The sequence below is a fragment of the Halococcus sp. IIIV-5B genome, from assembly GCF_003602035.1.
GTDB lineage: Archaea > Halobacteriota > Halobacteria > Halobacteriales > Halococcaceae > Halococcus > Halococcus salsus.
In genome coordinates this window covers 1-56,973 of record NZ_QZWE01000015.1, presented here as the reverse complement: position 1 = coordinate 56,973, position 56,973 = coordinate 1, and the positions used below count along the sequence as shown (strand labels likewise).

Below are 56,973 nucleotides of genomic sequence, written 5' to 3'. Positions count from 1 at the left end.
AGTCGGATGACGGAGACATGCGGAGGGATCGTCACCCGTCGCACATAGGGGGCTCGTTTCAGCGAGCGATCGAACGCCCCTCACTCGTACCTGAGCGCGTCGATGGGGTCGATACGGGCGGCGCGCCACGCGGGGTAGAGCCCGGCGAGGACCCCAACCAGGATCCCGACGGCGACCGCGATGGCGAACCAGTCGTAGGCCGGGGTGAACGCCACCTCGGCGTAGAGCGTCGCGCCGTAGGCCACGGTCACGCCGAGCGGGAGCCCCACGATGGCCCCGACGACGCCGAGTAGCGTGGCCTCGGTGAGGAACAGCGCCATCACGTCGCGGTTGCGCGCGCCGACGGCCTTCATGATCCCGATCTCGCGGGTCCGTTCGGCCACGCTCACTAGCATGATGTTGGCGATCCCGACGGCGGCGACCACCAGCGCGATCACCCCGATCCCGGTGACGAACCGCGTGACGCGGTCGATGATCGACTCCACCCGGTCGACGAAGTCACCGCTGGTCTCGGCGCTCGGCTCGACCGACTCGGGGACGAGTTCGGCGGCATCGGAGGGGCCGCGGAGGTAGGTCCGAACCCGCTCTCGAACCCCATCGATCCGTGCGGGGTCCGCGACCACCGTGACCTGCGGATACGCACGCTGAGTCGTGCCCGTGGCGGGGCTCTCGACGGTCTGCTGGTAGAAGGGCTCGACCGGCACGTAGAACTGCGCGCCGCCCGCGAACGAGGTGAACGGCAGCTCCCCGACGGTGCGGTTGACGACCCCGACGACCGCGACCCGGCTCCGCGTCCCGTTCGCCAGCGTTATCGTGAGGCTATCGCCAACCGAGACGTTCCGATCGAATGTCTCGGTCGCGGCGCGGTTCACCACGACCTCCTGTGCCCCCGAGCGGAACGCTCGCCCCGCGACCACCGAATCCGCCGGGAACGCCTCCGGCGTGGTGGCGAGGATCTGGCTCTGTGAGACCGAGTCGTTCCCGAACCGGAGCTCGGAGACCGGGACGTTGCCCCGCGGGATCGCCGCACGAGCCCCCTCGATCGCCTGCAACTGCTCGACGTCGTGGGCGGTGAAGACCGGCTGGCCGACACCGCCACCGAAGCCGCCGTCGTCGTCCGCCGCCGTCGGGAGGGCGTAGATATCGCTGGCGCTCGACGAACCCACGTCGCTCACGATGTCGGCCTTCACGCTCGCGCCGAACGTCGCGAACGTCACCACCGACGCGATGCCGATCACGACGCCGATGACCGTGAGCGCCGACCGGAGCTTGTGCGACCGCACCGACCGCGACGCCATCCGGAGCGTCTCGCCGACCTCCATCAGGCGTCCCGCGCCCCGGTCGCGGTGTGGTCTCCCAGCTCCTCGGTCGACTCCCGGCGGCCGTCACGAACGGTGACAATCCGGTCGGCGTGCTCGGCGATCTCCCGCGCGTGCGTCACGAGCAGGATCGTCGTCCCGCGGTCGTTCGCCGCCGCGAGGAGGTTCATGACCCCCGCGCCGGTCTCGGTGTCGACGTTGCCGGTCGGTTCGTCGGCGAGCACGACGGCGGGGTCGGGCGCGAGCGCACGGGCGATCGCGACCCGCTGGCGCTGGCCACCCGAGAGCTGCGTCGGGCGGTGGTGGAGGCGGTCGCCGAGGCCGACTCGGTCGAGGAGGTCGGTCGCGCGGTCGTGGCGGCACTCGCGCGACCAGCCGGCGAACACCAGCGGGAGGGCGACGTTCTCGACGGCGTCGGAACGGGGGAGGAGGTTGAAGGTCTGGAAGACGAAGCCGATCTCGGTGCCGCGGATCGCGGCGCGCTCGTCGTCGGTGGCGGCCCCGAGGTCGTTGCCGGCGACTTCCACGGTGCCCTCGGTCGGCGTGTCGAGCGCCCCTACGAGGTTCAACAGCGTGCTCTTGCCCGACCCGCTCGGCCCCATCACCGCGGTGTACGACCCGTCGGCCAGCGAGAGCGAGACGCCGGCGAGCGCCTCGACGGTCCCGCCGAGGTCGTAGGTCTTCCGGACGTCCGTGAGGCGCACGACCGGCCCGTTCGATGGGGTCGTGGCGGCAGTCCTGCTCACACTGGAACCGAGACCGGAGAGGGCATGAACGTTGGTATCACCCACCTCGACGGCCGGTGGGTGCGACGAGCCGTTCGGCTCCCATCGCTCTCGCTCGCCTACTCGCTTCGAGCGACCTCGTGGCGACCGAACCCGTACCGGAGTCGGTTCGCGAGGCGACGTGCGAACCGGCCGTTCGCGGCGCGCGAGCCGAACCGTTCGGCGAGCGCGGTGTAGATCAGCGGCACCGGGATTTCTTGACTCAGGGCCTCCTGGACGGTCCAGGTGCCCGTCGAGCCGCCCTCGACGCGGTCGGCGACGTTTCCCAGATCCGACCCTTCCTCCGCGAACGCCTCCTCGCAGAGTTCAAGGAGCCACGACCGGATGACCGCGCCGTTGTTCCAGGTCCGTGCGACCGATTCGAGGTCGAGGTCGTAGCGCCCGTCCGCGAGGAGTTCGAACCCCTCTCCGTAGGCTTCCATCAGCGCGTACTCGACGCCGTTGTGGACCATCTTGACGTAGTGACCCGACCCGGCGGGCCCCATCCGCGCGTGGCCCGCGGGCCCGGTCGCCACCGCATCGAAGACGGGCGTGAGTTCGTCGTAGGCCCACTCCGGCCCGCCGACCATGAGCGAAAAGCCGGCCTCCGCGCTCGCGGGTCCGCCCGAGGTTCCACAGTCGAGATAGGCCGCGGGCGTCGATTCCGCGCGGCGCGTCGAGTCCTCGAAGTGGGAGTTGCCGCCGTCGACCACGACGTCCTCGTCGTCGAGGTGGGGTTCGAGGTCCGCGAGCGCGGCGTCGATGGCGTCGCCCGCGGGCACCATCAACCAGATCCGCTTCTCCTCGCCCAACTGCTCGACGAGATCCGCGAGCGAGTCGGCGGGGTCGGCCCCCGCGTCGGCGACGGCCGCCACGGCCTCCGCGTCCACGTCGAAGGCGACGACCTCGTGACCCGCGTCGAGCGCGCGGTCGGCGACGATCCGTCCCATCCGCCCGAGTCCGATAACGCCGAGTTGCATAGTCGCCTCTCACCGGGGGTGAAGGTAGGAATTGTGATCCCCGCGGCGGGGCTCCGTCCTCGAATCGTTCCCCAGATCGGCCGCTACGGCCGTCGGTCGTGGTCCGGCGGGACCACGTATTGGTCGGTCGGATCGACCTCGCGTGTCGTGTAGGGGTTGGCCCCGGGGACGAGGTCCTCGACGGTCACGCCCTGATTGGCGGCGACGCGTTCGATGAGCTCGCCGTTCTGCATCCGCTGGAGGCCGTGCCAGAGCCCGAGGAACAGCGCGGTCGGGGCGATACAGACGAACGCCGCAACGAGGAGGCGAAACAGGGTACTCATGGGATCGACTGGGGCCGCAGACAGTAATGGTTGATGATCACGTACACACAGTGCCGACATCCGAAGTCCGACCCGTCCAACGCGAACGCTTATACGCCAAACGAACCCACCTATCGGTATGAGCGTGACCCCGTCGGTAGTACGTCGCTGACCGCCGCGCGAGTTTTCGGTACGATTATCGGGCCGCGACCATCCAAACCCACCAATGACAGAGCTATCTGAGACCTACGACCCGGCCGCCCTCGAAGCCAAGTGGCGCGAGGCGTGGGCCGATTCCGACCTGTATCGTCACGAAGCGGGGAGTTCCGACACCGAGTACGTCATCGACACCCCGCCGCCCTACCCGACGGGCGACCTCCACATCGGCCACGCGCTCGGGTGGAGCTACATGGATTTCGCCGCCCGGTATCACCGGATGCTCGGCGAGAACGTCTCGTTCCCGCAGGGTTGGGACTGCCACGGACTGCCGACCGAGGTGAAAGTCGAGGAGAACAACGACATCCATCGGACGGAGGTCCCGCGCGAGGAGTTCCGCGAGCTGTGTATCGAGCACACGGAGGACCAGATCGCGGGCATGAAGGAGATGATGGGGGAGCTCGGTTTCTCCCAGGACTGGGACCAGGAGTTCCGGACGATGGACCCGGAGTACTGGGGGACGACCCAGCGTTCGTTTGTGGAGATGCACGACGATGGTTACGTCCACCGCGACGAACACCCGGTGAACTGGTGTCCGCGGTGCGAGACCGCGATCGCCGACGCCGAGGTCGAGGCGATCGACTCGGAGGGGACCCTCTCGACGGTGCGCTTCCCCGGCGTCGAGGGCGACGGGATCGAGATCGCGACCACCCGACCCGAACTCCTCCCGGCCGTCGTCGGGGTGGCGGTCAGCCCGGACGACGAGCGCTACGCCGACCGCGTGGGCGAGAAGTTCGAGATCCCGATCTTCGGCCAGGAGGTCGAACTCGTGTCCGACGAGGAGGTCGACGGCGACTTCGGGACCGGCGCGGTGATGATCTCGACCTTCGGCGACAAGCAGGACGTCGACTGGTGGGCGACCTACGACCTCGATCTTCGTCCTGTCGTCACGGAGGACGGCCGCCTCGACGAGAGCGTCGAGGAGTTCGGCGGACTCGAGCTCGATGTGGCGAAGGAGCGGATCGTCACCGCGCTCCAGAAGGAAGGTTATCTGGTGGACGAGGAGCCGGTCGAGCAGTCGGTGGGGGCGTGCTGGCGGTGTGACACCCCGATCGAGATCCTCTCGAAGGAGCAGTGGTTCGTCCGGGTCGACCAGGACGAGATCATCGAGAAGGCCCAGGAGGTCGAGTGGATCCCCGAGCACATGTACGGCCGGCTGGAGGAGTGGACCGAGGGGATGAACTGGGACTGGGTTATCAGTCGCCAGCGCGTCTTCGCCACGCCGATCCCGGCGTGGTCGTGCGAGGAGTGCGGCCACTGGCACGTCGCCGACCCCGACGCGCTCCCGGTCGAACCGACGAGCGAGGGCCCCGACACGGCGTGTCCCGACTGCGGGGCGGCGGCGTGGACCGGCGAGACCGACGTGATGGACACCTGGATGGACTCGTCCATCTCGCCGCTCTACATCACTGGCTGGCCCGAGGCCGACTTCACGCCCGTGCAGCTCCGCGAGCAGGGCCACGACATCATCCGGACGTGGGCCTTCTACACCATCCTCCGGACCGCGGCGCTCGAAGGCGAGAAACCGTGGGAGGAAGCGCTGGTCAACGGGATGGTGCTGGGAGCCGACGGCAACAAGATGAGTAAATCCCGGGACAACTCCGTCAGTCCGGACGCGGTCGTTGAGGACCACTCGGCCGACGCCTTCCGTCAGGCACTCGCGCTCGGCGGCCAGCCCGGGTCGGACATTCAGTTCCAGCCCAAGGAGGTCACGAGCGCGTCGCGCTTCCTGACCAAACTCTGGAACATCACCCGCTTCGCGAGCCAGCACCTCGACGAGTCCGACGGAGCGGAGCCGGCCTACACCGACGCCGACCGCTGGATCCGCTCGAAGTGCGCGCGGGTCGCCGACGACGTCGCGGCCGACATGGACGACTACCGCTTCGACCGGGCGCTCCGCACGCTCAGAGAATTCGTCTGGCACGACCTCGCCGACGACTACGTCGAGCTGATCAAGGGCCGGCTCTACGAGGGCACTCCCGAGGAAGGGGCGGCCGCCCGCGAGACGCTTTCGACCACCCTGTCGGCTTCGATCCGGATGCTCGCGCCGTTCTCGCCGTTCCTCGCCGAGGAGACCTATCGTCACCTCCCGAACACTACGGGAAGCGTCCACGCCGCGGTGTGGCCCGACCTCGACGACGGCGACGAGGCGGCGGAGGCGCGCGGCGAGCGGATCGCGGCGGTCGCGAGCGCGGTCCGGGCCTGGAAGTCCGACTCCGGGATGGCGCTCAACGCCGACCTCGAACGCGTCGAGGTCTACCCCGACGACGAGGCCGACTTCGAGACCGGCGACCTCGCCGCGACGGTGAACGCGCCGGTCGAGGTGCTCGCGGGCGACCCCGACGTCGAACTGACTCCCGTGGCCGTCGACCCCGACCACAGCGAGATCGGTCCCGAGTTTCGCGACCAAGCGGGCGCGGTCGTGGGCGCGCTCGAAGCCGCCGACCCCGACGAGATCGCCCGTCAGAAACGCGAGCACGGCGAGATCGAACTCGACGCGGGTGGTGACGTGGTGGTGCTCGACCCCGAGATGGTCGAGGTGGTCGAGGAGCGCCGGGCGGCGGGCGAGACCGTCGAGGTGCTCGACGTCGAGGGCGCGACGGTGCTGGTCTTTCCGTAGGCCACCACGACGATCGACCGGGACAAACAACAGCTAATTATACCGTGCTTTCGTAGCGCGGCCATGGTCGAGGTACTCGGTGTCGCGATCGGACTCCTGCTGGTTGGCGTGATGGTGGTCTTGCACTTCTCCTCGGGCACCGACCGGCCGATCCCCGACGACATCTCCCAGTCGGTGCTCGAACGGCGGGCGGCGAGCGTCCCCGAGACCGACTTCCCCGAACCGATGAACCGCTCGATCGGCGGCGGGGCGGCCCCGGCCGGCGCGGTCGGCGGCGGCGAGGCCGAGGGCGAACTCGCCGAGGGCGAGACGAGCGAAACCCCGTCAAGCCCCGGCGAGATCCCGGACGACGAGGCCGAGGTGTTCTCGGTCGAGTACGCCAAGGAGGGCGAAACCATCGACGTGCCCGAGAACCAGACCCTCCTCGAAGCCGGCGAAGACCAGGGTTGGGACATGCCCTACGCCTGCCGACAGGGTCAGTGTCTCTCGTGTGGCGGCCACGTCGCCGACGGCCCCTCCGAGGACTACCTGATCCACGACAACCAGCAGATGCTCGAAGCCGAGGAGTTGGAGGACGGCTACGCGCTGACCTGCGTCAGCTACCCGAAATCCGACTTCACGCTCGAAACCCGCGAAACGCCCTGAGGCGCGCGGCTTTCACAACGCCTAAACCGGCGACCCCGTATGGTTCGATGAGGGCGCGTAGCTCAGTGGACAGAGTCCTTGGTTCCGGACCAAGATGCCGCGGGTTCAAATCCCGTCGCGCCCGTTCGGATCCCGAACGGTCCGCATTTGGCCGACGGCGTACGGATTCTTTTAAACAAACCCTCAATAAGGCGTTTGATTTCGTTCGGCTACCGAACGGGGTGTCTGCTGTCTTGCGGTTCACAACATCTAAGACACAAACGGGGACCATAATCAATGGGCGATTGCGGTAGACTTATACCAGAGAGTGGTAGAAATAGTCTCTCAACAACATTAGCAAGTTGAGTGTTTTTGAAGTGATGTGATGAGCTTCTTCGGCGAACATTCATGTCCCGCCTCCTTAATAACGGGTCATGGCCAGTGCAGTACCACTCTCGGAACCACAAGTCCTTGCGCACACCAAGCGCCGTCTCTTTCCTGACTCCGACGAAACAAACGCCTATTCAGTTGTTGATACGCAGTTCGGAATGAAGGAGTGGCTTCCCGGACAGCCAATACCGACGGAGGTTCGCAGCCAGCTTGCACCCTTCAACCACGTCAAACTCGGCTCCGGTTATCCGGACCTCGTGGGAGTGCGACTCCTCGAAAGCGATCTTCTCGCCGTAGAACGTCTTGGTGACCAGCCACCCTTGGTCGCCGTCGAGGCGAAAGGGCGCGACGGTTCCGGGGCAGTGGACGTTGAGCGTGGCATCATACAGGCCTACGACCGGCTTCAAGAGGCCAATGCCGCCTACGTTGCAGCCCCGACACGAGCCATTTCACAGTCTACGCGGACACTCGCCCGCGAACTCAACGTCGGCGTTCTCGGCGTGGATACGACTGGGACCGTTGAACCGCTGGAAGCTCCTCGTATCGTTGGCAATCGAATCTCCGATGACGCAACGGCCATCCGCTTCCAGGCCACCGCGCAGGGCGTCGCAGACAAATCGTTCGGTCTGAACCACCCGAAGAACTACCTCGGCGTTCCGCTCGCGCTGTATCATCCCAGCGACACGGACGATGTAGTCGCCGAGTATGTCGTCCGAGCTGTGAACGACGCTCGGCAAGGTGCGGCCTTTCTCGGACTGGTTACCGAGCACCCCAACCGCATCGAACTCACCTCGCTTGGCGAGGAAGTGGTCCGGTTTGCATTGAGCCGGTACGGGTCGGTGGACAACGCACTCGACGAATTCGAGGAGTGGCAAGGTTCGCGTCAGCGATTCTGTGATGTGAATCCCAGGTGGGGGCTCCTGACCAGACGCGTTGTCTGGATGTATCCGGCAACGCAAATCCTCGTTGAAGCGCTCCAAACCATGCATGATGACGGCCTCCGCGAACCGTCGCTCGTTGAGCTTGTAGAGCGACTCCATGCAGAGCACCCGACGTTCACGATTGAGTTATTCGTGCGCGGGGCGGAGGACGTTCGCTCCCGAGTGCTGGATGAAGAGGGAGACCTCCACGTAACTGAGTTGGAGGACGGGAACGTCTTCCATTCACCAACCGTCTTCCAGCTGAAGGCGATGCTGTACCACGGTGGTGTCCTCACTGAACGAGGTGCTGAACCACATCGACTTGACCCGATGACCGATGTCTGGCAGTTACGGGAACCTCTGAATATTACTTCTTGAACTGCCGGTTGATTTCTAACATAGACGACTGAGCCGATCCCAGCGCTTCTGAATTCTGTACACAGTACTTTAGTAGTTGCACGGGTGTTCTCGTAGCAATGAATTAATTCGGACTGGACATACCGCGGAAGGGCAAGTACGCAGCCATACGGCTTTCCGTAGTTCGTAGAGTCCAGTCTATCGGCCGTTATCAACGAAGTACACACGGCCAATTCTAAATTTCCAGAGCAGTGCATCGACTATCCGTCGACCGAAATCACAACGCATGGCGAATCACCACCCCGGTGCAGAACCGACCACCCGTTCCGATACTGACGAGTTTCATCAGAATCTGATCGCGTACCTCAGACCCCCACACAAATGCAACACAACAACACACTGACTCAGAACCAGCTTGGGCGGATGATGAACACGATCGTACCGACGTGGAGAATTTACGAGGCAACGCCGATCGAAGCAGGCCTCCATTCCGTCTACCGTATCACAGCCGCAACTCCTACTGACGAGCAGGAATGCTACCTCAAAGCAACCCCAGAAGGCAAGAATCCATCAGTGGATCTTGAAGCCCGATTACTGGCCGTCCTCAACCGACACAGCGAGATCCCCGTTCCCGGCATTTATGGAGTCGTTGATGAGCATGACGAGCTACCGGCACCGTTCACTCTTCTCGAAGCACTCCCCGGGGAGATGAAGCCACGAACTGAGCTGGCTTCGGTTTCGGATGATGTTCTTCAAGCAATAGCCTATGATACCGGTCAGTATCTCACCGAACTTCACTCGATAGATGCCGCTGATACCTATGGATTCCTCACTCACAGCGGGCCTACACTGTCCGGCTCAAAGCCCAGTGGAGACCTCGATAGCATTACTGTGGCCGATCCGGTATCTGATTGGAAGGAGAGACTTCACGATTGGGCGGACGGAACTATACAGAATCTCGCCCAGACACGCTTTAACGACATTGCTCCAGAGACCGAGCCAGTCGTCAAATCACGAATCGATGATATCGAGGGACCGTTTGAACCGGTGCTGGCCCGGACCGACCATTCCCTCGAAAACCTCCTATTCACCAGCGACGGGTTGAGTGCGATGCTCGACTGGGAGTTCACGATCACGTCCACGCCTGCCTACGACCTTGTAAACGTCATTTGGAGTCTCGCTGGCGGTCCGTACTTGTTCGCCCCAGAGACGCCTGATCGTCGGGACCTCATTCGTGAATCCGTACTTGCGGGCTATCGAGATCGGGGGGATGGGTACGTCATAGAGGAATTTTATGCGAATCATGAATGCTATGAGAGCCTCTCGGCACTTCGGTCGATGGTTCACTTAGAGAGCTGGTTCCAGATGTTTGACCACGGTGGCGAGATCGATTATGCGGCATCAGATATCCGGAAAGAGTTGACAGAGAGTCTGTAAGACCGGACTCATTCGGTCATCTCGGCTACTCGAATTTCCGAGAGAGATGTAGGGGTTCAGAATCTATTGCTCGTACTTTGTAGTGACGTCCCCGCTTAGATCAAAACGCCCCTCATGAGTCGATGTCCGATTATTGTTTCGGCAGACGATGTACCATTATCCCCGGTAGAAATGTTGTTCGTTAGTGAATTATTTGAGTGATTCTTGCTACAACGCTGTCACTGATGAATCGGGTCACAGCTGCACCGAATATAGCTGCGACTTCAAGGACATCAGGCCCCGGCTCACTGACCTAATCTTTTTCCGATACCTGCTCGTGATCAGAATATGGTAGTTCGATCCTTGATTCCGGCCGTAGAGGAGTACTCTTCACAGCTCGGGGAAGCAATGGATAAAATCCATTCTGGAAACCTCCGGGGTGCTTGCTGCGCATTCTTCGCGCGATCCTACAATTGGCAGACAGCACTGTCCGAGTTCTAATCCATTCATATATGATCTGATGGGTAGTAGCTGGGATTTCTCGTTGAGGCGGGCTACGCTCCGATGATACCGAGAACAGCAAGTCCTACCACGATTGCGTTGTAGAGCCCATGTGTCAGCATCGCAGGGACGACGTTTTGGGTCCGAATGTAGACAGCACCATAAATGAGCCCTGCGACCCAGTTGCTGAGAAGCGGGCTGATCATTGCAACCACATTCGGATCGTACACGTTTGGGACGTGACTGAGAGCGAACAATCCTCCGGCAAAAACGAGTGCTGTGAACGTGTTAAAATCCTCCGAGAGCCGTTTTTGCACCACGTTTCGGTACAGTAGTTCTTCACCCGGACCAACCAGTAGAACGGCCAAGACGACAAATACGAGCGCAGTCTCAGGTCCACTTGCCAGGACGCGACCGACGGTACTGTTATCTCCGGCTGGGAGACCGATGACCGAGGTGAGGAGGGAAACACCGATCGACGCCGCGAGATTCAGCACTATCCCGATAACGATGTACCCGCCTTCCCGAGGAGTTGGTGAGTAGATATCAAGATAGTCGATGGTACGACCGGAAATGGAAAGGAATGTCACCGCCACAAGTACCGTCAATCCGGAACCGAGTAGCAGCGCTATCGTGAGCGAGAGGGGTGAGAACGATACGGAGGCATTCTGTATCGAAAACAGCCGGAGAATCGGCGGTAATACGAACTCATTGAGAGCGGTACTGGCACCGATCAGCATCCCACCGACGAGGAGTGCTCGTGGGTGGTCATGAAGCCAAGAATCAGTCTTTGTCAATGCACCCATCTCCATATTAATATGAATCCGTGTAACCGCTTTAGTAAGCCCGGTACAAGAAAATCGGGGATGGACGAGAGATGTTCGAACCCAGGCATTGCACCGAACTTCCCTGAGAGCAAGAACTCGGAACTCGGAAACGAGAACCGTTGGCGGAAATTCGACGCCAAATAGAAATATCAAATTCGAGTAGAGTAGAGGGCCCACTGAATTTTACGAGATGAGGCGGCGACTCAGTGTCCTTGGTTGAAGATCCAACCAGTAGGGAGCAAAGGGCGTCGCCGAACCTGTTTAATAGATAGACAATTCGGATGAAGACTTATAATTGGGCTGGAACAAATTCGTCACGGTGACAACTTGAATGGATGACCTCGGCACGGTGTTTCGTCGAGATAACATGGACGAGGCGCTGTCCGTCGTGTACGAAGCCGCCGAGACCGGTGACGGCACCGTCGAGTGGAGTGACGTGAGTCAGCGCCTCGATCAGGAACAGTGGGGCGAACTCCTTCGGACAGGAGTGTTGATGGAGGCGGGCGACCGCTTCGTCATCGACGACCCCGTGGCCGTCGAATCCCACCTTGACGACGAGGGAGAGTTGCCCGCCGCGACCGACGCTACCGGTGCCGCGATCGCTTCCGACGCGGTCGAGAGCGAACGGGAGACGGCAGACTCCAGCGGATGGTCACACGCTGACAAGCTCGCGGGCGTGGGCGCGGTGACGCTCATGCTCGGCTATCAGGTGACCGAGATCCGAGATTTCGTCGGCCCGATGGTGGACCTGCTGTTGACACCGGTGCAGGCGGTACTGCCCTTCTATCTCGTCGTCTTGCTGTTGGCGACTGGCACCGGTGTGGTGTCGATGGTCTTCCAGTCGCGGATGATGGATTACGACCGGATGCAGGCTCAACAGACCCGAATGGACGAGGTGCAGGAACGGCTCAAGGCGGCCAAAGAGCGTGATGATGAAGAGGCCGTCGAGCGCATCCAAGAAGAGCAAATGGAGCTCATGACCGGGCAACTCGGCTCGTTCACGCAGATGCTTCGCCCGCTCGCGTGGACCATGCTGTTCACGGCACCGGTCTTGCTGTGGTTCTACTGGCTTATGCTCTCGCCCACCCAGGCCATAACCTCCACCGGACTCGTCTTCCCCGTTCTCGGTCGAGTCGCGTGGACCGCGCGGGTGATCGGCCCGATGCAGGCGTGGCTGCTGTGGTACTCCATCTGTTCGCTCACGTCCCGCCAGCTCATCCAGAAGACGTTCGACGTGCAGACAGGACCATCGACGGATAGCTGATGGCCCTCTTCATCGCGTTCTCACGAATGGATCGAGCCTCACTATCCGTCGGCTGATTCCCGTTCGTTGAGTTTGTCCCTGATGTCCCGCAGGGAGTTGATCCCGTAGAGGCCGAGCGCCAACCAGACGACTGAAAACACGACTCCGAGGACTGCGCAGGCCATCGCGATGGTCGTTTCGTTGATTGCCACCATGACAATTCAATAGAATGGGGTGAAGAGTATAAATCGAAACCATCAACTTCAGCGATTGAAGTCGTGAACAGGGTTTGATGTCCACGTATGACGGGTGATAGGTGTGGGTGATGACTCCGATGTGGACGCCATCGGTTCGCTGCTCGCCGACGAGTGTGCGCGAACTATCCTCACGGAGACCGTCGAGGAAGCCCTCTCGGCCGAGGAACTCAGCGACCGCTGTGGGGTGTCACCACCGACGATCTATCGGCGACTCGAAGCCCTCGAAGCACATGACCTCATTAGCAAACGAACCCAACCCGACGCGGACGGCCATCACTACAACGTCTATACGGCAACGCTCGACCGGATCGAAGTCGATCTCACCGAGGACGGCTTGCATCTACGACTCACCCGCCGCGACCGCATGGCCGACCGATTTACCCAGTTCATCGGTGACATGAGATGATAGACCCTCTCGTCCAGATCGGCACGCAAAACGGTGAACCGATATCGATCGCGCTCACACTCGCGGCCTCGGTGTTGGGCATTGCCGTCGGCTACATCGCGTTTCGGGGGTACTGGCGGAATCGGAGCCTGCCGATGCTGTTCGTCGCCACCGGATTCTTCTTCACCTTCTGGACACCCGTGGTGCTCCTCGCGGGCTTCGTCCTTGCCGGGGAACTCTCGCAGTTCGGCCCCGGCATCCGGGTCACGGTGAACGCCGCCTTCGGTATCGCGGGCAAGGTGAGCGAGATCATCGGCTTGGTGCTCATTCTCTACGGACTTCGGATGCCGCTCAGCCGGGACTGAGGTGTTTTCGAGGTGATGATGGCAGATCCCTGCACCTCGTTCGGTCATGAACACGAGGGAAGAGCGGTTATGATTCGGCGAGAAACCGCGGTGCCGATACCTCATCTGCGAGGCGTTCACGGCCGTAGAGGTTGGCGACGACGAGCGCGGGGATCGCCCACGCCGCAAGCGTCGTCACCTGGATTTCGACCCCGGAAGCACCCACCGCACCGTACGTGAGCGATGTGACGAGGCCGCCGTTGAGCAGGGCGGTGACGGGGATGCTCCCGCCCGTGCTGTTGTAGACGTAGGTGAGGAACACCGAGACAACCACCAGCAACAACACAGCGACCGGGAGCGAGAATCCGGCGAGATACGTACCGGGGAACACGAACAGGGGGAGGCTCCAGACCGCCCACGCGACGGCGACGAAGGCGCTGGCGACGAGTGCGTCGTAGCGGTGCTGGAGGCGAGGCAGGGCGAATCCGCGAAAGCCCGCCTCCACACCGAGTGCCGGGATCACACTGAAGACCAGCGAGACGGCGTATCCGGCGGCTCTTTGAGGAGTGGAGAACGGGACGGCCCACGGTCCGTTGAACAGCAGTGCCGCGGCGATCGTGGTGGCGACCACGCAGACCAGCGGCAGGGCGAGGCCAACGCCGTACCAGTACGGCTCGACATCCCGTCCGCTCAGGTGGTCCATCCATGCACGCAGATCGAAACCCGAGAGGTGGACGACGACCACTGCGGCGACGGCCGGGCCGACCGATGGGAGGGGCGCGATCAGAGCGACCGGGTTCCGCGGCCAGAGATACTGTATTCCCCACATCGCCCACGAGAAGACGATACTCAGGAGAACGAAGCCGAGCACCGGACGTTCTCGCACCGCTCGGTGTTGGGCCGCCATCGATCGTCGGTTTCACTACCGCTCTGCATAAAAGTACGGGCCAAGTCACCCGAAAGCGACCGACGCGATAGGGAGGTCCGGTGACCTCTTTGAGGAAGGATTCGTCACCGAGGTCTTCGGACGGGTTGCGGCTAGAATGACCGTATAGCATCACCGTTGGGTACCAGCGGACGGGTCCTGTAGTGGTCGAACAGACGGATAGGAGAGAACTGTGGCCCAGATAGGCGGGGACTCCGGCATCCCTGAGACCACAGCGTCGGTGCCCGTTAGGGCTGAAGACGCATCGACTCGGCCTGCTCGACGGCGTGCTGTGCTACCTCCTCGACGGACCACTCCGATTGGTCCGCGAGTACGCGGGCCATCATCCCGAGCTGCTTGCCGGCCATCTCCCTGAGCTCCGCGTCCTCGACCGTGTTGCCGAAATAATACTCGTTCGTTCCGTTCTCCGGGATCAATCCCACGTACATCGAGACGACGTCCTCTTGGTCGATCGCGTCGAGCGCCTGGTCACGGATTCGGTCGAAGTCGTTGGGGGCGAAGTCGTCCGACATGTCTCGGGTGGCGATACGTGTCCGAGGTACTAAACGGAATGGAACACGTTCGATCCGCGCGGTTCGTGAGCCTCTCGGTCTCGGCCGTGTAGACGCCTTCATCCCCGAAGCGGTCCGGTTCGAATCGGAAGGTGATCGGACGGACCTCTCCGAGAGAGCCCGGAGCGAGCTCGACACCTACAGCCCCGTTCCATTCCACCGCTATCACAACCGCCCTGCATTCGCTGCTCGACGGTGTTTCAATGCCTCCGAAAGCCTACGGAGTGTGAGTAGGATCGCGATGATGGGCGGGCCCCACCGGGATACGCACTGAGAGCGATAGTCTCCACTTCCGGGACAGGCTGCTGGGACGTTTTGTCTGGGTGCGGAAACGGCCGACGGAGCGTATCAGAGGATGAGGGACGGATACACGAGAACCGGCATCGATCCGATCAAGAGCACACCCAGGACGGTGGTGAGTCGATTCGGATCGACACGCTTCGCGACTCGCCACCCGCCGAGCGCGCCGAGGAGATAGCCGGCGGTGATGGCGAACACCAGTGGCACGGCAACCGACCCCTGAAGGGTGTAAGAGACCGCCGACGCCGACGCGATGAACACGACCGCGACCTGGGTGACCGCCAGTGCGGTGATCATGGAGACGCCGACCAGTACCAACGCCGGCGGGACGAGTGCCGCGCCACCGATGCCGAACAGCCCGCCGGCGGCTCCAACCAGGAGACCGACCGTCCCGAAGACCACGACTCCGGCACTGCTGGTCGGTGTGACGTCGAGTGCTTCCGTCGGGAGTCGATCGAGACTCCCTCGCTCGCGGAGGAGGATCGTCGCGCCGACCGTTCCCAACAGGACGCCGAGGAGGACGCCGAACGATCGTCGGGACACGACACCGTTGAGGAGTACCCCGAGTTGTGTTCCGACGGCACCACCGATTCCGATGAGGAGCGCCATTCCCCAATCCATGTCGTCGGAGTAGACGTATCCCGCCGCTCCGAGGACTGATCCACCGATGAAGGTCACGCTCGAGGTACCGGCGACGACCGCCGCTGGAAGCGCCGTGAGCCCGTACAGTGCCGCGACGACGAATATCCCGCCGGGACCGACGGACGTGACCACAGCGCCGCCGGCGAACGAGACCGCCACGAGAACCACGAGCAGGGCGAGTTCCACTAGCCACTCTCCTCGCTGGAGGGAGTAAATAAAATTTGTTCAACATGATCGCGAGGGTTGGTGATGTTCGATTTAGTCCGCTTGACGCTCGTGAGTCCCAGGGCTGCTCTCGCCTGCAGCGGAGTGATACCGTTACAGGGGAAAGCATCGCGGATGGAGTATTACGAAGCCAGAGCCGACGAGAGTGGTAGGTTGAAGATAACGTGCGACCGGGTCGCGAGTGCCGGAATCCCCAACGTCTCCACGACCGCCCTGGACGGCGAGGTAGTCATCGTGATCGAGAACCTCGAAACCGCTGAACCGCTCCACGTCGGTATCAGTAACAGCTGATCCCGACCCCGAGACGTTTTCCCTCTTTTCGGATCCCGCCCGTGGCCGGTCCGGTGGGTCGTTTCACACCTTGGTTCCGGCCGGAGTCCGCAACACGGGGAATCGACCCGCCAGCAGGGCGTCCACGGAGACCGCGGCAGCGAACGGTAGCCGGAGCCGCTCGGCCACCGATCCAGCTACAACCGACTCAGCTGGAGTGCTCGTCCGCGACCTCGTAGAGCGGGTTCGTCACCGTTCCGTGTTCGACGGCGTGCGGACGGGCGGGGGCGTCGTCGTAGCCGTAGTTGAACAGTCGATTCCGGTTGAGGGTGAGCTTCGTGAACTCCGGCTGGAGCAGGTCGAACAGTTCGAAGCGCTCCGCCAGTTCCGGGAACTGCGCCTGATAGTCGAGAACGGCCGTCCGGGCGTGCCGCCAGAACCGTTCCTCGGTGTAGTCCTCGTGCTCTACGAGCACGTCCGCGACGTATCGGAGCACACAGACGAACAGCCCACAGAAGACGAACTGACAGAGTCCCTCGGGTGGTTCCTTCCTGAGCACGTCGTGCATCTCGTCGGGGAGGGCCGCCAGCTCGGGGAGCGGCTGGTCGCTCACGTTCACGTCGTCGACGAAGTCCTTCACCGCGAGCCGCGTCGGCACGCCGTCCTCGACGACGAGGATGGTGTTCTGGCCGTGCGGGGAGAACACCGTTCCGTACCGGTAGAGGAAGTGCAACAGCGGCGGCAGCACGGTGTCGAAGAACGACTCCAGCCACTCGTCGAGCGTCAGCCCGGATCGCTCGACGAGCCGCGAGACGTACGGGACGCCCTCGCTGTCGACGTGCATCAGCGCCGACAGCGTGACCGCGTGCTCGTCACCGTCGAGGAACGTGTGGATCGACTCGCGCCACACCACCCCTAGCAACTCGTGGTACTGATAGGGGGAGCCGTCGATGGCCGTGAAATCCCCGTGGTCGTAGTTGATGCCCGCGATCTCGCCCGGGAGAACGAGCCCCTGGTCTTGGAGGAAGCTATCGTTCTCGTAGATCCCCTCGATGTACTCGGTGACGGTCGGGGCGAGCTCCGTCCGTTCGCCCGGAAGTCCCCGCCAGACGAGCGTGTTGAGGATCCGCATCGGCACCTTCACGTGGTGTTTCCCGTCGTGGTCGACGTTGACGAACGTGCGGACGGACTGCTGTGGCAGGTACTCGTCGGGCCCCTCGCCGAGCGGGACGATGCGGTCGTCGGCGATGTGGTCGGGAAACAGCGGGACGATGCTGTGTTCCCACTGCCAGTCGTGGACCGGCAGGAGGTAGTAGCTCTCCGGATCGAGGCCCTTCGAGGCGAGGCGGTCCCGAAAGGCCTCGTAGCGGTCCCCGAGTTCGGTCCGGACGAGCGAGTCGTGGTCGACCCCGTCGGTCGCGACGAACGTCGACGCCGTCTTCCGGACGGCGACCCACGAGAGCTTCACGGGCTCTTTCATCTCGGGGGCGTACCGTCGGTAGTCGTCGTACCCCCAACCGAGCCGACCCTTGTTGTAGGTGATCCAGGGATGGCCCTCCATCTCGCCTTCGAGCTGTGCGTAGCCGAGGGCCAGCGGGTCGAACCCCTCGCGGTCGCGCTTTCTGGCTTCGATGTGGGCGTCCGCGAGTAGCGTTCGTTTGTACTCGCGGACGAGGTTCCCCTCGGTGAGTCCATCCAGCTCGGTGGTTTCGCCGAGGTCGTGCAGCAGGCGAAACGGGTCGTCGAGCGCCGTCCAGTCCCCGTCCGTTCGTCGCTCGACGGTGTCACCGTGAACGTGGAGGCCGTCCATGAGCCGCTCGCTTGCCTCAAAGCGATAGCTCGCCGGACCGAGGTCGAACCTGAAATCGGCACGGTCGTCGCCGTCCCGGACCTTCCGCGGCGCGAGTATCTCCTCGTAGGCGAAGGCTTCGAGCATCTTCGTCAGGAGGCGACGCTCGGTCGTCGTCCATACCTCGGGTGTCAGTGCGTCCTGTCGGGTGGTTTCGTTCGGGTTCATGTCAGTCGTTGCGGGTTGGTGCCGGGTCGCCCTCGTGGACGGACGCGCCCGGCGAGCGTTCGACGAACTGTTCGACGGCGAAGTCCTGGTAGACGGTGTTCGTGTCCTCTGGGTAGGCCTCGCGACCGACGAGCCGATTGACGAACCTCGTGTTGCGGTAGGCACCGAGCCCGAGGTCCGGCACACCGACACCGTGGGTGTGGAGCTCCGCGTTCTGGAGGAACACGTCCCCGGGGTGGTCGATAACGAGACGGTGGTCTTCGGCTACTTCGAACCGGCCTCGGTCGTCCCAGCCGATCGCGCTTTCGAGGGGTTCGAGGAAGCCCGGGATCGGGCGTTCGTAACCGGTCCCGAGAATCACGACCTCGCTCTCATGGACGAACGACTCCTCGGCCTGCCACTGGTGACAGTCGAGCGCGTAGCCCTCCCCGACGGCCTCGATGTCCCGCACCTCCGTCATCGCGAACAGTCCCACGTCCGGGTCCCGGTCGCCGATGGAGCGCCGATACAGCAGGTCGTAGATGTCGGCACTCGTCCCCGGGTCGACACCCTTGTAGAGGCGGTCCTGGTTCGGGACGAGGTCGTCCTTGACCTCCTGGGGCAGGTCGTAGACGTACCGCTCGTACTCGGGCGTGAAGTGCTGCAGCCCGAGCTTCGAGTACTCCATCGGGAAGAACCCGTCAGAACGGGTGAGCCAGTCGAGCCGATAGCCCGCCTCGGGCTGGCGCTCCAGCAGGTCCTCGAACACCTCCGCAGCGCTCTGACCAGATCCGACGACGGTGACCGAATCAGCTGTTGAGACCCGTTCGCGGTTGTGACGGTATCGGGCGGTGTGGAAGACGTCCTCCTCGGGATGACCCTGCAGGTGGTCGGGTACCTGTGGCCGCGAGCCGATCCCCAGTGCGAGGTTCTCGCCGCGATACTCGAAGCGCTCGCCCGTCCCTGGGTGGTGAGCGACAACGACGTAGTGCTCGTGGTCGTCGTCCCAGGTGATCTCGATTACTTCACGGCTGAACTCCAATCCCCCGAGGGAGTCGGCGACCCACCGGAGGTAGTCGTTGAACTCCCGTCTGGGGATCTGGAACGTCTCGTAGAAGTAGAACTCGTAGAGCCGACCCGTCTCCCGAAGGTAGTTGAGGTAGCTGTGGGGGTTCGTCGGGTCCGCGAGTGTCACGAGGTCGGCGAGGAAGGGGACTTCGAGCGTCGTTCCCTCCAGCAACATTCCCTCGTGCCAGTTGAACGCGGGTTCGCGTTCGAGGAAGACGGTCTCGACGTCCTCCTCGACGCCGTCCACCATCGCCGCGAGCCCGAGGTTGAACGGACCGATCCCGATGCCGACGACGTCGTGGACTTTACCACCTCTCGACCGCTCAGCCATCGGCACCACCCGTCGCTTCAGTTGCCTCGGCGGTCGCGTCGGTCGTGCCGGACATCACCTCGCGCTCGAAGTGCTCGCGTTCACAGACCAGCAACAGCGCGTCCTTCCCGGCCTCTTCGAAGGCGAACTCCGTCCGTGGCTCGAAACCACACTGCTCGAACACGTGGATGACGTGCTCGTTCCGGACGTCGGGTTCGGCGATCACCCGGTCGGTCTCGGCGTGAGCAAACTGCATGGCGACGACCGCCCGCAGCAGTGCGGATGCGTATCCGTGCCCCAGATACTCCTCGGGACCGATCAGCAGGTGCACGCCTTGGTCGGCGGGGTCGGCGTCGTAGTGGTTGCCGACGTCGTCTTCGGCGGCCCAGTAGGACTCCCAGTAGCTCATCGGGACGTGGTCGAGACAGCCGACGTACGGCGTGAGGTGGTCGTCCGCGAGCTTCGTCTGGAGGCGCTCGCGGAACACCGGCAACGGGCGGTCGAGGTCCCAGTACGGCTTCACGTGGTCGCTCCCCAGCCAGGAGTGAAGCCGTTCGAGGTCGCGCTCGATGGTCGCTCGGCGGAGCGATATCGTGCGGTCGATATCCGGGTCGTAGGTCCGATACTCGTCGTCGGTCGGGTGCGTAGTGTGGGGTCCTGTCATCTGTCGAGTTCGGTGACGAGGGGGTTCGTGACGTCCGTGTAGACGGACTGGTTCTCGAGGTCGTTCTCCAGTTCGTCCAGTCCCCGAAAGCGCGTGAGCAGGTTCGCCTTGCAGGGCACGGTCGGCGATTCGAGTAACGGATCGAGGAGGTCGGAAGAAGGTCGGTCGTACCGCTCACGAGCGCGTTCGAGTTCGTCCCGAAGCAGCCCCAACAGTCGACGTTCGTCGACGAGCCCGGCGCTACCGAAGGTGTTCACCACCCCGAGCGCGTTGTTGAGGACGACGTAGTACCGGAGCCGTTCGTCGGCGATCGCGTCGGCACAGACGGTGCCTGCACGTTCGCCGATACCCGGGAGGGACGCCTCGACGTCGGCGTGTTTCGACTCGGGGAGGTAGAACCCCTGATTGTCGCGGTAGTAACATCTGTCGGGGTAGCCGTCGGCATCGAGTTCGAGCACCGTGTTCTGCTGGTGCGCCTCGACACCGACGCCCTGGACGAGGTAGAGCCAGAGCACGGGCCGTACGGAGAGGCGGAGGTATTCCTGAAACCAGTCTGCACTCACCGCCTCCGTCGAGCGGTCCTCCCGGTCGGCGACGGAAGCGACGAGGCGACCGAGCCGCGACCGGCCGGCGATGGCGTCCTGACAGAGCGAGACGACGGGCGTGGCGTTCGGCTCGTCGACACCGGCGAACGGGTTCGCTCGCAACACCGTCTCCAGTCCCGACTCGCCGTCGCCGAGGTCGAGCGCGAGATACGCCGGATCCCGGATCACGTCGAACTCCGGGAAGGTCGCGGCGAGCTCGTCGCCGAACGCGGTGTCGAGCAGTTCGGCGATGGCGACGCCCCGCTCCAGCTCCGGCAGCTTGTTGGTCCGGAGAGAGTTGGTTATCCGCACGTGCAATGAGGACTTCACCATGAACGGTGACGCCGGGCTGTACAGCGTCCGAACGGACGTCGTGGGGTGGAACTCCCGACCGACCGCCCCGAGATGTTCGAGTCCATCGCCGAGTCGCTCCTGGACGGCCGACTGGTCGAGGAGGTACCGGGCTTGCCAGGGATGCACCGGGAGGAGGACGTCGTCGCTCGCGACGTGTTCGGCGACGAACGACTCGGGAACCTCGGGATCATCGCGGAGGGCGTCCTTCACCCACCGCGTGGCGCTTCGATCGAGCACCGAGTCGGCCGACACCAAGGCCGGGTCCGCACGGAAGTAGTGTAGCGGAAAGCTTCCACGGAGTTCCGGCGCGTAGGTCGCGCGGTTCCGTGCCGCGATCCCCTGCCGGCTCTTCGGTGTCGGGTGGCAGTGGTGGCCGAAGACGAGTGCCTGCTCTGCGTCGCGGAACGACAGCCGCTCGGCGTAGAGCCGTTCCTCGTCGTCGGCACGCGCCCTGACGAACGTCTCGGTCGCGCGCTTGCTCCGGAGCACCCGTTCGAGGAGCTCGTCAGGGACGGCCGTCCCCTCCTGCGTGAGCGAGAGGTCCTTGATCACCAGCGCGGCGAACGTGGCCGAATCGAGGGGGAGAGCCCTTTTACCGCCCATTCGGTAGCGAACAGGCGTCTCGAAGAGGTGACGCTCGGTCGGGGAACGGTAGGCGAGCGGAGCCAGCAGGTCGACCCCCTGCCCAGAGAGTGTCACACGCAGTAAGCCATCCCCACTGGGGTCGACCCCGGCGACAGGTTCGTCGACCACCTCGTAGTCGCCCGTCTCCCGGAGGTAGCAGTTGAGGAACGCGTGGACGGTGGCGTCGTCGGCGCGGGCCTCGGGGTCGACCGCCGGCGCGCGCTCCTCGCCGTGTTCGTCCCGTCCGGTTTCGAGGCTCATGCGACCGCTCCCCGTTCGGCGACGAGGGACTCGCCACAGTCCCGGAGGACGTCGAGGGTCGCGGCCACGTCGTCGAGCGTCGCCGCCGGATCCAGAAGCGTGACCTTCAGGCTGGTCACCCCGTCGACCTCGGTTCGGGCGACGAGGGCCCGGCCGTCGTGGAGGAGCTCGCGCCGGATGGCGGCGTTCAGCCGACCCACCGCGCGGCCGTCCATTCCGTCGTTGGGTCGATAGCGGAACACCAGCGCGTTCAGCGTCGGCTCGTGCAGGCGTTCGAGGTCGTCGGCGTCGTCGACGAGCGCCGCCGCCCCGTCGGCCAGTTCGAGTGTCGATTCCACGAGCGCCGCGATCCCCTCCCGGCCGAGGCTGCGGAACGCGACGTAGGGTTTCAGCGCGTCGAAGCGACGCGTCGTCCGGACCGACTTCGCGACGAGGTTCGGGATACCGGCGTCGTCGTGGCCCGCGGGGTTGAGGTAGGCGGCGTTGCGAGCCATCCGGCCGAACTCGTCGCCGTCGCGGAGCAGGAGGGCTCCACAGCTGATCGGTTGGAAGAACAGCTTGTGAAAGTCGACGGCGACCGAGTCCGCTCGTTCGATACCGTCGAGCAGGGCGCGGTGGTCGGTCACCGCGAGCGCGCCGCCGTAGGCGGCATCCACGTGGAACCAGAGGTCGTGTTCCGTGGCCCGGTCGGCGAGCGCCGAGAGCGGGTCGATGCTCCCGAAGTCGGTCGTCCCCGCGGTGCCGACCAGCGCGAACGGCTCGCGGTCGCGGGCGCGGAGGTCCGCGAGCGTCGCGTCGAGCGCCGAAACGTCGATCCGTCCCTCGTCGTCCGTCGCCACGGTGACGACGGCGTTCTCGCCGAGCCCGAGGTGGTGTGCGGCCTGCTTCGCGGTGAAGTGCGCGGCGTCCGAACAGAGCACCCGGAGCGAATCGGCGTCCGCCGGGAGTCCGTCGGCCTGCACGTCGTGGTCGAACCGGCGGCTGCAACACCGGTCGCGAGCGAGCAACAGCGCCTGGAAGTTCGACTCCGTGCCGCCGCTGGTGAAGACCCCGTCCCCGTCGGCCGGGAGGTCGAACAGGTCACAGAGGGCGTCGACGACGCGTTCTTCGAGCACCGTTGCGGCAGGTGCCTGGTCGAACGAGTCGAGCGACTGGTTCGCCGCGGTCAACAGCGCCTCGGCGGCGAGTCCAGGTATCATCGGCGGGCACTGGAGGTGGGCCACACAGCGGCCGTTCGACGGGTCGACGGAGTGTGCGAGCACGCGCTCGCCGACCTCCTCGAGAGTCGCATCGAGGCCCGCGCCGGTCTCCGGGATGACGGGGTCGTCGAACCGTTCGGCGAGGACGTCCGGCGGTTGCCCTGAATAGGGGTTCTCCCCGTCGACGACGCTGTCGAGGACGGTCTCGGTCGCCGCTTCCATCGCCTCGCGGTAGGCGGCGTTGCCCGCGTCGCTCCCGAGGAACAGCTCGTCGGGCGTCACGCCGTCACCTCCCGCCGCGACCGCTCGTCCGTGACGGCCTCCACCGCCTCCTCGAAGATCGCGGCGATCTCGTCGACCTGCGCCCTCGTCACGACCAGCGGCGGGAGGAATCGCGCAGTGGCGTCCCCCCGTCCGCCGCGTTCGATGACGAGGCCGCGCTCGAAACACGCCATCTGGACGGCTCCCGCGAAGTCGCCGTCCGGGGCGTGCGGTCCGGGTCCCTGCCACTCGATCCCGTGGTCGACGAACTCGACCCCGAGCATGAGTCCGCGTCCGTGAACGTCGCCGACGGCCTCGAAGCGGTCGGCCGTCGCTTCGAGCGTCTCGTGCAGCCGGGCACCGACGTCCGCGGCGTGTTCCGCGAGGTCGTTCTCCAGGACGTGGTCGATGGTCGCCTCGCCGGCCGCCATGGCGAGCTGGTTGCCACGGAAAGTGCCAGCGTGGGCACCCGGTTCCCAGACGTCGAGCGACTCGTCGTAGACGACGACCGCGAGCGGGAGCCCGCCGCCGATGGCCTTCGAGAGCGTGACGACGTCGGGGACGATGTCGGCGTGCTCGAAGGCGTAGGTCTCGCCCGTGCGGCCGAGACCCGTCTGGATCTCGTCGAGGATCAGCGGGATATCGCGTTCGCGCGTTATCCGCCGCATCTCCCGGAGCCACCCGTCGGGGGCGGGAACCGACCCACCCTCGCCCTGGATCGGTTCGAGGATCATCCCGGCGGGGTCGGTGATCCCGCTTTTGGGGTCGTTGAGGAGGTTCTGCACGTACCGACTGGCGAGGCAGTGACCCTCCTCGCCCGCGACGCCGAACGGCGGACGGTAGTTCGACGGATACGGGAGATGATGGACCTCGCCCATCGAACCGGAGAGCGTCTCCTTCGCCTCGGTATCGCCCATCAGGCTGAGCGCCCCGCTGGTCATGCCGTGATAGGCACCCTGGAACCCCAGCACGCTTCGGTTCCCAGTGGCGGTCTTGACGAGCTTCAGCGCGGCTTCGACGGCGTCGGTTCCGGCGGGGCTACAGAACTGTACCTTCGCCCGGTCGGCGAACGCGTCGGGGAGGCTCTCGAACAGCGCGTCGACGAACCGTTCCTTCGTCGGCGTAGAGATGTCGAGGGTGTGGATCGGTCGGTCCTCGTCGATGACCCGTTCCATCGCCTCGACGACCCGGGGATGGTTGTGTCCCAGGGCGAGCGTCCCGGCCCCCGCGAGGCAGTCGTAGTACTTGTTCCCATCCATGTCGGTGACGGTCACCCCCTTCGCCTCGCGGATGGCGAAGGGCAGGTGGCGCGGGTACGTTCGCGCGTTCGATTCGCGTTCGGATTGCCGTGTGAGGATGGCGCTGTTGCCCCCGTCGAGGTAGCTCAGGGCGGACCACTCCCTCGACCGATGGTTCCGCCGCCACGTCCCGTTCGGTGGGTCATCGAATACATGCAGTTCTTTAGGCAGCCCTAAAAGCAATAAGAACTTCGGATTTTTGGCTAACCTAAATCTACTGGCCGGCGGGTTCTCGGGAATGGGAGACGGAACCCGCAGAGGACCGGTCAGGACGGTGGTTATCGGGTTTCGGTGCACAAACTAGTAGCCGCTCTCGTCCCCGCTCCGGGAGTCGAACCCTGGTCGGTACGATATCCGACACGTCCGTGTGACGCACGGAGACGAACGGCCGAAACAAAACTCGCTCCCGAACGTTCGTCGTGACTCCGACGAGGACGTTCGAGGGGATCCGACGGCAGGGTTATGCCCGGCGGTGGCCTGTCGGACGGCGTGACTGCGCCGACCCACGACGATGCCAGTGACTCCCTGATACTGTTCGTGCTCTGGTTGGTCGTGTTCTCGTTCGCCAGTCAGGTGATGATCGTCGCGCCGATCCTCACCCGGATCGCCGAACAGCTCAGCGTGACGACGGGTCTCCTCGGGACGCTCATCACGGCCTACGCGTTCGCCGTTGGGATATTCGCGCTCGTGGCCGGTCCGATCTCGGACCGCGTCGGCCGACGGCGTATCCTGTTGGCCGGGAGCGCCATGATGACGGTCGCGCTCGCCGCGCACGGGTTCGTCGAGAGCTTCGCGATGTTGTTCGGCGTGCGGGCGTTCGCCGGGGCGGCCGGTGGGATCCTCAACGGGGCGGCGATCGCGTACGTCGGCGATTACTTCCCCCGGGAACGCCGTGGCTGGGCGAGCGGCTGGGTCATGAGCGGTCTCGCGGCCGGTCAGATCGCCGGCATCCCGCTCGGGATCGTGCTCGCCGATGCGTTCGGGTTTCGCGCCCCGTTCGTCGCGTTTGCCATCGTGATGGGTGTCGCCACGGTGCTCGTTTGGCGGTTCGTCCCGCAGCCGGAGACACGACGCACCGACGCGCCGCTCGGCGTCCGAACCGCGATCGAGGCGTACACCGACCTGCTTCGACGTCCCGGCGTCGGGGCGGCCTCGCTCATGTTCGCACTGGTGTTTCTGAGTTTCCCGTTGTACATCGCGTACCTCCCGCTCTGGCTCGAAACCACGTTGGGGGTCACGGGTGGTTCGATCGCGCTCCTCTTCTTCGTCGGCGGGGTCGGGAACGTCCTCGCGGGACCGGAGGCCGGACGGCTGTCCGATAGCGTCGGTCGCAAGCCGGTCATCGTCGGTGCCTCGCTCGCGGTCGCGTTGGTGATCCTCGCCACCCCGTTCGTGGCCGCCGGCCTGTGGCCGGTCTACGTCGTCTTCTTCGTCGCGATGGCGTTGTTCGCCTCGCGTGGGAGTTCGTTCCAGGCGCTCCTGACCGAGCTCGTTCCCGGCGACCGCCGTGGGTCGTTGATGAGCCTCACGGCCGCCACCGGGCAGATCGGCTTCGCCATCGGCGGGGCGCTCGCGGGCGTGGTCTTCACCGCCTTCGGACCGGGCTATCTTGCCAACGCGGTGCTCGCGGCCGCGGGCTGTCTCGTTCTGGGGGTGGTCGCGTGGCGCTATCTCCCCGAGACGGTCGTCGAACCCACCGGGAGAGCGGGTGTCACGAACGAACGGCGCTCGGCCGCCACCCCTTCACGCTCGTTCACGGAGATCGCTTGCCATCAGTCCTCCGACGCGCTGTGTGGCCCGCATCAGGAGGCCGGACACATGGCCACCGGTCACGACGAAAACCCGTAAGAAGAATGATGGCGAGCCTCACCCTCAGTTGAGGGTGAGACGTCGGTTCCACTCGACGAGCGACCCGATCCCGGTTTCTATGTCCCGCGTCGGTTCGTAGCCGAGTCCGGCTTCGGCTTTCGAGATGTCCGCACAGCTCGCCCGAACGTCGCCGGAACGCCCGTCGGTGTGGACGATCTCGGTGTCGGGGTCGATGGCGTTCCGGACGTGCTCGGCGAGGGTGACGATACGGACCTCTTTCCCGGTGCCGACGTTGAACGCCTCCCCGACGGCGTCGGTCGTCGCGGCCAGCAGGTTCGCACGGACGACGTCACGAACGTGGACGAAGTCACGCGTCTGTTCGCCATCACCCTGAACGGTGATCGGTCCGCCCGACCGGGCCTGGGAGACGAACGTCGAGATCACCCCGCTGTACGACCCCGCCGACTGCCGGGGGCCGTACACGTTGAAGTACCGAAGCGCGACCGTCTCGACGTCGTACAGGTGGTTGTAGAGCCGGCAGTAGTGGTCGCCGGCCAGCTTCTCGAGCCCGTACGGCGAGTTCGGGGTCTTTGATTCGTTCTCCGAGACCGGCACCCGGTCGGGGTCCCCGTAGATGGCCGCACTCGACGCGAAGACGACTCGGGTCCCGGTTCGGCGAGCCGTTTCGAGGAGCGACAGCGTGGCATCGACGTTCACGGCGTGGCTCTCCTCGGGTTCCTGGATGGAGCGCTCGACGCTCGCGATGGCCGCCTCGTGAAAGACGACGTCGGCACCGTCGAGCGCCGCCTCCCGCGTGGCTGTATCGCGAACGTCGCCCGTGATAACGTCGACGCTCGTCGGAAAACGACGTGACTCCCCGTCGGCGGTGTCGACGACGCGGACGTCGTTGGTCGGTGCGACCGCCTCGACGAGGTGACTCCCGATGAACCCGCTCCCGCCGGTGACGACGACGGTCCGGTCCTCGATGGCCGGCCTCATGAGTCGACGCTGGCCGGGAGTTCGTCCCGAACGACGGTCACGAACTCGTCGGCGTCCTCCGTTCGAAGGCGGTCGTCGCCTAGGAGCAGGCGCAGCCGTGGCCGACCGACGTCCACGGGCACCTTTTCGGTCGCGATGAGTCCGGCCGTTTCGAGCCGCATCTTCTCCCGGGAGAAGGTCGCTTTGCTCGCGATGCCGATGTTCTCACCCCACCTCGAGATGTCGTAGAGGAGCTCCTCGTGCTTGGCCGCGACGAGGAGGGCGATCACGACCTCGTCGAGGGTCTGACCGCGGGTGCTCCCGAGCGCATCGAGCATCGACTGGAAATCGTCGACGAGTTCGGGACCGAACTCGGTGGCGAGCGAGTCCCCGACCGCCGAGTACGCCGGCGTGCGCAGCGGGAAACTCCCGGACTCCTTGTAGAGCCCCTGCCAGTAGGCACGTGTGCCCTCGACGAGGTCGGGGTTCTCGGTACTGAGCCCGACGACGTCGTCTTTCGTCGAGATGATGGCGGTGACGGACTCGTCAGTGACGAGCAGGACGTTCTCGAACGGACCCTCCGCCATCTGTGCGGAGAGGGTGTTCGTGGCGACGAGTTCCGCCGCGATGCTCGCCATCGCGAAGTCCTCCCGGACCCACTTGAGCACCGACTCGTAGGTGAGCAACCGAACCGACGGAGGATCCGTCATCCCGTCCAGACTGTGAAGGAGGTCGGCCGTGGCCGTTTCGTTCAACCCGATCGCGAGGACGCCGTCCGACGACCCCGCGAGTACGTCCTGGAAGACCTCGGCGGTAGCCGTTTCGACGGTTGACGGGCGTAGTGCCATGGTCCTACCGATAACGCATCGGATCATAGCTATTCGGTGCTTGAGTCGAACGAAATCAGTGGTTAGCTCCGGGATTCGAGCCGCGACTACCCCTTTCCTCCGGTCCGGGTACCGTTGATTCGCTCGTTCTTCCAGTTCGAGTGACCGAATCTAACTCCACGGTCGCCATCCCGACGTCACCAGCGCTGACTCGATTCACAAAGCGACGATCACGGCACGAGCTTGGCCCGTCGTACCCTGCGATGTCCACAGAGAGCGATATCGCGCGCGTTCTTTCGTCCGTTTCATTGAGCTCGTGGTTCGGCTCGATATCGAGGTCACGTTTCAATGGCGCAATTGACTGATTTATGCACTCATTGATTATGGCTGAGTAGTTCGGATCTCCGATGTAAAATGTTGGACACCCGCGTGAACAGAACGGAGCTGGCGTTGTTCGTCGTTGTGACCTCGTATCTCTTACTGGACGTGGTCCTCGGCGTCGACATCCCGGGAAGCACCGTGTTTCGACCGGTCCTTGGCTGTGCTCTCCTCGGGATCCTGCCGGGCTATCTGCTCGTCTCGATGCTCGGCCTCGGTGACCGCTCGCCGGGCCGCGTCGTGCTCTACGCCGTCGGATTGAGCCTCCCCATCATCGTCTGTCTCTCGATCCTGGTCAGCGCCGTTCTGTCGACGTTCGCCGTCGACCGACCGCTCTCCCCATCGAGCGTGACCGTCGCTGTCTCGGCGCTCGTGCTCTTTCTGGTCACGGTTCGTCTTGTGGGGAGCGGTGCCTCGTGGTCGTTGCGGCCGTTGGCGGTCTTCGAGTGGATCACGTTCTCGGTCATCGGGGCCTCGGACCAACTGCACTCCCGGATACTGGACTGGGACCCCGGGGAGAGCGAGCGTTCGGCCCGGTCGGTAGTACGCCGGCTGTCGTTCCGAGATTGGCTCGCGCTCGGCTCGCTGACGCTCCTTCCAGTCGGAGCGGTTCTCGTGACTCTCGCCAGCGACCCGGCGGGCCTCGACTGGTCGCTCGTCGTCCTCTCGTGTGCGGTCGCGGTCGTTCCACTGGTACTCCTCCAGTGGCGGGGGTCACCGGTGGTCTATCCCTACGCTATCTGGGCGGTGACTGCGACGGTACTGTTGCAGATGACGCTGGTCTCGGGACATATCTGGGGCTTCGACATCCACTTCGAGTACGCCACGGCTCTGGAGATCCGCCAAGACGGCTACTGGACTACGGCGGGTGGCAACTCGAACAGCTCCTTGGTGGCGATCACACTTCTGGGAGCCGTTTACTCGATGGTGACCGGAATGGAACTCGTCTGGGTTTACAAACTCGTCTATCCTCTCCTGGTCTCACTGCTCCCGGTGGGTATCTGGTACATTACGAGAACCGAGTTTCGGGGCCGCTCGGTCGCCATGCTCGCGCCGTTCGCGCTGGTGTTCTACTACGGGTTCTTCAAAGATATGCCCGACAAACAGCTCGTCGCGGGACTTTTCGTCGTCCTCTTGCTCACCGTCTTTCTTGACGACCAGCTATCGCCGCTCCAGCGGTGGACGCTCGGGCTCCCGATCGCTCTATCGGTGGTTTTCGCCCACTACGGTGTCAGCCTGTTGCTCGTCGGATTCTTGGGGTTGGGTCTGGTCGCTCGATATCTCGTCCGACTCACGAGCGGTGTCAGGGTCGTCACTCGAATCACCCGACCAGTGCTCACCGCGTTCCTCGGGGTCGTCTGGTTGATATGGTACTCGTCTACGGGTTCTGGCGAGAACCTCGAGAGCGTCGTCACCGCTGCCGGCGAGGCGTTCAACGCGTTCCCGATCTCGGAGTCCGGCCGCAGCGGCGTTGGCTACGCGACGATGGGGGTCGAGTCGGGCTACTGGCTCACGTACAGGCTCCTCTACATCGTCCTCGTGGCACTCATCGGCCTCGGCGTCCTCGGAGCACTCTATGCACTCGCCACCGACCGCGAAGCCGCCCGGACCTCCGAATACACGCTGTTCTCGCTGGGTGTGTTCGGCTTTCTCTTCGCGTCGGCGCTGGTCACGTTCGGGATGGGCTTCGACCGGACGTTCCAGATCGCGCTGTTCGTTCTCGCACCCTTCGCCGTCACGGGCGCGAGAACCGCCGTTACCGGACTCGCGCGGTTCGCCGAACAGCTTCCACGCGATGGACTGCGCGCGCGTGTGAGCGCTGTCCCGGTCGAGGGGCTCTTCGCGGTGTTCCTCGCGCTCCTCTTCCTGTTCAGTTCGGGCACCGTCTTCGCGGTTGCCGATCAACCGGAACCGTCCTACAACATCAACTACAACGAGAGCGCCGGTTGGCCGGTCTACACCCAGGACGAAGTCAACGCCACGCGGTGGCTCGCGACACGTACGGCGGACACCGGGACGGACGTCGCCGTCTACAACAACTACGACCGCCTCAAGAGTCGGGACGGGCTGCTCGTCGGGGAGGTCGTCCCGTCCGAACGGATCGATTCGATCTGGCTGAGCAGGACGGGGCTCGACGAGACCGCCTACGTCTACGTGAGTCACAGACCCATGATGAAACCGGGAAGCGACTCGACGTACATCTCCGTCGAGCGAACGCCCTTCTACAGGAACGTCCTCGCCGATCGGGAGCCGGTCTACGAGAACGAGCATGCGTCGGTCTACTACGTCCGAACGAACGGGACAAACGCCTAGAGAAGCGTCCGGACGTTCGAGACGAGCCCCGACGCTTCGACGCGGACCCGTTCTATCAGCGCGAGGACGGTGAGCGCGTAGATCGCTGCGCCCGTCCCGACCAGCAGGAGGGTCGTCGGGATCCCGAGCGTGGCATCCGGCGTGAGCACCCAGAGACACGCCCCCATGAAGAGCGCGGCGAGGATTTCGAAGCCAATCTCCCGCGTCGGAACCGTGAACGGAAGTATCGACCGGATGAAGTAGAACGAGAGCGCCGTCCGGACCACCATCGCCGCCGTCGTGGCGAACGCCGCGCCGACCCATCCGAACAGGGTAATACCGACGACGTTGAGCGAGATGAGGAGGACGAGGAAGACGAGGTTCGTTCTGAACATCAGGTCCGGACGGTCGAGCGCGTTGAGCGCCTCGCCGAAGACCACCTCGTAGCTGTGGAACGCGCGTGCGAGGAGCAACACGACGACGGCGGTGGCACCGACCCGGTACTCGTCGCCGAACATCGCCAGTATCGGCTCGGCGAAGATGATCCCGCCGACGAAGCCGGGGATCGACATGATCCCGACGTAGACCAGCGAGCGTTCGAGGAGGTCGGTGACCCGGTCGTAGTCGTTCCGGGCCGCGAGTTCGCTGATGTTCGGGAACAGCGCCGAGCTGATGGCCGACGCGACGAAGAACAGGACGCCGGTGATCTGCCAGCTCAGCTCGTAGACCCCGACGAGCGCGGGGGCGACGAAGACCCCGAGGATGAGCGTGTCCGTCCAGATCCAGGAGGTTTCCTGGAGCGCCCCCATCCAGCTGTACTTCGCGAACCGGAACAGGCTCTCGAAGTGTCGCCGTGCCGGTCGTCGCAGCTGCAACGAGAGCATGGCCACGCCGACGACGACGGCCAACACCTGTCCGAGCCAGACCCCAACGAGGATCCCGAACACGCCGTAGTCAAGCGCCAGGAGGGGGATCCACGCGACCAGGCGGCCGCCGTTGGAGACGAACCCCAGCAGTCCGGCTCTGGCGACCCGTTTCTCGCCGCTCAGGGACTCGTAGAGCGTCGACTGGACGAGGTAGGTGAGCGAACACAGCAGCAAGAACGGCACCGCGAACTCATGGCCGATGTAGGCAGTGATCTCGCCCCTGAAGCCGACCAGAACGGCCGCGACGGCGACGAAGATGCCGAGGCGGGTGAGGAGGGCGGCGGTGAAGAACTCGTCGCGCTCGACCCCCTCGCTGATCCGCTTCTTCGCGGCCGCGGAGAGGCCGGCGTCGGTCACCAGCCCGACGACCTCCACGACGGCGATGAACAGCGAGTACACCCCGAGCACCGACGCGCCGGTGGTCGCGAGGTAGAAGACCGCGAGGAACACGGAGACGGAGGTCGCGACCCGGGCGAGAAACGTTCCGAACGAGGACCGAACGATCGTCGACTGGCTCATCCGCCCCTCCGGCGTTCCGGTACCATTGTTGGCTTCGGGTTCCCCCCACTCAGCCATTACTATGCGCCGATTCAATCGGTTCAGCCGGCGTCGCTGTTCGCGTTCGTGCGCCAGCTGTCCGGGAGTCCGACCGCCTGGCCGGTCATGGTGCCGACGAACGTGTTGTTCCTGAACGAACAGTCGACGAACGATCCCGGCCCGGCCTCGCGCGCGACGACCCCCGACCGCGAGCGACCGTTGCTCTGTATCGTGTTGTCGTGGATCTGGAGCGCCACGATGTCGTTCCCGTCGACGAGACACCGTACCGCCGACCGATAGGTCCCCCGGAGGTCGTTGCTCTTGATCTGGTTGCCGATGCTCTCGACCCCCTTCGACGCCGAGACCAGGATGAGCGGGTGGTCGGGGTAGTCCGAGTGGATGTCGCAACCGGTGACGTTCGAGTAGCTACACCGGTCGAACTCGATCGTCGGGTCGCCGTCCAGCCCGTTGGCGTAGAACTTCGAATCGCTGACCTTCCAGGACTCCCCCCGAGCGGTGATCGCGGGCCCCCCGTTGTAGCCGAACCAGTTGGTATCGACGCGGGCGACCCCGACGGAGGGATAGGAGCGTTTGTTGCCGCCGCCGCGGAGCCCGGCGGCCCCGTTGTTGAGGAACTGACAGCCGCGGAACTGGTTGTCGTCGGTGCTCGCCGTCGACCCGGCGAGCCAGAAGCCGTTGCCGGGTGCGGCGTAGAAGTTGCAGTCCACGAATCGACTGTTCCAGAACGCCCCGTACACCGCGTTTCCGGTCGCGTTGTTCCCCCTGTTCCCGTCGAACATGAGGTCCCGGAGGGTACACTCCATCACGTTCCGGTCGGGGAGGTCGGGCGTCGTGACGAGGTCCGTGTTCGCCCCGTCTTCGAGCTTGAGCGTGGTCGCGTTGCGACCCGACCCGACGAGCATGACACCGTGTTCGAGCGTGAGCTCGCGCCCGACGTACGTCCCCGGCGCGAGCCGGATCACGACGTTCCCGCCCGTCCGGTCGATCACGGTCTGGATCGCCTCGAAACCGTCGTCGGGGGTGAGGTGATACTCGCCGGTCGCCCTCGGCGACTCGGGCTCGACGACCAACGGTATCCAGCGCTCGCCGTCGGAGAGCGACCGCCGCGTCGCCCCCGCCGGACCCGGGTCGGTCGTCTCCCAGATCGTTCCCTCGGCGTCGCCCGGCTGCGGGCGGTCTCGTTTCGGTCCGACGTGGTAGTTCTCCGTTATCTCGTATACGCGATCGAGGTTCGACATTTGGGTCTCCGTGGAAAGTCGTTCGGTAGGCCGGTTCGGCGACGAACAGGCGGCGACGGTACCGCTGCCCGCGGCGACGAGTGCCAGGAACGTTCGCCGTCCGATCGAGAGACGCTCCCGGGCCATTGCGGACGATCGTTCTCCGGACTGATTGACTATTGTCCCGTTGAACGAGTCATAGAACGAACGGGAACGGTTCTCGGAACCCGTTCGGACGACACGCTGTAGACGCCCGGTCCGATTCGTGGGACCGGTGCGAACACGGAGACCCGCCGGTCGTCACGAGGATCGCGTGTCGAACGAGGTGTGCCGAGGGGCACTGACGAACGTCCCAGCCGCTCGATGCTCATCCCTTCCGCGTGTGTGTCCGCTCACTCGTGTTTCAGGATCGAAAGCGAGACCCGTGCTTCGGTCCAAACGACGACGGTCCTGTCGGTTGGTTCGATGTCTCCCTTGGTTGTGCCATCGAGATCTATCCGTTGTTCTATCCTTTCAGTTCATACGTTCTATTCGCAACTATCTACCCGACTTGTGGAATAATTTCGCGTTTGGGTGTGCGTTCGTTCTCAAATACCCCGTTCAGAAACACACAATTGGAGAATATCTATCATCCGATACGGTCAACGACGGCCCGGAGGAGAATGAGCGAACACACAGCTGACGGCGTTTCCGCGAGCGAGGGGGTGGGTTCGACCGTCGACATCATCGACGACGACCACCCTTCGGGCCGGGTTCGTCCCCTCGAAAACGAGAGCGCCGAGAACGGCCGGCAGCCGACCGTACGGACGTCTGACTCGGCGTGGGCGGGCGCGGACTGCGACGTGATGGTAGCGATCCCGGCGTACAACGAGGAAGCGACGATCGCCGACGTGGTACGGCGGGTGGCCGACCACGCCGATCTGGTGCTCGTCGTGAACGATGGAAGCGACGACGGCACCGGAGCCAGGGCCGCGGAGGCGGGCGCGGTCGTCAGCACCCATGACCGGAACCGTGGCTACGGCGCGGCCCTCAAGACCGCCTTCGAGACCGCGAAGGAGTACGACGCGGCCCATCTCGTCGTCCTCGACGCCGACGGCCAGCACGACCCCGCGGACGTTCCCCGGCTCGTCAGGGCGCAAGCCACCACGCACGCCCCGCTCGTCATCGGCAGTCGGTTCGTGGAGGGTGCCGTGTCGAACGCGCCGTTCTACCGCCGCGTGGGGCTCCGCGTCATCAACGTGCTCACGAACCTGAGTATGGGTATCGTGCGGGCGGATTCGCGGATGAGCGACACCCAGAGCGGCTTTCGGGCGTACGACCGGGAGGCGATCGAGACCCTCGCCGAGGACATGACCATCGGCGACTGGATGGACGCGAGCACGGACATCCTCTATCACATCCACCACCACGACTACCCGGTCGAGGAGGTCCCGATCACGGTCACCTACGACGTGGCGAACGCGAGCAGCCAGGACCCGCTCTCCCACGGGATGATCCTCCTCCAGAACATCCTGAAGACCATCGAACGCGAGCGCCCGCTCACGGCGCTCGCGCTGCCGGGCTTCTCGCTCACCTTCGGCGGGCTGGGCGTCGGGTACTGGGCGGTCATCAGCTACGTCCAGTCGGGGACGTTCCCGGTCGGGCTCTCGCTCAGCGCGGTGTTCCTCGTGCTGGTCGGTATCTTCGCGTGCTTCACCGCGATCGTCCTCCACTCGCTCAGCACCTACTTCGAGAACGCCGGGATCGACGGGAGGATTCGATGAGCGACGCGGTGACGAACGTCCTCTCGTTCGACGTCGAACACTGGTACTCGGCGACGCTGCTTCGGGAGCGAGTGATGGACCCGGCGACACACGTCGAGGCATCGATCGAACGCGTTCTCGCTATCCTCGACCGATTCGACGTCCGGGCGACGTTCTTCGTCGTCGGCGAACTGGCCCGCGAACGACCGGACCTCGTGGCACGGATCGCGGATGCGGGCCACGAGGTCGGCTCACACGGCCACACCCACCGGCCGCTGTTCGAACTCGACAGGGATGCATTCGCCGCGGAGCTCGAAGCGAGCGCCGTCGCCATCCACGACGCGACCGGAACGTGGCCGGCGGGGTTCCGTGCGCCGAACTTCTCGGTGACCCCCCGGACGGCGTGGGCCATCGAGGCGCTCGAAACCGCCGGCTATCGGTACGATTCCAGCGTCTTCCCCGTCAAGACCCCGATGTACGGTGTGGCCGACGCACCCGTTCGGCCCTACCGCCTCGACCCGCGGGCACCGTTCACTGATCCGGATGACAGTGCCGACGGTCGGCTCGTCGAGCTGCCGCTCGCGGTGTTCCACCCCCGTCTCCGACTGCCGGTCGCCGGCGGGTTCTACGCGCGAGTGCTCCCGACCTGGCCCGTGAAACGCGGGATACGGAACCTCAACGTACGCGGGTATCCGGCGACGATCTACTTCCACCCGTGGGAGTTCAACCCGGCCGTTCGGTTCGCGGCCGCACACGCTCCAATACCGGCACACGCACGCTTCGTCAGTTTCCACGGGATCGAGCGATTGGCGGCGAAGCTCGAAGCGCTGCTCGACGAGTTCACCTTCGGGACGGCCGGTGCCGTCGCAGACGAGTACGCCGACCCCGGCGGGATGGCTATCGACGGCACCGCGCCGATCAGGATCGGGGGTAAGCGATGAGCCGGACGACGACCGACGGGAGCGACGTCGGGATCGAGCCGGTGTCCACCCGGTCGCCGGAGTGGCGGTCCGTCGTCGATGACCACCCCGACGCGACGGTGTTTCACACTCCGGAGTGGGCGGACGCCGTCGAGACAACGTTTGGGTACGAGCCCCGACACCGCCTCCTGACGGACCCCGATTCCGGCGCGACCCGGGGGATGATCCCGGGGTTCAGCGTCCGCGAGGGCGTCGGCCACAGCGTGGTCAACCCGTTCTGTGAGTACGGCTTTCCGCTGGTCGACGAGGACATCTCGGCGACGTCGGTCCTGTCCGGGCTCGACGGCGACACCCGTATCGTCAAGGACGCCGGCTGGAGCGGCGTAAGCGGGTACAACGAGGCGGGTTACGGCGGGGTTCCGACCGGGTCGTCGATCCGGCTGTCGCTCGATCGGTCGTTCGAGACCCTCTGGGAGTCGACGTTCGAGAAGGACGTCCGCCGGTGCGTGCGAACCGCCCGCGACCACGGCGTCACCGTGACCGAGGCGACGGTCGCCGAGTTCTACCCGCTGTACCTCGAAACCATGCGTCGTCTCGGGAGCCCGCAGTTCCCCGAGGCGTTCTTCGCGTCGCTCGTCGACGGTCTCGGGGACGCCGCAACGGTTCTGCTCGCCGAGCGCGCGGGCGAACCGATCGCCGGCGTGTTCCTCTTCGAGTGGGGCGACACCACGATGGTGTGGACCCCGGCCTCGAAGCGCGCCCACTGGGACCACCGACCGAACCACCTGCTCTACGTCGAGTCGATCGAACGGGCCTGTCGCGCCGGTCGCTCGGTCGTGGACTTCGGGCGGTCGCGGCGCGGCTCCAGCGTTCACGGCTTCAAAGCGCAGTTCGGCGGCTTCGACTACCCGCTTGTGAGCTTCGTCAGTCCACCCGAACGGGCAGGGCGAGCCTCGCTCGAAAGCTACGGACGGCTCGCGACGATCACGCCCCGGTTGGCACCGCTGATAACGCACCCCACCGTGGGGCCGAAACTCAAGGGATTCATCCATGAATAACACCACACTCGTCGGTTTGGCGTCGAGCATCGCACTGGTCGGAACGACACTCTACTGGCGGCGCAGGGAACGAACGGTCCGCGAGAGCTTGACCGTGAGCAGGGACTGGGAGTCGAACACGAACGACGTCGATCGTGAGACCCAACGCGCGGCACGGAAAGCGGCCGAACGGCTCGACGCGAGGGTCGAGGACCTCCCCGACCGGGTGACCGCGCTCGACGACGAACGACGTGACCTGCGGCGCGAGCTCGATGCCGTCCGCGCGCGATGGGCCGATTCGTGGTGGGGGTCGCTCTCGGACGACCGCTCGGTCGGCGGGGAACCGAACGGTGACGACCCGACCGTTCGCGTGGTCGAGTTCGCGGACGGGGAGCTCCCCGACGCACGGGCGCTCGCGAAGCGCGCGATGGACGGCGAGGGGATAACCCTCGTCGTCGCCCACGGCGACGGCTCGTTCGCCGTCGCCGTCGACGAAGCCCTCGCGGACGAGTTCAGCGCGACGGCTATCGGTCGCGAGATCGCCGACGAGGCGGGCGGCGGGGCGGGCGGCAACGACCGGCTGGCCGCCGGCGGCGGAGCGACGGACGCGCTCGGCGAGACCGCCGAACGCGTCAGAGGGCGACTCCTGCGAACGGGGCCGCTCGCTCCCGCCTAATCGACCGACCAATCGAAATGCAAGATACCAGCACGAGGAAAGACCGACTGCGCAACACCCCGTATCGGCTGGCCGCCAAGTACGGGGTTCCGCCGTTCGTCACGGCGGTCTACTGGCGTGCCGAGACGGCCTACTGGACGGCTCGGGCGGCGATGGCCGGCGATGCCGTCGAGACGACGGTCGCCGGCGAGACGGTTCGGTTCGGGATCTCGACGGTGGCGGAGTACCGCCGAGCGACGACGCTCGGTGGCGAGCGGGATCTGATCGCGACGCTGCTCTCGGACCTCGACGGCACCGAGACGGTCTGGGACGTCGGGGCGTGCGTGGGGACGTACACCTGTTTCGTCGCGAACGCGCTGACCACCGGCCAGGTCGTCGGGTTCGAACCCGAGGCGGTGAATCGGTCACGGCTCCGAACCAATCTCGAAGCCACCGCCCCCGCCGAATGCTGGACGGTGTCGCCGATAGCGCTCGCGGACGAAAACGGAACGACGACCCTCGCGTCCGAGACCGTCGAGGCCGGCGGCGGCCATCACTATCTCGCGCCCGACGGCGTCGGTCGAACGGTCGAGACACGTCGGGGAGAAGACCTCCTCGCCGACGGATTCGCGCCACCGGACGTGGTCAAGATCGACGTCCAGGGCGCGGAGCTCCTCGTCCTCCGCGGATTGGGGGATCTGCTCGACACCGTCGAATCGATCTCCCTCGAAGTCCACCCGGCGAAGTGCCGTCGGTACGGAACGACCGCCGAGGACGTCGAGGCGTTCCTCCGGGCGGCGGGCTACTCGCTCACCCACCTCGGCGGGCCGGCGGACCGACGCTCCGACGTCTACTTCGTTCACGCACATCGCTGACATCTACCGATGTGTTCGACCCCGGTTGCCGGTTCGATTCAGTCGTTGGGACGACTCGAACGTGCGGATGATTCCGGGTTTGGTTCGGTGTCCCTCGGGCGATCCGCTCGGGCGATAGCTCAAACGACTGCATAGCTATGAGGTCGCTGTCCCTGGGATCCACGAATGAAATCGCAAACCGATGGTCGTTCGGTACTGCTCCCGATCAACGACTCCGGCAGCAGCATCTCGTGTCTCCGCTCGCTCGGGAAACGCGGCGTCCACACCATCGCGGTCTCGGAACGCCGGGACCGACCGGCGCTCGCGTCCCGGTACTGTGATGAGACGGTTATCGTCCCCTCCCCATACGACGACCTCCTTGCCTACAGGGACGCCCTGCTCTCGCTCGCCGAACGGCCGGACGTCTACACGATCGTTCCCCACCGAGAGGTCGACAGCTACGTCCTCGGGAAGTATCGCGACCAGTTCGAGAAGCACGTCGTCGCGCTCTGGCCCTCCTTCGAGCAGGTCGAGACGGTCCACGACCGGCTTCGACAGGCCGAAGCCGCACGTGAGGCCGGGGTCACCATCCCGGAGACGTACTCCTTCGACGAGGTCGACGACTGGAGCCGCGAGCTGATCGTCAAACCCAGGTACTCGATCCTCACGCACGACTACGTGGACTCGCTCTCGGAGAACGAGTGTGAGGGGAAGATGGAGGTGATCTACACCGCCGCCGGCACCGAACCCGACTTAGAGGCGATACAGGAGACGATGCACAAGAGCGGCCGTCACGTCCCCGACCACGTCCCGATCGTCCAGGAGCTCGTTCGGGACACCCGTACCGAGTACGGTTTCAGAGGGCTCTACGACGAGGGAGAGTCGGTGCTGACGTGCCAGAAACGCCAGGTCCGCGGCAAGTCCTACGCCGGCGGGGCGAGTGTCTACCGGGAGACCATGTACGACCCGGCGATCGAGGAGCTGGGACGAGCCATGCTCGACCACCTCGACTGGCACGGCCTCGCCTCGGTCCAGTTCCTCAAAGAGCCCGACACTGGCGAGTACAAGTTCACCGAGATCAACCCCCGCGTCTGGGCGTCGATCGAGATGGACGTCATCGCGGGGGCCGACTTCCCCTCCGCACACTGGTCGCTCGCGACGGGCGAGCCGGACCGTATCGAGACGGAGTACGAGGTGGGGGCCGGCAACCACCTCCTCTTCGGCGAACTCCAATACCTCTGGAGCATCCTCCGGAAGCGCTACCCCGCCATCGAGCCGCCCAGCTTCCGGACCGCCGTGTGGGACGTCCTCTCGTCGTGTTACGACCAGCCACACTTCGACTACCTCCACCTCGACGACCCTGCCCCGTTCGTCCGTGGAGTTCTCAATCAGCTCCCGATCGGTGGCCGTTCGGGGACCGAGATGGCCGGACAGTAGCGGGTCGGCACGGATTATAAAATTTCAATCGAGCGCGCGCTCGTACGTCGAGACGATGCCGTCGGCGACGTGCGACCAGTCGTATCGGTCGTAGACCAGTTCGCGGTTCCGCGCACCGACCCGTCGCCGTTCGTCCGGATGGTCGAGGTAGAACCGGATCGCCTCGGCGACGTCGCTGACCTCGGGTGCGGCGTCGAGGAGCCAGCCGTTCTCGCGATGGCTCAGGACGTCCGGGAGCGCGCCGACGGACGTCGCGACCACGGGGAGCTCCGCGTGCATCGCTTCAAGCACGACCGTCGGCAGTCCCTCAGCCCCGGAGAGCTGCGTGAACAGGTCCGAGGCGTGGTACGCCGCCTTCAGCTCGTCGAAGGGCAAGTTGGCGAGGAAGTGAACCCGGTCGTCCGCCCGCTCGCGGACCGCCTGTTCGTACTCGCCGCTGCCGGTGCCGACGACCACCGCATCGAGGTCGCGGTCGGGGAGGTACTCGACGAGCGCGTCGACGAGGAGGTGCGGGCGTTTCAGGGGCACCATCCGGCCGACGAACAGGATGGTGGGCGTCTCCGGATCGAGGCCGTACCGGCGGTTGAACGCCGTGACGCGGTCGTGGCTCACCTCGAACTCCGCGGGATGGATACCGTTCGGAACCACGTCGACGGTCGCCGGATCGACGTCGAACGCGTCGACGAGCGCCGCTTTCTCGGTCGCGCCGAGCACGACCGTTCTATCGACGCGGTTCAGGACGTACGCCGCGACCGGGTGGTAGAGCCCCGTGAGCGCGCGCTGCAGGAAACTATCCGGTGACGGACGGAATCCGTGGACCGTCAGCACGGACGGGGCGTCCGCCGGGAGCGCGTGGACGGCTTCGACCGTCGAGAAGAACTCGAGGTTGTGGAGGTGGTAGAGGTCCGCCGTGCTCCGCTCGACGCGGCGGTGGAGGTCGAGCGAGAACGGGTTCCGGAACACCGTGAAGTCGGTCTCGCAGTAGGCGACGTCGGCCTGCGGGTCGAGCGGCGAGTCCGTGTTTGCGAGGCTGACGTCGGTCGTGATCGTCGCCGTCTCGTATCCGCGCGTTTCGAGCGAGCGGTTCAGCCGGTAGACGTAGTTCTCGACGCCGCCGAGCGACGGGCGGTAGACGTGGGGGATCTGGACGACGTTCATGCTATCTTTCATAGGGTCGTTGGTCGGCGACGATGTGGCGATGCCAGGGGCGCATGTTAGGAGCGTTGCTGTGCGGCGAGGGGGCGTTCCGGCCGGTCGTCGAGCACGTCTCGGTAGATCGCGACGTGTTCGCGCGCGACGTTCTCCCAGGAGAACTCCTCGCGGAGGCGCTGTGTGTTCCGTCGCATCGCCGCCCAGCGGTCGTCGTCGGTCAGAACGGTCGCGAGTGCGTCGGCCAGCGGTTCGGGGTCGTCCATCGGAACGACGAGCCCGCAGCCGCTCTCCTCGACCAGTCGGGGGAAGTCCGCGATGTCGGCGGCGACCACGGGCGTCCCGTAGGCGTACGAGATGGTCATCACGCCGCTGTGGCCGTTCTGGCGCTGGTGGGGGAGGACCGAGACCCGTGCTCGGCGGAAGTACGCGCCGACCTCCTCGTTGGGGACGAAGCGGTTCTCGACCTCGAACAGATCAGGATGGGCGTCGATCACCCGTTTCGCGTCCGCCGGGAGGTCGCCGGAGCCGGCGATGACGCAGGTGACGTCGCCGACGCGGTCGGCCACCAACGGGATGGCCTTCGCGACGACGTCGTGGGCTTTCGTCGGGAGGATCTGTCCAAAACAGAGGACCGTTCGCGGTTCGACCGAGACGTCGGCGTGGTCGTACTGCGAGAATATCTCGTACATTCCGTGTGGAACGACGGAGATTTTTGACTGGTCGAAACCGTTGGAGACGAGGGTGTCGCGGTTCGTCTCGGTGTGAACGACGGTGTGTGCCCGGTCGAGCGCCGGGAGCGCCCGGTGTCCGAGCTTCATCACGTTGTCGAGGATCGCGTTCGAGAGCGGTTCGCTCGCCGCCAGCTCCTCGCCACGGCGGAGGAGCTTGTTGGGGAGGACGTCGTGGTAGGTCTCGATCACGGGATAGTCGTCGTCGATGCCGTAGCGCGCGGTGAACAGCTGGACCTGCGGGAACATGCTGGCCGGCGAGGTGAAGTGTACGATGTCGGGATCGAACGCTTCGATGCGGGCGAGGGTCCGGTAGGAGAGCGCCGCCCGGAACGCCGCCACCGGGCTCCAGTCGCCGGCGTAGAGGTCCGTCGCCGCGATGTCGATGTTCTCGAACGCCTCGACACACTCGACGGCGTCGTCGAAGAGGTCGTCGGCGGTCGTCTCGAACGGTTTGAACACGACCACCTCGGCGTGGCGGGACATCGCGTTCGCGAGCTCCGCGGCGTAGTGCGGCAGGCCGCCGCTGTCCTGGGAGAGGACGTAGAGGACCTTCATCGTCTCGTGGACCGACGACTGGTGTTCGGGTACGGGCCGATCATCGACTCTCGTTCCGCCCGGGAACGACTTACCTATGCAGCCACTCAACCCAGCACCCGGCCGTTCATTGAGCCGTTGTGTCGGCGTAACCGTCCGTTCCGTGGCACGGACGCGGCCGTCGGACCGGGTTCCATCGAGGGGGACGGTCGTGACCCTCCCGAACGCGATCCCGATTCCCTACCGTCGATTCTCGCTAGCGACCGATAATCTATATCGATCGATCAGTTAGTATAGAACGATAGCTCTTACAAATAGGGCGATATGCGCATACTTTTTCGGATTTTGTGGATGGAATACCTCTCAAATCTCGTGATATTCACCCACACATACATAAATACCCTTGACAGCTAAGCATTTATGTTATCTATGTATGGGGGTATGGCTGGCTTAACCAACGAACGGGCGCTTCCGGCCGAACCGGTTCGGTGGAGCGCCACCGTCCGTTGGAGACAGCTCGATCGAGCGATCTGGACGACACCCCACCGAAAACCATGTTAGAGTCAACGAAACACCAACTCTCCGAACACGAGATACACGACGTGCTGCGGAACAGGAGGCGGGCGCGAACGCTGAAGTACCTCAAAAGCCGGGACGAGACCGTCACGCTGCGGGAGCTGTCCGAAGAGCTGGCGAGCATCGAGACGGGGGAGTCACCGCCGCCACGCAGCAAGCGTGAGAGCGTCTACAACTCGCTGCACCAGACCCACCTCCCGAAGCTCGACGACTTGGGGATCATCCAGTACGAGCAGAACCGGAAGGTCGTCCACCTCCTCAACGACGCTCACCAGGTCGAAGTCTACATGGAGGTCGTCCCGAACGAGGGGGTGCCGTACGCGACCTACTACTTCGTGATAGGGCTGGTCTCGTTGGTCGTCGTCTCGCTCTCGAGCCTCGGGATGCCCCTGTTCGCAGCCCTCCCGGTCTCGGTGTGGGCCGGCGGGTTCGTCGTGTTGTTCCTGATCTCGGGCCTCATCTACTTCCACAGCCAGCAGAAGCTCCGTCTCGGTCGGCCTCGCTGAGTACGTCGGGGCCGAGCACTCGCCGTTGTCGTCCCACTACCTGGCGAGCGGTATCCACTGCTGTACATCGAGACCGAGGGCGATGGAGAGAACGATCCCGAGCGCGAGCAGTCCGACCAGCACCACCAGGACGTTCCGTTTCGTTGCCCGGGGACGCATCCCCGGGATCGCCCAGAACACGTACTGGAGGGTTCTCACTGCTCTCCCCGTGCTCGCCTCGAATACACCTGCCGAGACCGAGCCGATGGCGTCGCGGTCCCGGTTTCGTTCGTTTGGGTCCATGATGGCTCCTGTGGTAACGCTACCCGTCCGTACGGGAAGTTTGCACTTAACTATGGGTACCGATAACGTCACACGTATTGGATAAAACGGGACTGGTTGATCCATCGAGGTCGGTTGTCGTTTCGTTAAGTGACGTTGTTCGCTTCTTATCGATAGTCGGGGGTGGGCCGGAGACAAGACAGTTCTCGATCCAAACGGATCGTTCGTTCCGGTTCATTCACCGGTTCAATTCCACACACGACCCCGGTATCGGGAGGTAGTATTAGCGAGTCCGGGAACGTCAGTAGACGACGCGACGTCGGACGGACGACACCGGTAGGTGATGGGGGGTATGAGTCGGTGTTCGATTCGATCACTCCCGAGCCAGCCACGGACAGGGCGACGGAACCCGTCGAGGACGACAGTCCGAGTTCCCCCTCGGGACGGAGAGCTATCGGATGAAACGGACCGCGCTCACGGGGTGGAGTCCTCCGGAAGGACCACCGGTGCGCTCGACGCGTTGGCTTGGAGGCTCCGCAGGTCCCGGACCGTCTCCTGTTTGGAGGTGTAGCCTCGGCAGGACTTGGCGACGAGCGTGTCGTTCTCGTCGACGAATCGCCACCGCCAGTGCCCGTCGGCACCCCTGGCGACCTCGAAACGAGTGGGTGTGTTCGACCCGACCATACACGGGAATCGCGTTCCCCGGTGGTAAGCGCTTGCTTGACCTTCCCGGACAGTTATGAGCCCCGTTCGTCGAGGACCGTCCGACTACCCGACCGTGGAGAGCAGGAAGTACCCCAACGTGATCAGGAGCAACGTTGCGACCACGAACCCGAGTATGGGCGCGACCATTCGTTCAAGTTCGGATAGCTCTACGGCTTCGTCCCTGACACGGCTTCGGTCGCTTCCGTTCGGGATGACTTTCCAGCCGTCCTCGCTCGGGGCGATCTCCCACTCGTACCGTTCCAGTATGAGTTCCCTCCCCGTCGACGGTCGGTCCTCGTGGTTTTCCCCCATCACGTTTCCCTCCAGTTCGCTCCCGCCGGAACGGGCGCACGAAGCGCGGCGTCAGCGGCGGGTCCGTCGGCCACCTCTAGAACCCTCGCCGATGGATACCGGTCGAAGTGTGCGCGCGACGGTGCTCCCCTCGTGAGCTACTGTTCAATACGGGACGAGATCGTATTGACTGTGACTGCTGGATCGCAATGCCCTATTTAGGCGGCTCGGGACCGCCGGTTCGGTTCGCCGTTCCGGTCGTCGACTACGAACGAGCCTCACGGACGTCAGCTCCATCCCGGAGTTTGCTCTCACACTGCGGACAAACCCGAACGGTGTCCGCGCCCGTCGGTGCGAAGACACGGACGTACTGCTTGGTGACGAACCCACTGCAGTTCTGACATCGTGGCATCTGGTCTCCTCCCACCGAGACCGAACCCCGACGTTCCATAGTCCCGAAACATGAATGTCCAAGCCGAAGTGTCGACCGACCTACACCGGGGTTTCGGTGGTCACCGAGCCTCGTCGGGGTCACGGACGAGACCGGATATCGTCCGCCAGCACCTCTCGTTTGGAGAAGTGAAGTTCCCCATCCCCGTGAACGGTAGTCACAGAAGCACGGCGGACAGTTCGTTGCACCCGCACTCGTCACATCGTCCGCCTCGTTCCCTACTGTGGAGTACCGGCTCGCCTCCCGTGCTGGAGACGGGGCGAACGACGCCACAGCTCTCGCACATCAGGAGCTGACGTTCGTGTGATCCGGTATTGGTCATGTGTTGGTGGGCGCGACGGGCGGTACCTGGGTGATGCCAGAGCGGTTCGAACGGCGAACCACGCCACAGGTCGGTTTCCGCCGTCTTCGCGCCTAGTCTTCCCTGTTGCGGCAGGGTAAAAAAGGGACGACATGGGTGACAATGGAGACCGCACGGCCTTCGAGCGATGGCGTACTCCCCGACCGGTACCGGACTACGAGCTAGTCGTCCGACGGTGTCCGAGACCGGCTGTAATCGGCGACTTCCGTGATCTCGATCTGGAGACGTCCGTCGTGCGTCCCGGAACGCCGGATGTCGTAGCAGCCGGGAAGCGGGACGTCGTCTTCCTCCGCCGTCTCGACGAGCTGCCGAAGCTGCCGTTCGAATTCATCGCCGTTCATCGTGATGCACACAGAGGTACACGCGAGCGGTAGCATAATCGTTTCGTCAGCGGCGGGTGTTCCACACCGTCCGTCCGTTGGTAGCCGGACGTTTCACGTCCGAGCACTAAATATCGAGACGAACCCAGAACCACCAACGATAGTTTCCGGAATCTGGACGTTGAAATTGTGCGTTCGAACGATTTCATCAGACGATGGTTGCACGAGCGGAACGGATAAGAAAGAAAATCGCCAGACGGCGCACAATCTCGTGGATTCCGGAACTGCATGACAAAACCCACATACAATGTAACTGGAGGGTGGAAGGTAGCTGTCCCGATCGGGCTCAAGAGGTGGTTGGAATGGTGTATGCAACGCAGTGGACGGCGATCTCCACACCGAAACCCGTGACTCGTGCGTTCGAACAGCCTCGTCATCGACACCGAGCGGGGTGGAGGGGAGTGACGAGGGGATGAGTCTCGTCGCGACCTACCATCTCGATACCCCGGTGTACGACCCGTTCTTCGAACGGGTGTCCGACCTCCGACTCGAGATCGAGCAGGTAGCGGCGTGCGCTCCCGACACCCTCCTGATGACGTTCTGGGCCGAGACGGACCACTGGCCGGCGTTCGAAGCCGAGCTCGAACGGTCGGATACCGCGACGATGATCCGGCACCTCCGTTCGGAGGACGGCCGGGAACGCTGCCAGCTCCGTCTGCCCGCCTCGACGACCACGTACTGGGACTGGACCGCCGTCGGTGGTGTGCTCCTCGCCTCGACCGTCACGCGTCACGGTGCGACGACCCGGATGGAGTTCCCGGACCAGGAGGCCTTGCGGACGTATCGGGAACGGTGCTCCGAACGGGGGATGGGGTTCTCGTTGAGCAGCCTGACCGATGCCGGCACGGGTTCGGACCGTCGCTCCCAGCCGCTGACCCCATCGCAACGCGAGATCGTTGCGTTGGCCGTCGAACGTGGCTACTTCGAGGTTCCACGCCGAACCAGCATGGTCGAGCTCGCCGCCGAGTGTGGTATCTCCGACCAGGCAGCCTCCGAACGCCTCCGTCGCGGCCTCTCGAACCTCCTCGAAAGCGGTGTGTTCGATACGCTGTGGGCTCCCGCTTCGAGAGGCACCCCGAAGGTACGATAGGTGGCACGCCGGCCGGCACGGTGGTTGGAAGTGCCGATCGGCGTGCCGCCCGTCCCTTCTTGTTCGCTTACTAAGTACTTTTGTGAGGATCCGGGTTACAGTCGGGATCGGCTTTCGATGGGGCCGTCCATCCTGTGCGTACCTTCTCAGAAAAAGCATACGTCTCGGAGTGAAAATATATACACGTCTGCGGGAAACTGGTCAGACGGTGGTTGGATCATGACAAGCGCCGTCGAAGAGAAGGCGATCGAACTGTTGCAGAACCTCGGTCTCAAGGAGTACGAAGCGAGGTGTTTCACGGCACTGACGAGGCTCCCGTCCGGGACGGCGAGGGAGATCAGTGAGACATCGGACGTCCCTCGTACCCGCGTCTACGAGGCCGTTCGCGTACTCGAATCCCAGGGGTTGGTGGAGGTCCACCAGGGAAATCCACAGTACTTCCGCGCCGTCGGGGTCGACGAGGCAGTCACCGTTCTCGCGGACCGCTACTCGTCCCGCATCGACGAGTTGGACCAGGCGCTTCACGGTATCGGAAGTCGAGCGGGAAGCGACGACCGAGATGCACACGAGGTCTGGTCCCTCACCGGTGCGTCCTCGATCGCGGCGCGTGCGAACGAGATGATACGCGCCGGAAACGGGGAGGTAGTCATAGTCGTCGGATCGAGAGCCGTGCTCACCGACGAGCTCTACGGAACCCTCCGAGAGGCCGCCGATGCTGGGGTCGACGTCGTCATCGGCGCGATGCGGTCGGAAGCACGCGAAGCGATTCAGCGTCGTGTCCCAGGGGCGACGGTGTTCGAAAGCGGGCTCACGTGGCTCGAAAAGCCCACCACGGAACGAGAAGACGTCTCGGTCGGAGTACTGTTGATGGTCGACCGGACCGCACTCCTCGTGAGTTCGCGAGTACCCGGCGAGTACGACGGACCGACCGACCGGGCGGTGTACGGCCGCGGCTTTTCGAACGGCTTGGTGATGATCGCCCACCGATTGCTGTCCCACGGCCTCCAGGATCTCCAGCGCCCGGCCGAAGAGTAACGAGCACCCTCCGACGAGAGCTCCTCCCGACTGGATCGAGTTATCCCGAGAAATAGAGCGATACCGTTCGTACGGAGTGAAACGAGCGCACCTGAAATCGGTGACAGCACTCAAAGTCACAGCAGCAGCCACAACGTTGACGACCTGCTCATCGACGACAACCTTGCTGTATCCCGGAGTGACGACCGATCTCCAGACAATTACAGACTGAAAATTTTGAGATTAATTTCGGATAGTTGTTCAGAGACGAGTCGAAAATACTTGCACAGTATCCCATAGCTGTCGTCAGTTCTCACGGGGAGGGAAATCGCATTGAGAAGGGGACCACAAGCGATACAGAACTGCTGAAAAATCGATACTTGTCGGCTCATTCGATTGAGCAGATCGAACTGCACCTTCCGAGAACGAGAACACCGACACCGGATCGGGTCGGTCGTCGAAAACTTCTGGCGATAGATCCGACTTGTTCGATGTGCTACCACGAGTCGTTCAACGAAACGAATACCCTGGTTATCTGCTGGCACCGTTTCACGAGCGGCTGTTACCACCGTCCCGTGACACTCACCGAGACCGACGCCGACCTCTTGCTGCACGCGATGTCGTCGGCACGGTGGCCTCAGATATTCTTGTCTGGTGCGAGCACACCATCGTACAGAGACACTGCCAGGAACTCATCCCCGTCGGGAAAAGTCCCCCCAGCGAGCAGAGCGGGCGATACTGGTCGAGTTTCCAGCGATGCCCGTGGCTTCGCTCCCACCTATCGGCAAACTCACGATAAACGAAGACCCGGTCGTGTAGTTGGCTACTCCTCGGACGAGACCGCCTGAAACCGGCGACCGTCGGGGTCTCGGAAGTTGGTGATCGTCCGACCCGTCTTCTCGACGTAGTAGGGATCGGAGACCTGATCGACGTCCTCGTCCTTTAGGGTCTGCGTGACGTCCTCAATGTCGTCGGTCGCGAAGGCGATGTGGTTGATACCCGGCGTCTCCTCGCCCGCGACGGTGTGGAGTTCGATGATCGGGCCCTCCCAGTCCGCGGGCTGGAGTTCGTACGAAGTCCCGTGGTGTTCGGTGGTGCGCACCTCCTCGTAGCCGAGCGTCTTCAGGAAATCGGCCATCTCGTCCGCGTCGCTCGCCTCGATCTCGATGTGGTCTATCTTGCTGAACACGTTCGAACGCAAGGCCGCAGTCGGTATTAGTGGTTTCGGTGCAGTGGTACGAACTGACACGAAACGGTCGGCGACCTCGCCGACCAGTTCCCCTTCGACGCCCGTCCACTATCGAGTGCGTGCTGCCGTCGTCAGTAGGAGACCTTCCCGTCGCCGTGGAGACCACCGATCCACTGCCGGTCCTCGAGGTCGCCCTCCTGCCACGCGATGGGTTCCCAGTTGGGGTCGAAGACGAGGTAGCCGCCGGCGTTGAACTCGATGCGGTGTCCGGTTGCGGGGTCACGGGCGTAGAGGAACTTCCCACGGGAGATGGAGTGCTGGCCGAACCCGTCGGTCGGGATGTCCCGTTCGTTCATGGCGGCGGCGGCGTCGAAGAGGTCGTCGCCACGGTCGACCTTGTAGGCGGTATGGTGGAGCGCGGCCGGGTCGGTTTCGTCGTCGTGCTGGATCACCGCGGCTTCGATCTTGGTCCCGCAAGCGCTCACGAACGTCCCCCATCGCGACCCGTCCGCGTTGTCGTAGTACTCCTGAACTCGAAAGCCCAGCACCTCTTGGAGCCAGTCGGCACAGGCCTTCGCGTCCGGGTCCCAGATCTGGACGTGGTCAATCCGTCGGGGCGCTATCGAGCGCGTTTCGTCGCTGATGTACGTCTTGTTCTTGAGCTTCGAGCGGCGCTCGGCCGGCGGTTCGGGTTTCTCCATCTCGGCGTACAGTTCGAAGACGTGACCGGCAGGAACCTCAAACCGGACCGACTCTCCCTGCCCGAGTTCGTCCCCGGAATCCTGCCATGTGATCTCGATTCCTCTGTCGGCGAGTCGGTCGGCGAACCCCGCGATGCTCTCGTGGTCGACCGTCTGCCAGCCGATGTGGTCGACACCCGGTTCCTCGGCGGCGGTCAGGCTGAGCGAGTGGTGGTCGAACTCGTCGACACCCCTGAGATAGACGGTGTCGTCGACCCGCGCGACCTCCTCCAACCCAACCGAATCACGAAAGAAGTACAGCGATGCGTCAAGGTCCAGGGTTTCGAGCGCGACGTGGCCCAGGGAGTGGATTTTCGGTGCCATTCCGTGATACCTAGCTCGATGGGACGATAAGCGTTCGTCTCGAAAGGGTTTCCCTCGTCTTCCGATAGCAGCGGTCGGTTCCTTCGATAGGGAGTCGGTCCGATAATCTCGTATGCAAGAATCTTCCGCTGACATTGTATCTCCCCGGCTGCAACGAGGTCGTAACAACGCTACTGGCATTACGTTCGTCGAACGGGACCGAACCGTGAGGTCCCGTAAACGACGACCGAAACCCATCAGCAGCCAGCGATCACCAACGGCCTCAACTTCTAACTTTTCTTGACATTTATCCGATATCAGCGGATGGATGCTATTCGTGAGGGAGGGACTCCGTCACCTAACGACGACTCGATACCCGGTCGTCACCGCACGACGGGCCCCGATCGGGGACCGGAGGCGCTAGAACGGGTACTCGCGTTCCTCGTGCTGGATCGAGATCCACTTCGTCTCGGTGACCTCGTGGAGGAACGCGTCGCTGTTGTACGTTCCGACGCCGGACGCGCCGATACCGCTGAACGGGACGTGTGCCTCGTCGTTGATCGGCTGGTCGTTGATGTGGACGTTGCCGGTCTCCATCCGTTCGGCGATATCGATACCGACGTCGAGATCGCCGGCGTGAACGGAGCCCGAGAGCCCGTACTCGGTGTCGTTGGCGATCGCGATGGCCTCGTCCACCGTCGAGAACGGGATCACCGGCGCTATCGGGCCGAAGTGTTCGTTGCAGGCGGCGGCCATCTCGTTGGTCACGCCCGACAGTACCGTTGGTCCGACCACCAGCGAGTCGTCGACCCCGTCGAGGTCGACGGTCCCACCGCCGGTTTCGAGCGTGGCACCCGCATCGATCGTCCGCTCGACGTAGTCGAGCATCTCGTCACGCTGGGACTCGTTGATGATCGGTCCCACTATCGTCTCCGCTTCGTGGGCGCTCCCGGTGGCGAGGGACTCCGCACGGTCGACGAGTTGGTCGACGTACTCGTCGTAGACGTCCTCGTGGACGATGTGGCGGTTGATCGAGATGCAGACCTGCCCCTGGTGGACGAACGACCCGAACGTGGCCCCGTCGAGCGCCCGGTCGAGGTCGGCGTCCGCGGTCACGACGTGAGCGTTGTTGCCGCCGAGCTCCATCGCTGGCACCGCGAGGTTCTCGCCCGCGATCCCGGAGACGTGCTGGCCGACCTCCGTCGAACCGGTGAACGCGACGACGTCGCTCTCGGGGTGACCCGCGACGCGGTCGCCGATCTCGGAACCACGGCCCGTCACCACGTTCAGGACGCCGGGCGGGAGGTCGGTCATCTCGAAGAGCGCGCCGAAGAGCAGCCCGCCCGTTATCGGCGCTTCCGTCGAGGGTTTCAACACGACGCTGTTGCCGGCCGCGATGGCGGGTGCGACGGCGCGCATCGAGAGATTGAGCGGGAAGTTCCACGGCGAGATGACCGTCACGACACCCTTCGGACCACGCCGGAGGATGTTCTCCTTTCCCGGGATGTTCGAGTCGGCGTACTCGCCCTTCATCCGCCGTGGGAGGGTCGCGGCCTCGCTCGCGTGGTCGGCCGCGATCTGGATCGAGGTCTCACCCATGATCCCCGAACCACCCACCTCGTCCCGCAGGAGATCGACGATCTCGTCACTGTTGTCCTGCATGACCCCAATGAGCTGCTGGACGACCTCCTGTCGTCGTGCCGGCGGCTGTGCCCCCCACTCGTGCTGTGCTGCCGCCGCCGCTTCGTAGGCGGCATCGACGTCCGCCTCGGTCGCGGCGGGGACCTCGGCGACGGTCTCACGGGTCGATGGGTCCTCGACCGAGATCGTCTCCCCGCTCTCACCGTCCGTCCACTCACCGTCGACGTAGAGGGCGTTCCAGCCCGCGCCGGTCGCCAAGTCGTTTTGCATGGCCACGTGAAGGAACGGGCCAATCACGTAAAAATCAATCGTCGCACCGACACGAACAGGTCCGGTGGCGATGGCGCTCCCCCCGCGGCCGCCATGCTCATAATATGATCCGGCCCGAAACAGGGTCGATCACTCCCGTTCGACCGCCGCCAGCCGTTCCCGGAGCGTCGTTCGGATCGAGGCGAGGTCGCCGCCCATCCGAACGATCCGATAGCCGGCTTGCATGGCGTCCTCGATGGCCGCTGGTTCGTTGGCTATCTTCCCCATCGGGACCCCTGCCGACCGACAGGCCGCCTCGATTCCCTCGATCGTATCGAGCACCTCCGGATGGGTCTTGTCCGTGGGATGGCCCAACTGCACCGAGAGGTCGGAGGGACCGACGAAGACGAAGCCGAGCTCCGGTACCGACAGGATCTCGTCGATCGCCTCCACGGCACCGGTCTTCTCGACCATCACTCCGATGCACACCTCTTCGTCCTCGGTTCTGACGTAGGCGTCGCTGCTGCCCCAGTTGCGGGCGCGACCGCTCGCCATGCCCCGTTCGCCGGGTTCACCGTCGTAGACGAACCGGGTGGCTTCCACGGCCTCCCGGATCTCCTCGGCGGTGTCCACCCGGGGGATGAGAAGCGTCCGGACGCCCGCGTCGAGCACCTTCCGGATGAGGGACGGGTCGCCCGACGGAAGTCGGACGAACAGCTCCGTCCCGCCGGCCTCGGCCGCCCGGGTGAGGTCCTCGAAGACGCGGCTGTCGTAGGGGCTCGGACCCATGTGTTCGAAATCGAGCCAGACGAAGTCGAACCCCAATTCCCCAAAGACTTCGATGACCGTCGGCGAGAACGTCGATGCTCGCGCGCCGAAGGCGACCTCGCCGCTCTCGACGGTTCGTCTGAAAGCGTTGCGCTGGTCCATGACGACTATGATCGCTTCTCCAGGTGGCTTATACGTTTCGCCGACTTCCTCTCGGTGGTCGGGATCCCGCGGGGTCAGTAGTGCCGATCCTCGACCAGTTCGTTAAACCGGTCCCGCAGACGACGGGTTATCGACCCCTCCGAGAACTCGACGCCGTCGACGGCGGCGATCGGCCGGATCTCCCACGTCGTGTTCGTCAGGAACGCCTCGTCGGCCGACTGGAGATCCCGAATCGTGTACCGTCCCGTCTCGACGGGGACGGCCGAATCGCGGGCGAGGTCGAGCACGACCGACCGGGTCACGCCGGGGAGGAGCGCTCGCTCTGAATTCGGCGTCCGAAGCACGCCGTCGGCGACGAAGAAGACGTTGCTCGTCGTGCCCTCGGCGAGGTATCCCTCCCCGTCGCGGAGCAGCGCCTCGTCGGCGGTCGAGTCCGATGGTTCGCTCGGGTCGGCTCCGGCCCGGCGCAGTTCGAGCCGGGCGAGGATCCCGTTGAGGTAGTTGTGCGTCTTCGTGGTCGCTGGGACGGCTTCGTCCGGCACACGGCGGGTCTCGACCGTGCGAACGACGGCCCGGTCGTCCCAGACGGACGTCCCCGCCGTACCCCCTCGGGGGAGTCCGTCGACGATGGCGACGACCGTCGGGTCGACGTCGGGGTCCGGGGTGAGCTTCCCCGGCTGCACGCCTCGGGTGACCGAGAGACGAACGTAGGCGTCCGTCAGTTCGTTCGCGCTGAGCGTCTCACGGACGCGCGCCCGCAGGTCCTCCTCGTCCGGCACCGAATCGCCCATTCCAAGCGTTTCCGCGGTCGAGCGAAGCCGCTCCAGGTGCCTCGCCCACTCGAAGACGGTCCCGCCGTAGGCCCGCAGGGTCTCGAAGGCCGCGTCGCCGTAGAGGAATCCCCGGTCACGGACGTTCACCGTCGCCTCGTCGGCCGGCCGGAGCTCCCCGTCGACGTGGTAGTATCGCTCCATACTACGAGTCACTTCCCTCGCATCGGTCACAGAACGTGGCCATCATTTGCTCCCCGACGTCGGTGAGCACGCTCTCGGGATGGAACTGGATGCCCTCGTGTGGCCGGTCGACGTGACGGACGCCCATGACGACCGCCTCCTCGTCGAGGGTCGTCGCCGTCTCGACCAGGGAATCCGGGAGGTCCACTCGTCGCACGGCGAGCGAGTGGTATCGACCACAGTCGAACCGGTCCGGGAGGCCCGCAAACACCCCACTTCCATCGTGCGAGATGATCGAGGGTTTCCCGTGCACGACCGACTCGGCGTGGCCGACGGGAGCGCCGTTGGCGACACACAGCGCCTGGTGACCGAGGCAGACCCCGAGCGTCGGATAGTCGAGATCCCTGAAAATCGGGACGGAGACGCCGGCCGACTCCGGGCTCCCCGGACCGGGGGAGACGACGATCCCGTCGGGGTTGAGCGCGTCGATCCCGGCGAGGTCGATCGCATCGTTCCGCCGGACCACGACGTCGGTGTGGACGCCGACGTACTGGACGAGGTTGTAGGCGAACGAGTCGTAGTTGTCGATGACCAGTATCGTCATCGGGCCGCCGGCCCCCCTCGCTCGCTCTCCGCTCGCTCCGCTTCGTCGTGCTGGGTTTTGGAGTCCGTCTGCTCGATCGAGAGGTCCGCCGTCCGACCGAGGGCTTCGTCGACGGCCGAGACGAGCGCACGGGCTTTCGAGAGCGTCTCCTCGTACTCCCGCTCGGGGACCGAATCGTGGACGATCCCGGCTCCCGCGCGGAGGTGGTACTCGTCGCCGTGGCGGACCAGCGTCCGGATGATGATGTTCATGGTCGCCCGGTCGTCGAAGCCGAAGATACCGATCGAGCCCGTGTACGGGCCGCGACGGGTGGCTTCGACGTCCTCGATGATCTCCATAGTCCGGGGTTTGGGCGCGCCGGTGATCGTGCCGCCGGGAAAGAGGGCGGCAATCGCCTCGGCGAGGCCCGCATCCCCTCGAAGCGTCCCGTCGACCTGGGAGACCAGATGCATGACCTCTGAGTAGCGGTCGACGCGGCGGTACTCGGTGACGTCGACCGAGCCGTATTCGGAGACCTTCCCGAGGTCGTTCCGTTCGAGGTCGACGAGCATGGCGTGCTCGGCGCGTTCCTTCTCGTCGGCCAGGAGGTCGCGTTCGTACGCCGCGTCGGCCTCGGGGGACGCACCGCGCGGTCGCGTCCCCGCGATCGGTTCGGTCGAGAGGCGGTCGTCGTCCCGGGCGAACAGGAGTTCGGGGCTCGCGCTGACCAGATCGACGCCGGGGAATTCGAGCAGGGCGGAGTACGGAGCCGGGTTGACGTCCCGGAGGGCGGCGAACGCCTCGACGGGGTGGACCGCCGCCGGGGCGACGAGCCGTTGGGAGATGTTGGCCTGGAACGTGTCGCCGTCCCGGACGTGTTCCTTGACGCGTCGAACCCGGTCGGCGAACGCGGCTCGACCGCAGTCGCTCTCGAACCGCGCCGTTCGGGTGGCGACCGGCGGTTCCCCGACCGCGGGGTCGCCGTCGACCAGCCGCCGAACCAGGTCGAGCGCCCGCTCACGCCCGCGCTCGTACGCCGTCGCAGCCCGATCGGCTCCGTTCGCCCCGGAGCCGCTCTCGGTCACCGTGGCTCCACCGACCCGCGGGCAGGCAGTGACCCGGAGCGTGGTTCGGTCGTCCGGGTCGCCGCCGTGTTCCCAGGCGGCGACCCGGTCGTAGACCCCGAGCTGAAGCGTTGGCAGTTCGCGGTCATCGGTCGCGCTCGTCGGGAGGGTTTCGAGTTCGCGGGCGACGTCGTAGGAGAGCCAGCCGACCGCGCCGCAGGGATACGGGACGTCGCAGGGTCCACGCGCGAGCTCCTCCTCGCCGAGTCGGTTCGCGAGCGCCGCGAGCGTCGGCGTCTCGTCGGTCGTGACTTCGAGCCGGTCGACCGGGTCGACCCCGAAGTAGCCCCAGCCGGGCTGCCCGCCGGTCGTTTCGAGGTAGAAGTCCCACTGCCCACCGCCCCGTCGAGCGCGGCGGTAGGAGTCGAACGGGTCGTCGACGGCGACCCGAACCTCGACCGGAACCCGGGTTCCGTCGGCCACCCCGCGGCCGACCGCCTCGAACCCGCCTTCGGTCGTGATGACGTCCGTTTCGTGCATGCTATATGGTACCAGGAATGCGACTAATAGGATTTCGGTTCAAAAGCAGCGCTATTTTTCCCTTCCCACCCTCCCCATCCT

53 protein-coding genes and 1 tRNA gene (1 of these 54 only partly in view) are annotated in these 56,973 nt (G+C 64.6%); 20 read left to right on the top strand and 34 right to left on the bottom strand.

The features are described from left to right. The 5 genes from fba to D3261_RS11415 form a co-directional block, all read right to left on the bottom strand. Positions 1–19 carry the 5' end (the start) of a class II fructose-bisphosphate aldolase gene (gene fba, locus D3261_RS11435; RefSeq protein WP_120072486.1) on the bottom strand. The gene continues 992 nt to the left of window position 1, outside the view, so 19 of the gene's 1,011 nt are visible here — the first part of the coding sequence; its start codon is at positions 17–19; its stop codon lies off the left edge, out of view. Positions 20–80: 61 nt separating this feature from the next. Next, positions 81–1,322: an ABC transporter permease gene (locus D3261_RS11430; protein WP_120072484.1), complete on the bottom strand. Its 1,242-nt coding sequence runs from the start codon at positions 1,320–1,322 to the stop codon at positions 81–83. Then, entirely contained in the window at positions 1,322–2,065 is a 744-nt protein-coding gene (locus tag D3261_RS11425) for an ABC transporter ATP-binding protein (RefSeq protein WP_120072482.1), read from the bottom strand. Before D3261_RS11425 ends, D3261_RS11430 begins: the two co-directional genes overlap by 1 nt. Positions 2,066–2,163: 98 nt before the next feature. Then, a complete protein-coding gene (gene gnd / locus D3261_RS11420) occupies positions 2,164–3,063 on the bottom strand; it encodes a phosphogluconate dehydrogenase (NAD(+)-dependent, decarboxylating) (protein WP_120072480.1) in 900 nt (299 codons plus the stop codon). An 83-nt stretch (positions 3,064–3,146) separates the two neighbouring features. Then, complete coding sequence (locus tag D3261_RS11415; protein WP_120072478.1) at positions 3,147–3,386, bottom strand: hypothetical protein; 240 nt, start codon at positions 3,384–3,386, stop codon at positions 3,147–3,149. A 205-nt stretch (positions 3,387–3,591) separates the two neighbouring features. Here D3261_RS11415 and D3261_RS11410 point away from each other — a divergent pair, with 205 nt between their 5' ends. The 5 genes from D3261_RS11410 (at position 3,592) to D3261_RS11390 (ending at position 9,929) form a co-directional block, all read left to right on the top strand. Continuing rightward, a complete protein-coding gene (locus tag D3261_RS11410; protein ID WP_120072476.1) occupies positions 3,592–6,201 on the top strand; it encodes a valine--tRNA ligase in 2,610 nt (869 codons plus the stop codon). Between the two features lie 63 nt (positions 6,202–6,264). Continuing rightward, positions 6,265–6,846, top strand: coding sequence for a 2Fe-2S iron-sulfur cluster-binding protein (locus tag D3261_RS11405; RefSeq protein ID WP_120072474.1), 582 nt, complete (start codon positions 6,265–6,267; stop codon positions 6,844–6,846). A gap of 51 nt (positions 6,847–6,897) precedes the next feature. Further along, positions 6,898–6,970, top strand: a tRNA-Arg gene (locus D3261_RS11400). Positions 6,971–7,259: 289 nt separating this feature from the next. Beyond that, positions 7,260–8,513, top strand: a complete 1,254-nt coding sequence (locus D3261_RS11395) for a hypothetical protein (protein ID WP_120072472.1) — start codon at positions 7,260–7,262, stop codon at positions 8,511–8,513. Positions 8,514–8,873: 360 nt separating this feature from the next. Further along, on the top strand, positions 8,874–9,929 hold the full coding sequence (locus tag D3261_RS11390) for a phosphotransferase family protein (protein ID WP_120072470.1): 1,056 nt from the start codon (positions 8,874–8,876) through the stop codon (positions 9,927–9,929). Positions 9,930–10,462: 533 nt separating this feature from the next. Here the strand turns inward: D3261_RS11390 and D3261_RS11385 are convergent. Beyond that, the gene (locus D3261_RS11385; RefSeq protein WP_120072468.1) at positions 10,463–11,221 is read right to left on the bottom strand and encodes a CPBP family intramembrane glutamic endopeptidase; all 759 of its coding nucleotides are present in this window, start codon (positions 11,219–11,221) and stop codon (positions 10,463–10,465) included. Positions 11,222–11,603: 382 nt separating this feature from the next. On the opposite strand from D3261_RS11385, the gene D3261_RS11380 reads away from it, so the two are divergent. Next, positions 11,604–12,500 (top strand): DUF106 domain-containing protein, encoded by an 897-nt coding sequence (locus D3261_RS11380; protein WP_233553978.1) that lies wholly within the window; start codon positions 11,604–11,606, stop codon positions 12,498–12,500. 41 nt (positions 12,501–12,541) lie between these two features. Here the strand turns inward: D3261_RS11380 and D3261_RS20045 are convergent, their stop codons facing one another. Beyond that, complete coding sequence (locus tag D3261_RS20045; protein ID WP_158589386.1) at positions 12,542–12,694, bottom strand: hypothetical protein; 153 nt, start codon at positions 12,692–12,694, stop codon at positions 12,542–12,544. A 103-nt stretch (positions 12,695–12,797) separates the two neighbouring features. Here D3261_RS20045 and D3261_RS11375 point away from each other — a divergent pair, with 103 nt between their 5' ends. After that, positions 12,798–13,142, top strand: coding sequence for a winged helix-turn-helix domain-containing protein (locus D3261_RS11375; RefSeq protein ID WP_233553977.1), 345 nt, complete (start codon positions 12,798–12,800; stop codon positions 13,140–13,142). Beyond that, on the top strand, positions 13,139–13,486 hold the full coding sequence (locus D3261_RS11370; RefSeq protein WP_120072463.1) for a hypothetical protein: 348 nt from the start codon (positions 13,139–13,141) through the stop codon (positions 13,484–13,486). The genes D3261_RS11375 and D3261_RS11370 overlap by 4 nt, the downstream gene beginning before the upstream one ends. Before the next feature lie 67 nt (positions 13,487–13,553). Here the strand turns inward: D3261_RS11370 and D3261_RS11365 are convergent, their stop codons facing one another. From D3261_RS11365 to D3261_RS11355, 3 genes are all read right to left on the bottom strand, one after another. Further along, positions 13,554–14,372 (bottom strand): type II CAAX prenyl endopeptidase Rce1 family protein, encoded by an 819-nt coding sequence (locus D3261_RS11365; RefSeq protein ID WP_120072461.1) that lies wholly within the window; start codon positions 14,370–14,372, stop codon positions 13,554–13,556. Between the two features lie 266 nt (positions 14,373–14,638). Beyond that, entirely contained in the window at positions 14,639–14,923 is a 285-nt protein-coding gene (locus D3261_RS11360; RefSeq protein ID WP_120072459.1) for a hypothetical protein, read from the bottom strand. A gap of 387 nt (positions 14,924–15,310) precedes the next feature. After that, a complete protein-coding gene (locus D3261_RS11355) occupies positions 15,311–16,090 on the bottom strand; it encodes a sulfite exporter TauE/SafE family protein (RefSeq protein ID WP_120072457.1) in 780 nt (259 codons plus the stop codon). 153 nt (positions 16,091–16,243) lie between these two features. Between D3261_RS11355 and D3261_RS20040 the strand changes: the two genes are divergently transcribed. Continuing rightward, on the top strand, positions 16,244–16,420 hold the full coding sequence (locus D3261_RS20040; RefSeq protein WP_158589385.1) for a hypothetical protein: 177 nt from the start codon (positions 16,244–16,246) through the stop codon (positions 16,418–16,420). Between the two features lie 187 nt (positions 16,421–16,607). Here the strand turns inward: D3261_RS20040 and D3261_RS11350 are convergent, their stop codons facing one another. Genes D3261_RS11350 through D3261_RS11325 form a run of 6 tightly spaced genes read right to left on the bottom strand, consistent with a single transcriptional unit; the run spans position 16,608 to position 25,108 of the window. Next, complete coding sequence (locus D3261_RS11350; protein WP_120072455.1) at positions 16,608–18,416, bottom strand: IucA/IucC family siderophore biosynthesis protein; 1,809 nt, start codon at positions 18,414–18,416, stop codon at positions 16,608–16,610. Position 18,417: 1 nt separating this feature from the next. Then, positions 18,418–19,794 carry a lysine N(6)-hydroxylase/L-ornithine N(5)-oxygenase family protein gene (locus D3261_RS11345; protein WP_120072559.1) on the bottom strand — a complete coding sequence of 459 codons (1,377 nt, stop codon included), beginning with the start codon at positions 19,792–19,794 and terminating at the stop codon, positions 18,418–18,420. Beyond that, positions 19,787–20,437, bottom strand: a complete 651-nt coding sequence (locus D3261_RS11340; protein ID WP_120072453.1) for a GNAT family N-acetyltransferase — start codon at positions 20,435–20,437, stop codon at positions 19,787–19,789. Before D3261_RS11340 ends, D3261_RS11345 begins: the two co-directional genes overlap by 8 nt. Further along, positions 20,434–22,260 (bottom strand): IucA/IucC family siderophore biosynthesis protein, encoded by a 1,827-nt coding sequence (locus D3261_RS11335; protein WP_120072452.1) that lies wholly within the window; start codon positions 22,258–22,260, stop codon positions 20,434–20,436. Before D3261_RS11335 ends, D3261_RS11340 begins: the two co-directional genes overlap by 4 nt. Further along, positions 22,257–23,741: an aspartate aminotransferase family protein gene (locus D3261_RS11330; protein WP_120072450.1), complete on the bottom strand. Its 1,485-nt coding sequence runs from the start codon at positions 23,739–23,741 to the stop codon at positions 22,257–22,259. The genes D3261_RS11335 and D3261_RS11330 overlap by 4 nt, the downstream gene beginning before the upstream one ends. Then, the gene (locus D3261_RS11325) at positions 23,738–25,108 is read right to left on the bottom strand and encodes a diaminobutyrate--2-oxoglutarate transaminase (RefSeq protein WP_120072557.1); all 1,371 of its coding nucleotides are present in this window, start codon (positions 25,106–25,108) and stop codon (positions 23,738–23,740) included. The genes D3261_RS11330 and D3261_RS11325 overlap by 4 nt, the downstream gene beginning before the upstream one ends. Before the next feature lie 399 nt (positions 25,109–25,507). On the opposite strand from D3261_RS11325, the gene D3261_RS11320 reads away from it, so the two are divergent. Next, the gene (locus D3261_RS11320) at positions 25,508–26,866 is read left to right on the top strand and encodes an MFS transporter (RefSeq protein ID WP_233553976.1); all 1,359 of its coding nucleotides are present in this window, start codon (positions 25,508–25,510) and stop codon (positions 26,864–26,866) included. A gap of 24 nt (positions 26,867–26,890) precedes the next feature. On the opposite strand, the gene D3261_RS11315 is transcribed toward D3261_RS11320, so the two are convergent. Together D3261_RS11315 and tbsP are read right to left on the bottom strand one after the other, a co-directional pair. After that, on the bottom strand, positions 26,891–27,826 hold the full coding sequence (locus D3261_RS11315) for an NAD-dependent epimerase/dehydratase family protein (protein WP_120072446.1): 936 nt from the start codon (positions 27,824–27,826) through the stop codon (positions 26,891–26,893). Further along, complete coding sequence (gene tbsP / locus D3261_RS11310; RefSeq protein WP_120072444.1) at positions 27,823–28,653, bottom strand: transcriptional regulator TbsP; 831 nt, start codon at positions 28,651–28,653, stop codon at positions 27,823–27,825. The genes D3261_RS11315 and tbsP overlap by 4 nt, the downstream gene beginning before the upstream one ends. Before the next feature lie 393 nt (positions 28,654–29,046). Here tbsP and D3261_RS11305 point away from each other — a divergent pair, with 393 nt between their 5' ends. After that, entirely contained in the window at positions 29,047–31,323 is a 2,277-nt protein-coding gene (locus tag D3261_RS11305; protein ID WP_233553975.1) for a DUF2206 domain-containing protein, read from the top strand. Here D3261_RS11305 and D3261_RS11300 read toward each other — a convergent pair. Next, a complete protein-coding gene (locus tag D3261_RS11300; protein ID WP_233553974.1) occupies positions 31,320–32,804 on the bottom strand; it encodes an oligosaccharide flippase family protein in 1,485 nt (494 codons plus the stop codon). The genes D3261_RS11305 and D3261_RS11300 overlap by 4 nt on opposite strands. Positions 32,805–32,827: 23 nt before the next feature. After that, positions 32,828–34,150 (bottom strand): right-handed parallel beta-helix repeat-containing protein, encoded by a 1,323-nt coding sequence (locus D3261_RS11295; RefSeq protein WP_120072442.1) that lies wholly within the window; start codon positions 34,148–34,150, stop codon positions 32,828–32,830. Between the two features lie 515 nt (positions 34,151–34,665). Here D3261_RS11295 and D3261_RS11290 point away from each other — a divergent pair. The 6 genes from D3261_RS11290 to D3261_RS11265 all read left to right on the top strand — a co-directional run bounded on the left by D3261_RS11290 (position 34,666) and on the right by D3261_RS11265 (position 40,648). Next, a complete protein-coding gene (locus D3261_RS11290) occupies positions 34,666–35,766 on the top strand; it encodes a glycosyltransferase family 2 protein (RefSeq protein ID WP_120072440.1) in 1,101 nt (366 codons plus the stop codon). Beyond that, a complete protein-coding gene (locus D3261_RS11285; protein ID WP_120072438.1) occupies positions 35,763–36,686 on the top strand; it encodes a polysaccharide deacetylase family protein in 924 nt (307 codons plus the stop codon). The genes D3261_RS11290 and D3261_RS11285 overlap by 4 nt, the downstream gene beginning before the upstream one ends. Next, positions 36,683–37,723, top strand: coding sequence for a GNAT family N-acetyltransferase (locus D3261_RS11280; protein ID WP_120072436.1), 1,041 nt, complete (start codon positions 36,683–36,685; stop codon positions 37,721–37,723). The genes D3261_RS11285 and D3261_RS11280 overlap by 4 nt, the downstream gene beginning before the upstream one ends. Continuing rightward, positions 37,716–38,378, top strand: coding sequence for an alanyl-tRNA synthetase (locus D3261_RS11275; RefSeq protein ID WP_120072434.1), 663 nt, complete (start codon positions 37,716–37,718; stop codon positions 38,376–38,378). The genes D3261_RS11280 and D3261_RS11275 overlap by 8 nt, the downstream gene beginning before the upstream one ends. A 17-nt stretch (positions 38,379–38,395) precedes the next feature. Further along, a complete protein-coding gene (locus D3261_RS11270; protein WP_120072432.1) occupies positions 38,396–39,232 on the top strand; it encodes an FkbM family methyltransferase in 837 nt (278 codons plus the stop codon). A 165-nt stretch (positions 39,233–39,397) separates the two neighbouring features. Then, positions 39,398–40,648, top strand: coding sequence for an ATP-grasp domain-containing protein (locus tag D3261_RS11265; RefSeq protein ID WP_120072430.1), 1,251 nt, complete (start codon positions 39,398–39,400; stop codon positions 40,646–40,648). A 24-nt stretch (positions 40,649–40,672) separates the two neighbouring features. Here the strand turns inward: D3261_RS11265 and D3261_RS11260 are convergent, their stop codons facing one another. Beyond that, positions 40,673–41,818 carry a glycosyltransferase family 4 protein gene (locus D3261_RS11260; RefSeq protein WP_233553973.1) on the bottom strand — a complete coding sequence of 382 codons (1,146 nt, stop codon included), beginning with the start codon at positions 41,816–41,818 and terminating at the stop codon, positions 40,673–40,675. 44 nt (positions 41,819–41,862) lie between these two features. Next, positions 41,863–43,086 carry a glycosyltransferase family 4 protein gene (locus D3261_RS11255; protein WP_120072426.1) on the bottom strand — a complete coding sequence of 408 codons (1,224 nt, stop codon included), beginning with the start codon at positions 43,084–43,086 and terminating at the stop codon, positions 41,863–41,865. Positions 43,087–43,619: 533 nt separating this feature from the next. Here D3261_RS11255 and D3261_RS11250 point away from each other — a divergent pair. Continuing rightward, positions 43,620–44,147, top strand: a complete 528-nt coding sequence (locus D3261_RS11250; RefSeq protein ID WP_120072424.1) for a hypothetical protein — start codon at positions 43,620–43,622, stop codon at positions 44,145–44,147. A gap of 36 nt (positions 44,148–44,183) precedes the next feature. On the opposite strand, the gene D3261_RS11245 is transcribed toward D3261_RS11250, so the two are convergent. The 5 genes from D3261_RS11245 to D3261_RS11225 form a co-directional block, all read right to left on the bottom strand. Then, complete coding sequence (locus D3261_RS11245) at positions 44,184–44,429, bottom strand: hypothetical protein (protein ID WP_120072422.1); 246 nt, start codon at positions 44,427–44,429, stop codon at positions 44,184–44,186. Between the two features lie 453 nt (positions 44,430–44,882). Continuing rightward, the gene (locus tag D3261_RS11240; RefSeq protein ID WP_120072420.1) at positions 44,883–45,092 is read right to left on the bottom strand and encodes a YegP family protein; all 210 of its coding nucleotides are present in this window, start codon (positions 45,090–45,092) and stop codon (positions 44,883–44,885) included. An 84-nt stretch (positions 45,093–45,176) separates the two neighbouring features. After that, positions 45,177–45,425: a hypothetical protein gene (locus D3261_RS11235; protein WP_120072418.1), complete on the bottom strand. Its 249-nt coding sequence runs from the start codon at positions 45,423–45,425 to the stop codon at positions 45,177–45,179. A 244-nt stretch (positions 45,426–45,669) separates the two neighbouring features. Beyond that, complete coding sequence (locus D3261_RS20365; RefSeq protein ID WP_192927972.1) at positions 45,670–45,816, bottom strand: hypothetical protein; 147 nt, start codon at positions 45,814–45,816, stop codon at positions 45,670–45,672. Positions 45,817–46,377: 561 nt separating this feature from the next. Next, on the bottom strand, positions 46,378–46,557 hold the full coding sequence (locus D3261_RS11225; RefSeq protein ID WP_147464969.1) for a hypothetical protein: 180 nt from the start codon (positions 46,555–46,557) through the stop codon (positions 46,378–46,380). 451 nt (positions 46,558–47,008) lie between these two features. Here D3261_RS11225 and D3261_RS11220 point away from each other — a divergent pair, with 451 nt between their 5' ends. Then, a complete protein-coding gene (locus D3261_RS11220; RefSeq protein WP_120072551.1) occupies positions 47,009–47,686 on the top strand; it encodes a helix-turn-helix domain-containing protein in 678 nt (225 codons plus the stop codon). A gap of 219 nt (positions 47,687–47,905) precedes the next feature. Then, positions 47,906–48,721 (top strand): TrmB family transcriptional regulator, encoded by an 816-nt coding sequence (locus tag D3261_RS11215; protein ID WP_120072412.1) that lies wholly within the window; start codon positions 47,906–47,908, stop codon positions 48,719–48,721. 802 nt (positions 48,722–49,523) lie between these two features. On the opposite strand, the gene D3261_RS11210 is transcribed toward D3261_RS11215, so the two are convergent. From D3261_RS11210 to D3261_RS11180, 7 genes are all read right to left on the bottom strand, one after another. Beyond that, entirely contained in the window at positions 49,524–49,889 is a 366-nt protein-coding gene (locus D3261_RS11210) for a VOC family protein (RefSeq protein ID WP_120072410.1), read from the bottom strand. 131 nt (positions 49,890–50,020) lie between these two features. Then, positions 50,021–50,953, bottom strand: a complete 933-nt coding sequence (locus D3261_RS11205; protein WP_120072408.1) for a VOC family protein — start codon at positions 50,951–50,953, stop codon at positions 50,021–50,023. Between the two features lie 399 nt (positions 50,954–51,352). Beyond that, positions 51,353–52,843: an aldehyde dehydrogenase family protein gene (locus tag D3261_RS11200; RefSeq protein WP_120072406.1), complete on the bottom strand. Its 1,491-nt coding sequence runs from the start codon at positions 52,841–52,843 to the stop codon at positions 51,353–51,355. A gap of 129 nt (positions 52,844–52,972) precedes the next feature. Then, complete coding sequence (locus D3261_RS11195) at positions 52,973–53,752, bottom strand: HpcH/HpaI aldolase/citrate lyase family protein (protein ID WP_120072404.1); 780 nt, start codon at positions 53,750–53,752, stop codon at positions 52,973–52,975. 74 nt (positions 53,753–53,826) lie between these two features. After that, the gene (locus D3261_RS11190; RefSeq protein WP_120072402.1) at positions 53,827–54,726 is read right to left on the bottom strand and encodes an aminotransferase class IV; all 900 of its coding nucleotides are present in this window, start codon (positions 54,724–54,726) and stop codon (positions 53,827–53,829) included. A gap of 1 nt (position 54,727) precedes the next feature. Further along, a complete protein-coding gene (locus D3261_RS11185; RefSeq protein ID WP_120072401.1) occupies positions 54,728–55,309 on the bottom strand; it encodes an aminodeoxychorismate/anthranilate synthase component II in 582 nt (193 codons plus the stop codon). Beyond that, the gene (locus tag D3261_RS11180; protein WP_120072399.1) at positions 55,306–56,892 is read right to left on the bottom strand and encodes an anthranilate synthase component I family protein; all 1,587 of its coding nucleotides are present in this window, start codon (positions 56,890–56,892) and stop codon (positions 55,306–55,308) included. The genes D3261_RS11185 and D3261_RS11180 overlap by 4 nt, the downstream gene beginning before the upstream one ends. Positions 56,893–56,973: the final 81 nt, after the last annotated feature.

What these genes read in the sequence shown, in the direction of transcription:
- D3261_RS11365 (WP_120072461.1), bottom strand. Translation starts at nt 14,372, where the DNA reads ATGGCGGCCCAACACCGAGCGGTGCGAGAACGTCCGGTGCTCGGCTTC.
- D3261_RS20045 (WP_158589386.1), bottom strand. Translation starts at nt 12,694, where the DNA reads ATGGTGGCAATCAACGAAACGACCATCGCGATGGCCTGCGCAGTCCTC.
- D3261_RS11370 (WP_120072463.1), top strand. Translation starts at nt 13,139, where the DNA reads ATGATAGACCCTCTCGTCCAGATCGGCACGCAAAACGGTGAACCGATA.
- tbsP (WP_120072444.1), bottom strand. Translation starts at nt 28,653, where the DNA reads ATGGCACTACGCCCGTCAACCGTCGAAACGGCTACCGCCGAGGTCTTC.
- D3261_RS11300 (WP_233553974.1), bottom strand. Translation starts at nt 32,804, where the DNA reads ATGGCTGAGTGGGGGGAACCCGAAGCCAACAATGGTACCGGAACGCCG.
- D3261_RS11225 (WP_147464969.1), bottom strand. Translation starts at nt 46,557, where the DNA reads ATGAACGGCGATGAATTCGAACGGCAGCTTCGGCAGCTCGTCGAGACG.
- D3261_RS11305 (WP_233553975.1), top strand. Translation starts at nt 29,047, where the DNA reads ATGTTGGACACCCGCGTGAACAGAACGGAGCTGGCGTTGTTCGTCGTT.
- D3261_RS11195 (WP_120072404.1), bottom strand. Translation starts at nt 53,752, where the DNA reads ATGGACCAGCGCAACGCTTTCAGACGAACCGTCGAGAGCGGCGAGGTC.
- D3261_RS20365 (WP_192927972.1), bottom strand. Translation starts at nt 45,816, where the DNA reads ATGCCACGATGTCAGAACTGCAGTGGGTTCGTCACCAAGCAGTACGTC.
- D3261_RS11290 (WP_120072440.1), top strand. Translation starts at nt 34,666, where the DNA reads ATGAGCGAACACACAGCTGACGGCGTTTCCGCGAGCGAGGGGGTGGGT.
- D3261_RS11220 (WP_120072551.1), top strand. Translation starts at nt 47,009, where the DNA reads ATGAGTCTCGTCGCGACCTACCATCTCGATACCCCGGTGTACGACCCG.
- D3261_RS11385 (WP_120072468.1), bottom strand. Translation starts at nt 11,221, where the DNA reads ATGGAGATGGGTGCATTGACAAAGACTGATTCTTGGCTTCATGACCAC.
- D3261_RS11270 (WP_120072432.1), top strand. Translation starts at nt 38,396, where the DNA reads ATGCAAGATACCAGCACGAGGAAAGACCGACTGCGCAACACCCCGTAT.
- D3261_RS11205 (WP_120072408.1), bottom strand. Translation starts at nt 50,953, where the DNA reads ATGGCACCGAAAATCCACTCCCTGGGCCACGTCGCGCTCGAAACCCTG.
- D3261_RS11260 (WP_233553973.1), bottom strand. Translation starts at nt 41,818, where the DNA reads ATGAAAGATAGCATGAACGTCGTCCAGATCCCCCACGTCTACCGCCCG.
- D3261_RS11200 (WP_120072406.1), bottom strand. Translation starts at nt 52,843, where the DNA reads ATGCAAAACGACTTGGCGACCGGCGCGGGCTGGAACGCCCTCTACGTC.
- D3261_RS11415 (WP_120072478.1), bottom strand. Translation starts at nt 3,386, where the DNA reads ATGAGTACCCTGTTTCGCCTCCTCGTTGCGGCGTTCGTCTGTATCGCC.
- D3261_RS11255 (WP_120072426.1), bottom strand. Translation starts at nt 43,086, where the DNA reads ATGAAGGTCCTCTACGTCCTCTCCCAGGACAGCGGCGGCCTGCCGCAC.
- D3261_RS11395 (WP_120072472.1), top strand. Translation starts at nt 7,260, where the DNA reads ATGGCCAGTGCAGTACCACTCTCGGAACCACAAGTCCTTGCGCACACC.
- D3261_RS11295 (WP_120072442.1), bottom strand. Translation starts at nt 34,150, where the DNA reads ATGGCCCGGGAGCGTCTCTCGATCGGACGGCGAACGTTCCTGGCACTC.
- D3261_RS11240 (WP_120072420.1), bottom strand. Translation starts at nt 45,092, where the DNA reads ATGGTCGGGTCGAACACACCCACTCGTTTCGAGGTCGCCAGGGGTGCC.
- D3261_RS11180 (WP_120072399.1), bottom strand. Translation starts at nt 56,892, where the DNA reads ATGCACGAAACGGACGTCATCACGACCGAAGGCGGGTTCGAGGCGGTC.
- gnd (WP_120072480.1), bottom strand. Translation starts at nt 3,063, where the DNA reads ATGCAACTCGGCGTTATCGGACTCGGGCGGATGGGACGGATCGTCGCC.
- D3261_RS11285 (WP_120072438.1), top strand. Translation starts at nt 35,763, where the DNA reads ATGAGCGACGCGGTGACGAACGTCCTCTCGTTCGACGTCGAACACTGG.
- D3261_RS11335 (WP_120072452.1), bottom strand. Translation starts at nt 22,260, where the DNA reads ATGAGCCTCGAAACCGGACGGGACGAACACGGCGAGGAGCGCGCGCCG.
- D3261_RS11265 (WP_120072430.1), top strand. Translation starts at nt 39,398, where the DNA reads ATGAAATCGCAAACCGATGGTCGTTCGGTACTGCTCCCGATCAACGAC.
- D3261_RS11185 (WP_120072401.1), bottom strand. Translation starts at nt 55,309, where the DNA reads ATGACGATACTGGTCATCGACAACTACGACTCGTTCGCCTACAACCTC.
- D3261_RS11410 (WP_120072476.1), top strand. Translation starts at nt 3,592, where the DNA reads ATGACAGAGCTATCTGAGACCTACGACCCGGCCGCCCTCGAAGCCAAG.
- D3261_RS11275 (WP_120072434.1), top strand. Translation starts at nt 37,716, where the DNA reads ATGAATAACACCACACTCGTCGGTTTGGCGTCGAGCATCGCACTGGTC.
- D3261_RS11250 (WP_120072424.1), top strand. Translation starts at nt 43,620, where the DNA reads ATGTTAGAGTCAACGAAACACCAACTCTCCGAACACGAGATACACGAC.
- D3261_RS11190 (WP_120072402.1), bottom strand. Translation starts at nt 54,726, where the DNA reads ATGGAGCGATACTACCACGTCGACGGGGAGCTCCGGCCGGCCGACGAG.
- D3261_RS11380 (WP_233553978.1), top strand. Translation starts at nt 11,604, where the DNA reads ATGGACGAGGCGCTGTCCGTCGTGTACGAAGCCGCCGAGACCGGTGAC.
- D3261_RS11245 (WP_120072422.1), bottom strand. Translation starts at nt 44,429, where the DNA reads ATGGACCCAAACGAACGAAACCGGGACCGCGACGCCATCGGCTCGGTC.
- D3261_RS11340 (WP_120072453.1), bottom strand. Translation starts at nt 20,437, where the DNA reads ATGACAGGACCCCACACTACGCACCCGACCGACGACGAGTATCGGACC.
- D3261_RS11315 (WP_120072446.1), bottom strand. Translation starts at nt 27,826, where the DNA reads ATGAGGCCGGCCATCGAGGACCGGACCGTCGTCGTCACCGGCGGGAGC.
- D3261_RS11390 (WP_120072470.1), top strand. Translation starts at nt 8,874, where the DNA reads ATGCAACACAACAACACACTGACTCAGAACCAGCTTGGGCGGATGATG.
- D3261_RS20040 (WP_158589385.1), top strand. Translation starts at nt 16,244, where the DNA reads ATGGAGTATTACGAAGCCAGAGCCGACGAGAGTGGTAGGTTGAAGATA.
- D3261_RS11235 (WP_120072418.1), bottom strand. Translation starts at nt 45,425, where the DNA reads ATGGGGGAAAACCACGAGGACCGACCGTCGACGGGGAGGGAACTCATA.
- D3261_RS11280 (WP_120072436.1), top strand. Translation starts at nt 36,683, where the DNA reads ATGAGCCGGACGACGACCGACGGGAGCGACGTCGGGATCGAGCCGGTG.
- D3261_RS11345 (WP_120072559.1), bottom strand. Translation starts at nt 19,794, where the DNA reads ATGGCTGAGCGGTCGAGAGGTGGTAAAGTCCACGACGTCGTCGGCATC.
- D3261_RS11350 (WP_120072455.1), bottom strand. Translation starts at nt 18,416, where the DNA reads ATGAACCCGAACGAAACCACCCGACAGGACGCACTGACACCCGAGGTA.
- D3261_RS11215 (WP_120072412.1), top strand. Translation starts at nt 47,906, where the DNA reads ATGACAAGCGCCGTCGAAGAGAAGGCGATCGAACTGTTGCAGAACCTC.
- D3261_RS11430 (WP_120072484.1), bottom strand. Translation starts at nt 1,322, where the DNA reads ATGGAGGTCGGCGAGACGCTCCGGATGGCGTCGCGGTCGGTGCGGTCG.
- D3261_RS11360 (WP_120072459.1), bottom strand. Translation starts at nt 14,923, where the DNA reads ATGTCGGACGACTTCGCCCCCAACGACTTCGACCGAATCCGTGACCAG.
- D3261_RS11405 (WP_120072474.1), top strand. Translation starts at nt 6,265, where the DNA reads ATGGTCGAGGTACTCGGTGTCGCGATCGGACTCCTGCTGGTTGGCGTG.